This window comes from Chloroflexota bacterium (genome assembly GCA_013152435.1).
Taxonomy (GTDB): Bacteria; Chloroflexota; Anaerolineae; order DUEN01; family DUEN01; genus DUEN01.
The window spans coordinates 1-45,594 of record JAADGJ010000058.1 but is presented as its reverse complement, the minus strand read 5'-3'; the positions used below and the strand labels follow the sequence as shown (position 1 = coordinate 45,594).

General features: G+C 63.2%; 41 protein-coding genes and 1 CRISPR repeat array. Of the genes, 9 read left to right on the top strand and 32 right to left on the bottom strand.

Annotated elements, in window-relative coordinates; all coding sequences use genetic code 11:
• Nucleotides 1–273 precede the first annotated feature (273 nt).
• From rbsB to GXP39_07310, 4 genes are all read right to left on the bottom strand, one after another.
• A complete protein-coding gene (rbsB, locus tag GXP39_07325; GenBank protein ID NOZ27849.1) occupies nt 274–1,233 on the bottom strand; it encodes a ribose ABC transporter substrate-binding protein RbsB in 960 nt (319 codons plus the stop codon).
• A 125-nt stretch (nt 1,234–1,358) separates the two neighbouring features.
• The gene (locus GXP39_07320; protein NOZ27848.1) at nt 1,359–2,384 is read right to left on the bottom strand and encodes an ABC transporter permease; all 1,026 of its coding nucleotides are present in this window, start codon (nt 2,382–2,384) and stop codon (nt 1,359–1,361) included.
• 8 nt (nt 2,385–2,392) lie between these two features.
• Nucleotides 2,393–2,788 (bottom strand): D-ribose pyranase, encoded by a 396-nt coding sequence (rbsD, locus tag GXP39_07315; protein NOZ27847.1) that lies wholly within the window; start codon nt 2,786–2,788, stop codon nt 2,393–2,395.
• 82 nt (nt 2,789–2,870) lie between these two features.
• Entirely contained in the window at nt 2,871–3,860 is a 990-nt protein-coding gene (locus tag GXP39_07310; protein NOZ27846.1) for a LacI family transcriptional regulator, read from the bottom strand.
• Nucleotides 3,861–4,369: 509 nt separating this feature from the next.
• Between GXP39_07310 and GXP39_07305 the strand changes: the two genes are divergently transcribed.
• From GXP39_07305 to GXP39_07290, 4 genes are all read left to right on the top strand, one after another.
• Nucleotides 4,370–6,109 (top strand): MEKHLA domain-containing protein, encoded by a 1,740-nt coding sequence (locus GXP39_07305; GenBank protein NOZ27845.1) that lies wholly within the window; start codon nt 4,370–4,372, stop codon nt 6,107–6,109.
• Nucleotides 6,109–6,708 (top strand): response regulator, encoded by a 600-nt coding sequence (locus GXP39_07300; GenBank protein ID NOZ27844.1) that lies wholly within the window; start codon nt 6,109–6,111, stop codon nt 6,706–6,708. Before GXP39_07305 ends, GXP39_07300 begins: the two co-directional genes overlap by 1 nt.
• A 473-nt stretch (nt 6,709–7,181) precedes the next feature.
• Nucleotides 7,182–8,396 carry an aminotransferase class I/II-fold pyridoxal phosphate-dependent enzyme gene (locus GXP39_07295; protein ID NOZ27843.1) on the top strand — a complete coding sequence of 405 codons (1,215 nt, stop codon included), beginning with the start codon at nt 7,182–7,184 and terminating at the stop codon, nt 8,394–8,396.
• Nucleotides 8,397–8,851: 455 nt separating this feature from the next.
• Nucleotides 8,852–9,553 carry a peroxiredoxin gene (locus GXP39_07290; protein NOZ27842.1) on the top strand — a complete coding sequence of 234 codons (702 nt, stop codon included), beginning with the start codon at nt 8,852–8,854 and terminating at the stop codon, nt 9,551–9,553.
• Nucleotides 9,554–9,619: 66 nt separating this feature from the next.
• Here the strand turns inward: GXP39_07290 and GXP39_07285 are convergent, their stop codons facing one another.
• The 21 genes from GXP39_07285 to GXP39_07185 all read right to left on the bottom strand — a co-directional run bounded on the left by GXP39_07285 (nt 9,620) and on the right by GXP39_07185 (nt 29,939).
• Entirely contained in the window at nt 9,620–10,498 is an 879-nt protein-coding gene (locus GXP39_07285; GenBank protein NOZ27841.1) for an alpha/beta fold hydrolase, read from the bottom strand.
• Nucleotides 10,499–10,512: 14 nt separating this feature from the next.
• Nucleotides 10,513–12,408, bottom strand: coding sequence for a S8 family serine peptidase (locus tag GXP39_07280; protein NOZ27840.1), 1,896 nt, complete (start codon nt 12,406–12,408; stop codon nt 10,513–10,515).
• 35 nt (nt 12,409–12,443) lie between these two features.
• Nucleotides 12,444–13,652, bottom strand: coding sequence for a nickel pincer cofactor biosynthesis protein LarC (gene larC, locus GXP39_07275; protein ID NOZ27839.1), 1,209 nt, complete (start codon nt 13,650–13,652; stop codon nt 12,444–12,446).
• A gap of 2 nt (nt 13,653–13,654) precedes the next feature.
• Nucleotides 13,655–14,455, bottom strand: a complete 801-nt coding sequence (larB, locus tag GXP39_07270) for a nickel pincer cofactor biosynthesis protein LarB (GenBank protein ID NOZ27838.1) — start codon at nt 14,453–14,455, stop codon at nt 13,655–13,657.
• A complete protein-coding gene (gene larE / locus GXP39_07265; protein NOZ27837.1) occupies nt 14,452–15,276 on the bottom strand; it encodes an ATP-dependent sacrificial sulfur transferase LarE in 825 nt (274 codons plus the stop codon). Before larE ends, larB begins: the two co-directional genes overlap by 4 nt.
• Nucleotides 15,277–15,563: 287 nt before the next feature.
• Entirely contained in the window at nt 15,564–16,901 is a 1,338-nt protein-coding gene (locus GXP39_07260; protein ID NOZ27836.1) for a GTPase, read from the bottom strand.
• A gap of 27 nt (nt 16,902–16,928) precedes the next feature.
• The gene (locus tag GXP39_07255) at nt 16,929–17,627 is read right to left on the bottom strand and encodes a cyclase family protein (protein NOZ27835.1); all 699 of its coding nucleotides are present in this window, start codon (nt 17,625–17,627) and stop codon (nt 16,929–16,931) included.
• Nucleotides 17,624–18,391, bottom strand: coding sequence for a twin-arginine translocase subunit TatC (tatC, locus tag GXP39_07250; protein NOZ27834.1), 768 nt, complete (start codon nt 18,389–18,391; stop codon nt 17,624–17,626). Before tatC ends, GXP39_07255 begins: the two co-directional genes overlap by 4 nt.
• 3 nt (nt 18,392–18,394) lie before the next feature.
• Complete coding sequence (gene tatB, locus GXP39_07245; GenBank protein NOZ27833.1) at nt 18,395–19,282, bottom strand: twin-arginine translocase subunit TatB; 888 nt, start codon at nt 19,280–19,282, stop codon at nt 18,395–18,397.
• 17 nt (nt 19,283–19,299) lie between these two features.
• Nucleotides 19,300–19,749: a transcription antitermination factor NusB gene (gene nusB, locus GXP39_07240; GenBank protein NOZ27832.1), complete on the bottom strand. Its 450-nt coding sequence runs from the start codon at nt 19,747–19,749 to the stop codon at nt 19,300–19,302.
• 33 nt (nt 19,750–19,782) lie between these two features.
• Entirely contained in the window at nt 19,783–20,205 is a 423-nt protein-coding gene (locus GXP39_07235; GenBank protein ID NOZ27831.1) for an Asp23/Gls24 family envelope stress response protein, read from the bottom strand.
• Between the two features lie 111 nt (nt 20,206–20,316).
• The gene (fabG, locus tag GXP39_07230; protein ID NOZ27830.1) at nt 20,317–21,063 is read right to left on the bottom strand and encodes a 3-oxoacyl-[acyl-carrier-protein] reductase; all 747 of its coding nucleotides are present in this window, start codon (nt 21,061–21,063) and stop codon (nt 20,317–20,319) included.
• A gap of 9 nt (nt 21,064–21,072) precedes the next feature.
• Entirely contained in the window at nt 21,073–22,041 is a 969-nt protein-coding gene (fabD, locus tag GXP39_07225) for an ACP S-malonyltransferase (GenBank protein ID NOZ27829.1), read from the bottom strand.
• A 117-nt stretch (nt 22,042–22,158) separates the two neighbouring features.
• Nucleotides 22,159–22,344, bottom strand: a complete 186-nt coding sequence (rpmF, locus tag GXP39_07220) for a 50S ribosomal protein L32 (GenBank protein NOZ27828.1) — start codon at nt 22,342–22,344, stop codon at nt 22,159–22,161.
• 61 nt (nt 22,345–22,405) lie between these two features.
• Complete coding sequence (locus GXP39_07215; GenBank protein NOZ27827.1) at nt 22,406–22,927, bottom strand: DUF177 domain-containing protein; 522 nt, start codon at nt 22,925–22,927, stop codon at nt 22,406–22,408.
• Nucleotides 22,928–23,132: 205 nt separating this feature from the next.
• The gene (locus GXP39_07210) at nt 23,133–23,654 is read right to left on the bottom strand and encodes a hypothetical protein (GenBank protein ID NOZ27826.1); all 522 of its coding nucleotides are present in this window, start codon (nt 23,652–23,654) and stop codon (nt 23,133–23,135) included.
• Complete coding sequence (gene coaD / locus GXP39_07205; protein NOZ27825.1) at nt 23,651–24,226, bottom strand: pantetheine-phosphate adenylyltransferase; 576 nt, start codon at nt 24,224–24,226, stop codon at nt 23,651–23,653. Before coaD ends, GXP39_07210 begins: the two co-directional genes overlap by 4 nt.
• A 17-nt stretch (nt 24,227–24,243) precedes the next feature.
• Nucleotides 24,244–26,694: an ATP-dependent DNA helicase RecG gene (gene recG, locus GXP39_07200; GenBank protein ID NOZ27824.1), complete on the bottom strand. Its 2,451-nt coding sequence runs from the start codon at nt 26,692–26,694 to the stop codon at nt 24,244–24,246.
• 126 nt (nt 26,695–26,820) lie between these two features.
• Nucleotides 26,821–27,666 (bottom strand): DegV family protein, encoded by an 846-nt coding sequence (locus GXP39_07195; protein NOZ27823.1) that lies wholly within the window; start codon nt 27,664–27,666, stop codon nt 26,821–26,823.
• Nucleotides 27,667–27,733: 67 nt separating this feature from the next.
• On the bottom strand, nt 27,734–29,413 hold the full coding sequence (locus GXP39_07190; protein ID NOZ27822.1) for a DAK2 domain-containing protein: 1,680 nt from the start codon (nt 29,411–29,413) through the stop codon (nt 27,734–27,736).
• A 163-nt stretch (nt 29,414–29,576) separates the two neighbouring features.
• Complete coding sequence (locus GXP39_07185; GenBank protein NOZ27821.1) at nt 29,577–29,939, bottom strand: Asp23/Gls24 family envelope stress response protein; 363 nt, start codon at nt 29,937–29,939, stop codon at nt 29,577–29,579.
• A gap of 180 nt (nt 29,940–30,119) precedes the next feature.
• Here GXP39_07185 and rpmB point away from each other — a divergent pair, with 180 nt between their 5' ends.
• Complete coding sequence (gene rpmB / locus GXP39_07180) at nt 30,120–30,302, top strand: 50S ribosomal protein L28 (GenBank protein NOZ27820.1); 183 nt, start codon at nt 30,120–30,122, stop codon at nt 30,300–30,302.
• 109 nt (nt 30,303–30,411) lie between these two features.
• On the opposite strand, the gene GXP39_07175 is transcribed toward rpmB, so the two are convergent.
• Both GXP39_07175 and rlmN read right to left on the bottom strand, forming a co-directional pair.
• Entirely contained in the window at nt 30,412–31,089 is a 678-nt protein-coding gene (locus GXP39_07175; GenBank protein NOZ27819.1) for a ribulose-phosphate 3-epimerase, read from the bottom strand.
• A 101-nt stretch (nt 31,090–31,190) separates the two neighbouring features.
• A complete protein-coding gene (rlmN, locus tag GXP39_07170) occupies nt 31,191–32,285 on the bottom strand; it encodes a 23S rRNA (adenine(2503)-C(2))-methyltransferase RlmN (protein ID NOZ27818.1) in 1,095 nt (364 codons plus the stop codon).
• A gap of 378 nt (nt 32,286–32,663) precedes the next feature.
• On the opposite strand from rlmN, the gene GXP39_07165 reads away from it, so the two are divergent.
• The 4 genes from GXP39_07165 to GXP39_07150 all read left to right on the top strand — a co-directional run bounded on the left by GXP39_07165 (nt 32,664) and on the right by GXP39_07150 (nt 36,481).
• Complete coding sequence (locus GXP39_07165; GenBank protein NOZ27817.1) at nt 32,664–33,218, top strand: hypothetical protein; 555 nt, start codon at nt 32,664–32,666, stop codon at nt 33,216–33,218.
• Nucleotides 33,219–33,336: 118 nt separating this feature from the next.
• On the top strand, nt 33,337–33,825 hold the full coding sequence (locus GXP39_07160; protein ID NOZ27816.1) for a hypothetical protein: 489 nt from the start codon (nt 33,337–33,339) through the stop codon (nt 33,823–33,825).
• Nucleotides 33,826–34,019: 194 nt separating this feature from the next.
• Complete coding sequence (locus GXP39_07155; protein NOZ27815.1) at nt 34,020–35,162, top strand: DUF362 domain-containing protein; 1,143 nt, start codon at nt 34,020–34,022, stop codon at nt 35,160–35,162.
• An 83-nt stretch (nt 35,163–35,245) separates the two neighbouring features.
• The gene (locus tag GXP39_07150) at nt 35,246–36,481 is read left to right on the top strand and encodes a DUF2088 domain-containing protein (protein NOZ27814.1); all 1,236 of its coding nucleotides are present in this window, start codon (nt 35,246–35,248) and stop codon (nt 36,479–36,481) included.
• A 462-nt stretch (nt 36,482–36,943) separates the two neighbouring features.
• Here GXP39_07150 and GXP39_07145 read toward each other — a convergent pair whose 3' ends face one another.
• From GXP39_07145 to GXP39_07125, 5 genes are all read right to left on the bottom strand, one after another.
• The gene (locus tag GXP39_07145) at nt 36,944–38,335 is read right to left on the bottom strand and encodes an SH3 domain-containing protein (GenBank protein NOZ27813.1); all 1,392 of its coding nucleotides are present in this window, start codon (nt 38,333–38,335) and stop codon (nt 36,944–36,946) included.
• 283 nt (nt 38,336–38,618) lie between these two features.
• Nucleotides 38,619–39,758: a biotin/lipoyl-binding protein gene (locus GXP39_07140; protein NOZ27812.1), complete on the bottom strand. Its 1,140-nt coding sequence runs from the start codon at nt 39,756–39,758 to the stop codon at nt 38,619–38,621.
• Nucleotides 39,759–40,007: 249 nt separating this feature from the next.
• A complete protein-coding gene (locus tag GXP39_07135) occupies nt 40,008–40,607 on the bottom strand; it encodes a phosphoribosyltransferase (GenBank protein ID NOZ27811.1) in 600 nt (199 codons plus the stop codon).
• Between the two features lie 83 nt (nt 40,608–40,690).
• Nucleotides 40,691–41,434, bottom strand: coding sequence for an SH3 domain-containing protein (locus GXP39_07130; protein ID NOZ27810.1), 744 nt, complete (start codon nt 41,432–41,434; stop codon nt 40,691–40,693).
• Nucleotides 41,435–42,382: 948 nt separating this feature from the next.
• Nucleotides 42,383–42,499, bottom strand: a complete 117-nt coding sequence (locus GXP39_07125) for a PEP-CTERM sorting domain-containing protein (protein ID NOZ27809.1) — start codon at nt 42,497–42,499, stop codon at nt 42,383–42,385.
• 974 nt (nt 42,500–43,473) lie between these two features.
• Nucleotides 43,474–45,441: a CRISPR direct-repeat array (repeat unit 26 nt; unit sequence GTTTCAATCCCTCAATCGGGATTCTG).
• Nucleotides 45,442–45,594 lie beyond the last annotated feature (153 nt).

Genomic DNA, 45,594 nt, shown 5'->3' with positions numbered 1-45,594 from the left:
ACTAACTCCACAGGGGGAGGTGTGGAGGGGAGGACCCATCCACGGAAAACCCGCTTCTCCGGCCTGCACCTGCCTTTCTCGGCCCTTCCCAAAGGACCTAGGCCGAGGCCAGGCAGGTCGAAGGCAGAAGAAGGGCTTTTTCCGGAGGGGCGGAGCCCCCCCGGGCTTCCCCACAGCAGAAGCAACGGCATTTCTCAGACACACTCTGAGACCGCAGAGGATGGGCTGGGCGGCCGACCGATCCGACCGCCCAGCCATCTATCGCGTCGAAGGTTACTTCACCGTCTCAGCCGTCACGAGCTGCAGGGGCACCGGGATGAAGTCGGGCACCTGCTCGCCGTTCAGGTACTTGACGGCGGTCTCCACGGCCAACCGGCCCATCTCCGCCGGCTGCTGGGCGATGGTCGCGGCCAGCGTGCCGTCCTTCACCGCCTGTACCGCGTCGTCGATGGCGTCGAAGCCGACGAAGATGATCTCATCGGCGCGACCTGCGGCCTGGGCCGCCTGGATGGCGCCGAGGATCATCTCATCGTTGTGGGCGAAGACGCCGTCGATCTCCGGCTGGGCCTGGAGGATGTTCTCGAAGACGGAGAGTCCCTCGGCCCGGTTGAAGTTCGCCGTCTGGCGCGCCACGATCTCGATATCGGGGCACTTCTCCTTCATGTAGTCATTGAAGCCCTTACCTCGATCGCGTGCGGCCGAGGTGCCGGGGATGCCCTCCAGCTCGACGACCTTGCCCTTGCCGTTCAGGGCGTTGCAGAGGAACTCTGCCGCCATGCGGCCGCCCGCCACATTGTCTGAGGCGATGTGGGACACGACCTCACCGCCGCTGGCCGAGCGGTCCACCGTCAGAACGGGGATGCCTGCCTCGTTAGCCTTCTGCACGCTGGGGACCACGGCGTCCGCATCGGTGGGGTTGATCAGCAGGGCGTCGACACCGCGCTGGATCAGGTCCTCCAGATTGGTGGCCTCCTTGGCCGGATCATCCTGGGCGTCCACCACGATGAGCTCCACGCCCAACTCATCGGCCGCCTTCTGAGCTCCCTCCTGCAGCGTGACGAAGAACGGGTTGTTCAGCGTGGAGAGGGAGAGCCCCAGCGTGATCTTTTCGGGCTTCGGCTGCTCGGCCGGCTTCTCCTGCGGTGCCGGTGCCGCTGTGGGCGGCGCACAAGCGACCAGGAGCCCTACGATAAGCGTTAGAGCGACCAGCGTAAATGACCATCGGCGATTCATGGTGCTACCTCCTTTTTCGATACTGGGTTTTTCATGTCAGGGCCATTCGGCCCGATGGCGTATCGACGGTCTCTGATTGAGTGAATCTTCCCGTGATCCTCCTTTCTGTGTGATCGCTCGTGGTATCAGCGGAACGCGCGATGCCACAGCAGCGCCAGGGCGATCACCACGCCCTGGACGACCTGTTGGTAAAACGAGGAGACGTTGAGGAGGTTCAGGCCGTTGTTCAGGACCTGGATGATCAGCACGCCGAGCAGCGTGCCCCCCAATCCTCCCTGCCCCCCGGCCAGGCTGGTGCCGCCCACGACCACCGCCGCGATGGCGTCGAATTCATAGCCGAGCCCTGCGGTTGGCTGTGCCGAGTTCAGGCGGGCGATCAGGATCATCCCGGCCAGGGCGGAGAGCCCACCGCTGATGATGTACACCAGGGATGTGTAGCGATTCACCGGGATGCCGGCGAAGCGGGCGGCGGTGGGATTATTCCCCAGCGCATAGATGTAGGCGCCAAGGGTGGTGCGGTTCAGGACGAAATAGCCTACGGCGAACGTCAGGATCATGAGCACGATGGGCATCGGGAGGGGGCCCAGGGAGCCGGTGCCCATGAAACGGAAGCCCTCCGGCAGCCCGGTGATGGGTTGACCCTGGGTATAGGTCAGGGCCAGGCCGCGGGCGATGGTCATGGTGCCCAGGGTGACGATGAAGGGGGGCACCCCGAAACGGGTGGTGAAGAGCCCGTTGACCAGCCCGAACCCGGATCCGATCGCCAGGCCCAGGAGGATGGCCAGGCCCGGATGACCGCCCTGCACCAGGAAATCGGCGACGATGACGTTGGCCAGGGCCAGCACGGCGCCGACGGACAGGTCGATGCCGGCCGTGAGGATGACATACGTCATCCCGACGGAGATGATGCCGTTGATGGCTGCCTGTCGGAGGATGTTCACCGTGTTGGAGACGGTGAGGAAGCGATCCGACAGCAGCGTCAGGACGAAGACCAGCAGGCCGAAGGATAGCACCAGCCCGAAGCGGCTCAAGAAGTCGTGCAGGCGCTGCTGCCACCCCCGTGAGGCCTGGGCCCCGGCTGTCGGTGAGTCGGTGGGCTGGGCCACTTCGGCCGCGAGTTGGGAGGATTTTCCGCCGTTGGTTGATGGCATCGTCTCACCTAAAATATCACACCAGCCTCTAGAATGATGTTCGCGTACGGGGTGAACTCTCCGGTTCGGATCACCGCGCGGGCGAGGCGCGTCTGGTCCTTAAAGACGACATGCGGCACCCGGCGGAGCGGGGTCGAACCCATCAGCGTCACCACCTGATCGTAGAGGATCGGGCTGATCTCCTCCATCTCCTCGGCGATGGTCGCCCCCTCAATCTGGACCTCCTTCAAGATCGCCTCGAGCACCGTGAGAAACGGTGGAACCCCCTCGATGAGGGCCAGGTCGATCCGGGTTGGTCCCTGTGGGATGGGCAGGCCCGCGTCGGCGATGACGATGGTGTCCGTGTGACCCAGTTCGGCGATGATGCGATTCAGTTCCGGGTGAAGCAGACCTCGCTTTTTCATCGATAGCCTCTCCATTGAGCTGGCGGCCTGGGCTGATAGGTGCGTAGCCTTGGCCGATATGCCTGGTGTCGGGGATATCTCCTCATGTGGACTGACGGACGACCAGCCAGGTCTCCAGGAGGTGCCGCTGAGGAGGGCGACTCCGGTTCGAGATGCGTTCAATGAGCATCTCCGCGGCCAGCCGACCGATCTCCTGACGCGGCTGGGCGACGGTCGTCAGGGGCGGATTGGTGTAGGAGGCCAGCGCGATGTCGTCGAAGCCGACGACGGCGATGTCTTCCGGGATCCTCAATCCCGCCTCGCTGATGGCGCAGATGGCGCCGATCGCCATCATGTCGTTGCAGGCGAAGACGCCCGTGGGTGGATCGGATAGCGCCAGGAGCTCACGCATGGCCCTGTACCCACTGGCGGCCTGGAAGTTCCCTCGGCGGATCAACTGCTCGTCGAAGGGAAGGCCGGCCTCCGTCAGGGCGTCCTGGTAGCCCCAGACCCGCTCCCAACTGGGCGTCACGTCGGAGGGGCCGGCGATGCAGGCGATGCGTGTGCGACCCCGCTGGATGAGATGTTCCGTGGCCTGTCGCCCCCCGGTTCGGTTGTCCGTGAGCACACGGTCGCATTGGACATCCTGTAGCTCTCGATCGATCACCACCACCGGGACGCGTCGGGTGAGGACGGCCTCCAGATGCTCCGCCCGGTCACCGGCCGCGACGAAGACGATCCCATCTACCCGCTTTTCCGTGAGCAGATCGATGTATCGTCGCTCCTTTTGAGGATCCTGATCTGAGTTGCAAAGGATCACGTTATAGCCCAGGTCGAAGCACACGTCTTCGATCCCCCGGGCCACCTCGGCGAAGAAGGGGTTGGAGTTGTCCGGGATAATCATGCCGAGGGTGTGGGTGCGCTTACGGCGCAGGCTGCGCGCAACCGCATTGGGCTGGTAGTTCAGGGCTTCGACGGCCTCCCACACCCGGGCTACAAGTTCCGGGCTGACGTAGCGCGTCTCGTTCAGGACGTGGGATACGGTGGTGACGGAGACGCCAGCGCGTTTCGCAACGTCTTTGATGGTCGCCATGAGTGGGGAACTCCGGGTTTCTCTCGGGAAGCAATCGATTGCGCAAACGTTTTTATCATTATAAGCGAAAGGGGGAAAAGGGTCAAATGGAATCAGGCGCCGTTCACATGGGGGAAGACCGTCCGCTATCTGGAGGTTGGAGTTTTGAAAAGCCCGGTCACCCGCGTGGGAATAGTTGACATAGTAGTATGGTTCATGTAAGATAAATTCGGGATATTCATGGAGAGAGGGCTTGGGGATGGTCGGGATGGCGATGATGTGGGTGAGTATCGGTTTCCTCCGCGCCGTCTTCCCCGATGTGGCCACGCGTCGACGTAACCGTTGTGGGATCGAAAAGCGCCCTGGCCTCGCGCTCAGATGTGTCGAGCGCGAGGTTCTGAGGAGAACGATGGACCGTCCGTTGCCCTCCTCGCCGTGAAGGGAAGTGGCGGAACGCCTTTACCTCTGCGTGGGTTGGTCGGCGTGAGCGCGTGTGAGGGGATATGCCGTTACAGCAGGAGACCCGTTGGGTGGCTCGTTTGAGGCGGCTGCAGTGGATCGGGCCGATCACCCTGGGCTTGCTCGTCATCGCTTACCAATTCATCAGTCGGGCGTTGGGCGGGCGTCCGACCAGCCTGGCGTGGTTCCTGGCGGAGACGCTGGCCTTCGGCGTGGTCGGGCCGGCCATCGCCTGGTGGTTGTTGCGACGCCTGCGCCGGGATTTGGATCTGCGTACCCAGGCGGAGCGGCGCCTGTCCGAGCTGTATGAACGGGTCCACTTCCTGGCCACGGTCGCGAACGACTCCGCGGATGCCATCGTCGGGTTGGACGCTCAAGACATCATCCGGAGTTGGAACCGGGGGGCGCAGGCCATTTTCGGCTACACGCCGGAGGAGGTGTTGGGACAGCCGTTCACCATCCTCCTTCCCCCCACGGACGAGGCCGCGGAGGAGTGGGATCAGGTCCGATCGGCCGTCGATCAGGAGGGGTACATCCGCAATTATGAGACGGTGCGGGTGGCGAAGGATGGCCGGCATATCCACGTCGACTTGACGTATACGCTGGTTCGGGACACCGACGGCCGGGTGATCGGCAGCTCCGCCGTGATGCGGGATATCAGCCGGCGCCGTGCCATGCAACGTCAGCTTCAGCGGCGCAACCGCGAGCTGATGGCGCTGTACGCCGTCTCGGCGGCCATCAATCAGGCGTTCGACGTCGATGAGGCCCTGAAGCGGGCGCTGGACCGATTGCTGGAGGTGCTGGACCTGGACGGGGGCCGGGTGTACCTGTGGGACGCGGATAAGGAGGAGATGGTCCTGCGGGTCTCGCATGGCATGGTGGCCGAACGTCCGGTGTTGGAGCGCGTCGTCAAGCCGGGGGAGTGCCTGTGTGGCCTGGCCGTCGTCCGGGATGAGACGATGGTCGTGGACAACCTGCAGGATGACCCCCGGGTGAGCCGCTCGAACTGCCAGATGCTGGGATTCCAGTCCTGTGCCTCCGTGCCGTTGCGGGGGACGGACCAGTTGATCGGGGTGATGCACCTGGGGGCGGTGAAGCCGGGCGCGCTGCGGCCTGACGATTTCACCATGTTGAGCTCCCTGGGCAGGCAGATGGGGGTGGCCCTGGAGAACATGCGGCTGCGGGAGGAGGCGCGTCGTGCCGCCGCCCTTTCGACGCTCATCCAGGAGATGCATCATCGCATCAAGAACAACCTGCAGACGGTGGCGGATTTGCTTTCCCTGGAGATGTCGCAGAGCGCCAGCCCTGACGCCCGGCAGAGCCTGCGTGATAGCATCACTCGCATCAAATCCATCGCCGCGGTGCACCAGCTCCTTTCCCTGGAGCAGCTGCGGCTGACGGATATCACCGAGCTGGCGCGCCAGGTGTGCGAGATCTCCATCCAGCACCTGGTACATCCCGGACAGCGCATTACCGCCGAGGTGCGCGGCCCCAGCATCTATCTGCCCTCGAAGCAGGCCACGGCGCTGGCGTTGGTCATGAACGAGCTGATCAGCAACGCCCTGGAGCACGCGTTCGTGGGGTTGGACCGGGGCGCTCTCTTGGTGGAGCTGGCGCAGGACGGGAACGAGGTGCGTGTGACCATCCGAGACGATGGCCATGGGCTGTCGCCCGGCTTTGATGTGCAGCACAGCAAGGGGCTGGGGTTGCAGATCGCCCACACGCTGGTGGAGAAGGACCTGAACGGCATGTTGCGTTTTGGAAGCGCGAATGGACGTGGAACAGAGGTGCAGTTGGTGTTCTACAAATGATGGGTGAAGACGGACACGCGGTTGAGCCATTGCGCATACTGATCGCCGACGACGAGAGCATTCGCGTGCTCAGTCTGCGAGTGCAATTGCAGAACCTGGGCTATCAGGTCGTCGGGGAGGCGGCCAACGGCCGCGAGGCGGTGGAGCTGGCGCGCCGTCTACAGCCGGACTTGGTCATCATGGACATCAAGATGCCGGTGATGGATGGGATTGAGGCGGCGGAGGTCATCACGCGGGAGAGGCCCATTCCCATCATCCTGCTCACCGCTTATAGCGAGGCGGAGCTGGCCCAGCGTGCGGCCGAGACGAACATCTCCGCCTATCTCATGAAGCCGGTGTCGGAGGATGACCTGCTGCCGGCGATCACGCTGGCCATGACGCGTTTCCGTCAGTTCCAGGCGCTGCGCCAGGAGGTGGAGAGCCTGCGCGAGGCGCTGGAGGCGCGCAAACTGGTCGAGCGGGCCAAAGGGATCCTGATGCGCCGTTTGAACCTGACGGAGGAGGAGGCGTTTCGGCGCATGCAGCGTCGTAGCCAGGATCTGAATAAAAAGCTCAGCGAGGTGGCAGAGGCGATCATCCTAGCCGACAAGATGATGTAACGGGATGGCGAAAGGGCATCGGAGCCTAGGTCAGGGTCCGGAGGAGGACGCTGGCTCCGGTGCCCTTTGTCTGTCATCCCGGGTCGGGTTGGGGCCTTCCGAATCGGAGAGGAGGCCGAGAGGGTATCCTTTGGGCGCGCTGAGAGCGTGTCTGAGAATTGCCGTTGCTTCTGCTGTGGGGCCCCCTCCGGAAAAAGTCCTTCTTCTGCCTTCGACCTGCCCGGCCTCGGCCTGGGGCCTTCGGGAAGGGCCGAGAAAGGCAGGTGCAGGCCGGAAAAGCGGGTTTTCCGTGGAGGGGGGGCCTCCACACCTCCCCCTGTGGAGCTGATCGTTGAGGGAGACCCTCAGACACCTCGCTGGTAAATTTTCAGGCACACGCTTAAGCCGCCGATCTGGGAGGTGAAGCCCCGGGTGGGGGGCGTTGAGCGAAAGCGTCCGATAACCGGTCAGCCGATCATGGATGGAGAGGACTCATGTCTTGGGAAGAGAAGGACGGCACTGGAGAGCGCTTTGGCACGCGGGCCGTGCAGGCTGGCGAGCCACGCGGGAATCCCTACAGCAGCGTGACGACTCCGATCGTTCAGACGTCGGCCTACACCTTCCCTGATTCCGAGGCGTTGGAACGATTCATGGAAGAGCGCATGTTCTGGGACAAGCCTCAGGGGCAGGAGTATGGCCGATATGGCAATCCCACCGTGCGCGCCGCAGAGGCCAAGCTGGCCGCTCTGGAGGAGGGGGAGGACGCGATCCTCGTCTCCTCCGGCATGGCAGCCATCACCACGGCGTTGCTGATCCTGTTGCGACCGGGGGATCATCTGATCGTCACGGCGGATGCCTATCGGCGCACGCGAGCGTTTTGTCGCCTGTATCTCCGACGTTGGGGGGTGCAGGTGACCGTGGTCCCCTCGGGAGACTACCAGGCGATCGAGGAGGCCATCCGGCCGGAGACCCGGTACATCTTCTCCGAAACCCCCACCAATCCGTTCCTACGGGTGCTGGACCTGGAGCGCGTGGTCTCCCTGGCCCGCGCCCATGGAGTGGGCACGATCATCGACAGCACCATCGCCACCCCCTACAATCTGAGGCCGCTGAGCTATGGAGCGGATCTGGTCATCCACAGCGTGACCAAGTACCTGGCCGGGCACAACGACCTGTTGGCCGGGGTGGTCATAGGGCGCGACGGGTTGACCGTGCCGCTGCGGGAGGCACAGGCCATGTTCGGGGCCGTTGTGGATCCGACGGTGGCTTACCTGATCCTGCGTGGGCTCAAGACCCTGGAGCTGCGGATCGAGCGTCAGAACACGAGCGCCATGGCCATCGCCCGGTTCCTGGAGGAGCACCCGCGGGTGCGCCGGGTCTGGTATCCGGGGCTGGAGTCGCACCCGGATCATCCCATCGCCGCGCGCCAGATGCGCGGCTTTAGCGGCCTCATCTCGTTCGAGATCGATGGCAGCGCCGAGGACGCCCGGCGTTTCGTGGACGCGCTGCGCATCCCCCGTATCGCCCCCAGCTTCGGCGGCGTGGAGAGCCTGGTGGAGCAGCCCGCGCTGATGAGCTACTACGAGATGGCCCCCGAGGACCGGGAGGCGTTGGGCATCACCGACCAGCTGGTGCGTCTTTCCGTGGGCGTCGAGGCGCTGGATGATCTGCTGGCGGATCTGGAGCAGGCGCTCTCCCGGATCGGTTAGCCCCTTTTGAGTGGGGCGCTTTTTCCCTCCACAGGCGGCCGCACCTGAAAGGGGAGGTGCGGAGGGGAAGCCCCTCCGCAGGAAAACGCTTTTTCTCGCCTTTTCCCTGCCCGGTTGGGGCTTTGGCCGGTGGCCTCCGGCCCCACGGGGCAGGTGAGGGGCTGAAAATAGATTTCTTCGGGGGGGCGGTAGCCCCTCCGAGCCACCCCAGAGATACGGGGCCACGCTTCCGTATCGCTTACCTTGATACCAATGGGGCAACGCACGCGTTGCCCCGTTCGCATTCCTCTCGATCGTGGAAAGAGTATCCTCGCGTCTTCCCGGCCTCCGGAGCGGAGAGCCTTTCCCCATAGTCGCGCCGCGACGCTGCCGATATGAGTTGTTCCATTTGTTAATATCAATATTTTCGTTTATAATGTTCGGCGAGAGGGTGCCGCCTGGAAAGGAGTACGTATATGGCATTAGGATGTGCCAGACCAACAGGAGCTTTTGTCACCGGTCAACCGAGGAAGACGGAAGAAGAGACCACGTCTTCGAGCAAGGAGGGAATCAAGATGCAAGCGCGTATAGGTAGGCCAGCTCCCGATTTCGAGGCGCCAGCCTATTATCAGGGCGAGTTCACCACGGTGAAGCTCTCCGATCATTTGGGCAAGTGGGTTCTGCTTTGCTTCTATCCAGGCGATTTCACATTCGTCTGAGCGACGGAATTGGCGGCAGTTGCCGCCCGGCATAAGGAGTTGGAAGAACTCGGCGTGCAAGTCATCTCTGTCAGTGTGGACAGTGTTTACGTGCATAAGGTATGGGAAGAGCAAGAGCTTTCTTTGATGGTGGATGGCGGCATCCCCTGGCCGATGGCCTCGGATACGGGGGGCACCGTCGGAGAGGTCTATGGCGTGTACGATGAAGAACTTGGCGTGGAGATGCGTGGGCGGTTCTTGATCGATCCCGATGGCGTGATCCAGGCGATTGAGATCCTGACCCCGGCTGTGGGGCGTAACCTGGACGAGACGATCCGCCAGATCAAGGCTTTCCAGCTTGTGCGTGAGACAGAGGGAACGGAAGCCACGCCTGCGGGATGGAAGCCTGGCGCGGCGACCCTCAAGCCAGGGCCGGACCTGGTAGGCAAGGTCTGGAAGGAATGGAAGCCCGAGACGTGAATCTAGGGTGACCGTCTGGTGGACCCTCTCACGGGGCGACGCGGCAAGCGTCGCCCCGTTTTCGTTTCACCCCGCCATCCTCCTCGACGGAGTGTAGATTCTGCCCCTTGCGCGCGGGGCGGAGGGTGCGCCCTTTCGTTCCCTGCTCGCGCCGTCGGATACCTCCCGCAGGAACGCGAGCACCAACTGGTTGAACACGTCGGGTTGGTCCACGGGCGTCGCGTGTCGGGAGCGCGGGATGACCTCAAGGCGGGCGCCGCGGATGCCCGCGGCCAGCTGCCGTGGCGGTTCCGGCCCGATGGTGTCGTCCTGGGCACCGGCCACCACCAGGGTCGGGCAGCGGATCTCGGATAGCCGGTGGCGCGCGTCGAAGCGCAGCACGGCCCACAAGGCCGCCAGGTAGGCGCGAGGGCGGACCTGTCCCAGGCGGGCGACCGCCTCCTGGCGGAGCCAGACCTGGTGAGGCTCCGGGAACAGGCCCTGAGCGATCACCCGGGCCATCGCCTGAGGGCCGTGGAGGAGGAGCGCGACGAGGCGCTGGAGGCCGCGCAGAAGGCGCCGGCCACGCGGCCGGATTCGGGCGCCGGTGTTCACCAACACCAGGCTCCGCACGTAGTCGGGGTGGTCCAACGCCAGGCTCAGGGCGACGAGGCCTCCCATGGAGAGCCCCACGACATGTGCGGGCGAGGCCTCCAGCTGATCGAGGAGCCGGGCGACATCGGCGGCCATGTTCTCAACGGTCAGAGAGAGCGCTGGGCCGTCCCATCCCGTGCGGCCGTGCCCACGCAGATCCGGGGTGATGACCCGGTAATACGGCGAGAAGTCGGATCTCTGCAGATACCAGTCCTCCCCGCTGGATCCCAACCCGTGCAGGAGCACCAGCGGGGGACCCTGTCCTGTCGTCTCATACCAGAGTCGCACATCCCCTAACTCTGCCCATGTCATCGTATCGCCTCCGCCTATTCCACTGTGGCAAACCAGAGATGATAAGGCCACTGCGACGATGGCGTGGTCTGCACGCAGAACCGGACGTTATCGATGTAGAAATCGGTGGGCAGATCGTCCGTCCCGTTGTCCCCGTAGAAGGACAGGCGTACCCGGCCGGCCTGACGCAACACGGCCAGGTCGCTGGTGGTCAGCATGTAGAGGTATTGATCCCATGGCAGCCCATCGGCCACGGTGTCTGCGGCGTTCCCCGTGCGCAGCAGTGAGATCAGGGATCCCCCCGCGGCATCTCGGAATTCCACCCGCAGGTGGTCTCGCGAGGGGTCCTTGGGATCCGGGCCGATGCGAAAGTCTCGGTTGTCGATGCGGAAGGCGAACGCCAGGGTGGCCGCTGTGATCGTGAACGGCACGCGCACCTCCTGCCACGCCACGCCGCTCGCCCCGCTCACGCCCGCCAGGTGGAGGGCCTGCGTCCCGGTGTATGCCACGCTCGCCCGGATGTCGGCCTCGCCCTCCAGGTGCCACACGGCTGACGGCGAGGTCTCAAAGCTCCCCTCCTGCAATAGATCCTCGCAGCCCGCGGGCCAGATCGGCTCCGGCGTGGGCCTCGGCTCCGGTGTGGGCAGCGGATCCGGCGGCGCAGGGACGGCGGCCAGGGCCCGTCCTGCGTTGATGCGACCGTGGCCGTAGTATGGATCCCAGCCCGGGTCTCCCAGGTCGTCGGCGGTGGACTCGATGATCGAGCGTACCTGGGCGTTGCTCAGCGTGGGATTGCGGGAGAGGATCAGCGCGGCCAGCCCTGAGACGTGCGGCGTGGCCATAGAGGTGCCGCTCATATAGTTGTACTGCCCGCCTCGATACGTCGACATGATCGACAGCCCGGGCGCGCTGACCGAGACGAACGGCCCGTAGCTGGAGAATCCGGCCCGTCGATCGGTTCCGTCCGTGGCGGCGACGCCGATGACGTGCTCATGTGCCGCGGGGTAGTGCCACGCTCCGTTGCCGTAGTTGCCGGCCGCGCCTACCAGGATCACCCCACGCTGCCAGGCATACTCCACGGCGGCCTCCTCCCCCCGAGAGTACGAGAGCGCCCCCAGGCTCATATTAATGATGTCCGCCCCGTTGTCGGTGGCGTACACGATGGCCTGGATCAGATCGGCGTAAGTGCCGATGCCGCCGCCGAATACGTCCACCGGCATGATGGTAGCCCCGCCGGCCATGCCGGCGATCCCCACCGCGTTGTTGATCCGGGCGGCGGCGATGCCGGATACGTGGGTCCCGTGCCCATAATCGTCGGATGGATCGTTGTCCTCATCGGCGAAGTCCCATCCGTGCACATCATCCACGAATCCATTGCCGTCATCGTCCAGCCCGTTGTCCGGCACCTCGCCGGGATTGGTCCAGATGCTCTCTTTCAGATCCGGATGGGTCATGTCCACGCCGGTGTCCAGCACGGCGATGATCACGTCGGATCGTCCGGTCGTCACGTCCCAGGCATCCTCCACCTTGAGCCGGCCCAGATAGGCCACCTGATGCGAGGAATACAGGGGATCGTTGGGGGTGAAGTCGAGGCGGAACAGGTAGTTGGGCTCGGCCCAGTCCACACGAGGGTCGGATCGCAGACGGGACAGCGCGAGGGCAAGCCGCGACTCGGGCACTCGCAGCCGGGCGATCCCCAGGGCGTCGATTCGCTCCATCACGTCGGCGTCCAGATCGGCGGCCAGAGCCGTGACCTGGGCCTCCGGTGATGCCCGGAGGGGGACATTCCGTAGCCCGACCAGCAGCTCTCCTGGGGCATGGGGGAGCCGGAGATCGGGCAGGTCCCCGTTGGAGGCCCGGGAGGGGGAAGCCCCCGCCGTCAGCAGCCCGAACAGCATCAACCAGGCGATGAGCATACCAAGGGGTTTCATGTGGGAACGCCTTCCGCAACCGTGTGTCGAACGGATTACGTCATGGAATCCCGACGCTGTATGAGATCCTGTGCCAGCGCGGCCGCCAGGGCCGCCTGATAGACCTCCCGCACGGGGACCCCGGCCTTTCGGGCGGCTCGCAGGCAATCGTCGTGCTCCGGGGATGCCTTCCACCGGCCCGAGGCGAACTCCGCCAGCTTCACCCGGATCTCCCCGAAAGGTGTCTGCACCACCTCCATCCGCCGTGGCAGTGGCCAGCGCTCGACAACCGCCTCCCGGATGCCCAGGGTGGTCGTCTCAGCGAAGATCCGGGCGCGCAGTCGGGAGGCGTCCTCCGGCCGGGCCAGGACGGACAGTAGCGTCCCCGGCCTGCCCTTCTTCATCTGGATAGGCGTCAGCCAGACGTCCAAAGCTCCTTCCTCCAGGAGCGTCTGGATCAGCGGCCCGAACCACTCCGGGTTCATGTCGTCGAGGTTGGCCTCCAGCTCCCGCAGATGTTCCGCCTGGAACGCTACCGGGCGCGTCTCCGCCTCGCCCAGCATGAGACGGAGCAGGTTCGGCGCCTCCGGGAACGTCTTCTGCCCCGCGCCGTAGGCCACCCGTTCCAGTTGCATGTCCGGGCAGGGCCCGAACGCGTCGGCCAGCGTGGTCAGTAGCGCCGCCCCCGTCGGCGTGAGCGTCTCCCCCTCGATGTCCACCCCGCGCACCGGCACCCCCTCCAGCAGCGCCAGCGTGCCCGGGGCGGGCAGTGGCAGTGGGCCGTGCGACCCGCGCCCCAGGCCATGGGACAGGGGCAGCGGCGAGCACACCACCTGCTTCACCCCCAGGGCGTGGAGGCCGGCGACGCTTCCCACGATGTCCGCGATGGCATCCAGCGCGCCCACCTCATGGAAATGCACCTCTTCCACGGGGGTCCCGTGCGCGCGTGACTCCGCCTCGGCCAGTCGCTGAAAGACGGCCAGAGCCCGTTCGCGAATCGCGGGGTCCAGATCGGCCGCCTCCAGGATCCCGGCGATGTCTGACAGCCCCCGGTGGTGGTGGGATTCCGCCGTGCGCACGACGACCTGAGTGCCGCGCAGGCTGTGGTGTGTGGCGGGGCGGGCCTCGATGTGGACTGGCTCCGGCAGGTGCAGCCGCTCCACAACGTCCTGAAGAAACGCCAAAGGGAGCCCTGCATCCACCAGGGCTCCCAGGATCATATCGCCGCTGGCTCCCACGAAGACATCGAAGTAGGCGATGCGCATGCTCAATTTCCTCCCGACGCGATCCGATAGGCCAACACCCCCGCTCCGAAGCCGTTGTCGATGTTCACGACGGCTACGCCGGGCGCGCAGGAGTTCAGCATGGCCAGCAGGGCGGCCAGACCGCCGAAGCTGGCCCCGTAGCCCACGCTGGTGGGCACGGCGATGACCGGACAGGAGACCAGGCCGCCGACCACGCTGGGCAGCGCTCCCTCCATCCCGGCCACCACGACGATCACCCGGGCGCTCAGGAGTTGATCCCGAGCGGCCAGCAATCGGTGCAAGCCGGATACGCCCACATCGTGTACCCGCTCCACGCGAGCGCCCAGAAACCAGGCCGTCAGCGCCGCCTCCTCGGCGACCGGGAGATCGGACGTGCCCGCGCTGACGATGAGGGCGAGCCCGGCGTCCTCGTCCGGCTGGCGCAACGGCCCGCCCACGGTGATGACGCGGGACAGGGGATGATATTGGGCGGCGGGCACGAGCGCCTGTGTGGCCTCGAACGCCTCGCGGCTGGCCCGGGTGGCCAGGGCCGCCCCCGCTCCCTCCGCGATGCGGCGCATGATGCTGGCCACCTGCTCCGGCGTCTTCCCCTCGGCGAACACGACCTCGGGCATGCCCTGCCGCAGGCTGCGCGCGTGGTCCACGCGGGCGAATCCCAGATCATCTGTGGGCCAGCCTGCCAACAGATCGGCCGCCTTTTCCAGGCTGATCTCCCCGGCGCGCACGCGCTCCAACAGCTCGTAGAGGCCGTCACGGCTGTGGAGGCCGGCGGCCTTCCCATCGGTGTCCAACGCGTGGCTCATCTTCCGTTCTTTTTCATCGACTCGTTCATGCTTCCCGAGCGGAACCCGATCAGGTCGGCCGTGACGTACGTGTACCCGATGCGCTTCAGCTCTCGGCCGATCTCCTCCCCCAGCTCGATCAGGCGCGGCAGATCCGGGCGCTCCACCTCGATGCGGGCGAGATCGCCGTGATGGCGGACCCGCAGCTGGCGAAAGCCCAGGCTGCGCAGGTACTGCTCGGCCTGCTCCACCTGGCTCAGGACCTCTCGCGTGATGCGCGTGCCGTACGGCAGCCGGGAGCTGAGGCAGGCCATGGCCGGCTTGTTCCAGTTGGGCAGGCCCAGCTCGCGGGCCAGCGCTCGCACATGAGCCTTCGTCAGCCCCGCCTCGCGCAGGGGGCTGCGCACGTTGTGCTCGCGGGCGGCCTCCTCGCCCGGCCGATAGTCCCCCACGTCGTCCAGGTTGGCGCCGTTGAGGATATACCGGTATCCCTCGCGCTCCGCCAGCTCCAGGAGCTCCTCGTACAGCTCCGTCTTACAGAAGTAGCAGCGGTTGAAGGGGTTGGCCGCGTAGTTCGGATCGCTCATCTCGTCGGTCTCCAACAGCCGATGGCGCGCGCCGATCAGCCGGGCGAGCTCGATGGCCTCCTCCAGCTCCGCCTGGGGCAGGCTGGGGGAGACCGCCGTCACTCCCAACGCGTTGTCGCCCAGACGATCATGGGCCACCTTCAGCACCAGCGTGCTGTCCACGCCGGCCGAGAACGCGACGATCACCCGTCCCATCTCGTCGATGATGCGCTCCAACTCCGCCCGCCGCTCATCCAGATCGGCCGGTCGGCTCATCTCGCCACTCATCACCCGCTCACTCACCAAGGAAGCTGTGTTCTGCATGAATTCCTCCGACTCTGCTGTCTCGTTTTCGTTCCAGGTCCCGCTACACCGATTCCGTTTCCTCCAAGCGATACGACGATGGTGCTGCCTCCTTCCCAACTTACCTCTCGATGCGGTGCTGCCCGGTCCTGTGCGCCAGGCGGATTCTATCATAATCGCTCATTTGTCTCAAACGATCCACCTCTGGGGGAGGAGATCCAGCGACCGCCAGGGCCTCTTTTGCTCCCGGGGGGAGCTGGTTATACCCGCTCCAGCCAGGCGGAGAGGATCGATTCCAGGGTGGGCTGCCCGATCTCCTGCAGCTCATAGCGGACCCGCTGCGTCGGATGATGGATACGGGCGACCCGGCTCAGGTCGATGGGGGTGGCCACGATCACCAGATCGCAGGGAACGCGCTCGATGGTGGCCTCCAGCTCGGCGATCTGCTCCCGGCCGTACCCCATGGCGGGCAGCACGGGGCCGGTCGTCGGGTACCGTTCATAAGTCTCCACGATGGAGCCCACCGCATAGGGTCTGGGATCGATGATCTCCGCCGCGCCGAATCGACGGGCGGCGAGGAAGCCGGCGCCATAGGCCATCTCCCCATGGGTCAGGGTCGGGCCATCCTCGATGACCAGCACGCGCTTGCCCTGGATCGCGGCCGGGTCCTCCACGAAGATCGGGGATGCCGCCTCCACGATCGTCGCCTCGGGGTTCACCTGCCGAACGTTTCGCCGCACCTGATCGATCCCCTCCGGGGCGGCTGTGTCGATCTTGTTGATGACGATCACATCCGCCATGCGGACATTGGTCTCGCCCGGGTAGTAGCGCACCTCATGGCCCGCGCGGTGGGGGTCCACGACCACGATGTGCAGGTCGGGCCGGAAGAACGGAAGGTCGTTGTTCCCGCCGTCCCACACGACGATGTCGGCCTCTTGCTCCGCCTCTCGCAGGATGCGGGCGTAGTCCACGCCGGCGTAGACGACGATCCCCCGGTCCAGGTGGGGCTCGTACTCCTCCCGCTCCTCGATGGTGCACTGGTAACGGTCCAGATCCTCGTATGTGGCGAATCGCTGGCACGCCTGCGCGGCCAGGTCGCCATAGGGCATGGGGTGGCGCACGACCACAACGCTCCGGCCGTGGGCGCGCAGGATCTCGCATACGCGACGCGTCGTCTGGGACTTCCCGCTGCCTGTGCGGGCGGCGCAAACGGCCACCACCGGCTTTTGGGCCGGGAGCATCGTCGCATCTGGCCCCATGAGCCGGAAGTCGGCCCCCATCGCCAGCGCCTCCGATGCCCGATGCATCACGTACTCATGGGAGACGTCGCTGTAGGCGAAGACGACCTGATGCACGTCCAGATCCCGGATCAGGCGCTCCAGCTCGTCCTCGGGGTAGATCGGGATGCCCTGTGGGTAGAGCGCCCCCGCCAGCTCGGGAGGATAGCGTCGCCCCTCGATGTTCGGGATCTGCGCGGCCGTAAAGGCGACCACGCGATAGCGTGGATTGTCCCGGAAGTAGACGTTGAAGTTGTGGAAGTCGCGGCCCGCCGCGCCCATGATCAACACATGAATGGGATGTTCAGGCGCCTTTGCCATGGGAACCTCCTTGTCGTAATGTCTGCGTTATGGGATCAGAGCCAGCACGCGGGCAGGGCTGCCCGTCCCTCCCACCCAGGGCAGGGCGCCGATGACCACCCACGCGCCGAGCGGGGGAAGCCCCGTGAGCCGGGTCAGGTTCTCCAGGTGGATGTGTCGCCCTCGCAGCAGGCGGCGGTTGCTCTGCAGGCCCGCGTCGCGCCCGGGGTCGATCCCGGGCGTGTCGATCCCCAGACCGCGCACGTGACGCTCCTCGACGAGCCAGGTGACCGTCTGCGGCGCGAAGCCGGGGAAATGCATGACGCCCTGGTCGTCTGCGTTCAGGTACGCCGTGGGATCCGGCCAGCGGGCGTCCCAGCCCGTCGCCATGAGGACGAGGGAGTCGGGAGGCACGCGGCCGTGTCGCGTCTCCCAGGCGCGCACATCCTCCACGGAGAGGGTGAAATCGGGGTCAGAGAGAACCTGCTCGCGCACATCCAGGACCGCGGCCGGGGCGATCAGGTCCTCCGGCTCCAGCTGATCCACCGTGATCCCGCCGGGCTGTAGGTGCGCGGCCGTGCCCACGTGAGTCCCGGTGTGCTCGCCGATGTGGATCTCACGCAGCGCGTATCCGTGCCCGGCGATGGTCGCCAGAGTGGTAAAGGCCGGGCGAGGGTCGCCCGGCCAGACGGGTATCTCAGGAGATATGGGATGGCTGAGATCTACAACGTGACGCCACCACTTCAATGGCTCGTCTGTCCTCCTGTTTCCGCCTCGTCGCTGGTGAACCCGGGGCGAGGCTTGTAGCTGAAGCGCGCCAGGATGATGCCGAACTCATACAGCAGCAGCAGCGGGGCCATCACCAGCATCATGTTGAAGGGATCCGGCGTGGGGGTGATGACGGCTGCCAGGATGGCGATCACCACGATGGCGTATCGCCGTCCCTTGCGCAGGCCATCTGGGCTCACGAACCCCAGCCGGGCCAGAAAGGCGATGACCAGCGGCGTCTCGAACGCGCCACCGATGGCCAGCGTGAAGTTGGTGACGAAGGCGATGTAATACTCGACGGAATAATTGGGCTTGATGATGTCGCTGAGGAACGTCTGCAGGTAGCCGAGCGTGAAGGGCAGAATGACGAACGCGCCAAAGCCCACGCCCAGGGCGAAGAGCAACGTGGCCGCCGGGATGATGCGCAGCAGCGCCCGCTTCTCCTCCTTGGTGAGGCCGGGCATGATGAACGCCATGAACTGGTAGAAGATCACCGGCATGGCGATCACGGTGCCCAGGATCAGGGCGACCTTGAAGAAGACGATGATGTTCTCTGCGGGCTTCAGCGATTGGATGGTTCCCTGCTGCCCGAGTGGAGAGACCAGCAGCTCCAGGAATCGGCGGGCGAAGAAGACGCCGACGAACATCCCTCCGATCAGCGCTAGACCGGCCTTGACGATGCGCTCGCGCAGCTCCATCAAATGTTCAAGGACGGTCATCTGGAGTTCGTCATTAGCGGACATGGACTACTCCGTCACCTCAGAAGAAGTCGGTTCTACTGCTTCCTGCGGCTCCTCCGCGGAAGCCTGTTCGAAGGAGGCGTCCTCCCCCTTCGACGCGTCAGGCCCGGTCGAGGAAACCTCCTCCTCCTGGGGCGGGGTCACGGGGTGTTCCTCGGTCGGCGTCGCTTCCTCCTCTGCCTCGGGTGCGTCCTCCGCCGAAGCTACGTGACCGGCGGGTTCGGCGCCCTCGTCCCTCGCCTCTTCGGCCGGTTCCCCTTCGGCTTCGGCGGGGGGAGCGGATTCGGCAATGGGCTCATCCTGAGGGAGGGCTTCGGCGGGCTGTTCGGGCTCGTCCGGAGCGGATGTCGCCTCCTCCGCTTGCTCTCCCTCCCCGGTCGGCGTCTCCCCTGCATCGGCCGACGGCGCCTCCTCCTCGACGGCCGCCTCGGCCGGCGCGGATGGCTCCGTCGGCTCCTCGGATGGGGCCGCCTGGGCGGGCTCCTCGGCCGACGCGGCGGTGCCCTCCTCTTCCTCCGGGGATGTTGTCTGAGGCTCCTCTTCGGTGGGCTCCTTCTCGGTGGCCAGGGATTGGGCGGCTACCTTCTCCGCCTCACTGGCTGACGCGGAGGTCTCCTCAGGGGCCTCTTTCGACTCCTCTTGCGTCTCCTTCGCCTCCTGGCCGTTGCGCTTGTTCTGAGTCTGAGGGGCCAGGGTCAATTCGTCGCGCAGTTCCTGGAATGGGGCCAGCTCCTCTTGGAACTCGGCCGTGAACTCCGCCGACATGCGACGCAGCTCACCGGCCACACGCCCGATCTGGCGCATCACTTCGGGTAGCTTTTCGGGCCCGATGAAGATCAGGGCCAGAACCGCCACCAGGATCAATTCCCAAGGTCCAACGCCGAATATATTCATCTTATCCCATTTCCCTCTCAACTCGAGGAGGACTTCTCCATCGCCTCAGGCGACTCCCCGTCCTCTTCTGAGCGAGGGAGCGTGAGCTCCCGCTCATGGGCTACCACGGAGCCCAGGACGCCGTTGATGAATCGCGGGCTGGCATCGCTTCCGAAGATCTTCGCCAGCTCGATCGCCTCGTTGATGGCGACCTTGACGGGGACATCGTTCTTATCGGCGAGCTCATACAGCGCCATGCGCAGGATGTTCCGGTCGATGGCTGCGATCTGTTCCACCGGCCATTCCGGAGCGTAACGGGCGATGATGCGATCCAGCGCGTCCTGGTGGGTCAGCACGCCGTGGAGCAGATGACGGGCGAATTGTTGACCGGCAGGGGGCAGATTCATGTGATGGAGCCGCTCTGCCAGCACGGATTCCGGATCGTGCCCTGCCAGGTCGATCTCGAACAGGGCCTGGAGTACAGCCATCCGTGCCCGCCGCCTGACCTTCACACTCACCTCCTACTCATCCGAGCGGGCGGATGATGGACGACGAGAGATATCATCGGAACGGGCGGGTGGCTCGGCCGTGGAGGTGAACTCGACGCTGTCGATGTGGACGTGTACCTGTCGGACGGACATCCCCACCATATCGTGGAGCGCACGGGCGACCTCGCGTTGCAGCGTCTCACCCAGCTCCCGCATGTTCACCCCGGCATCCGCGATCACGTACAGATCGACGGTGACGCTGTCCCCATCCACGTGAATGCGGACGCCCTCGCTGAGGTTCCCCCCGCCGAGCAGGCGCTCCAGGAACGTCGGGAACGGCGCCATACGACGCACGCCCGGCTGTGACAATGCCGTCAGCCGTACGATGGTCGTCAGCACCGCGGGAGCGATGATCACTTTGCCCAACTTCGCTTCCTTAGGAGATGTGTCCTGCATCGGCCTCGCCTCAGCACGACTACCCGGTGGAGCCTTCTCCGGCCGCTCCACCGATCCGCCCCCGATGATTCGATCGTGATGGAAAGGGTGATGGAAGATCTCGAACGGAGGCTAGCACATGGCCAGCCCGCCGTCCACGCTCAGCACGTGTCCTGTGATGAAGGCGGCATCCTCGGAGGCCAGGAACGCCACGGCCGCGGCGACCTCCTCCGGCTGCCCCATCCGCTTGAGTGGCGTCTGATCTAGGATGGCTTGCTTGAGTTCATCCGGCAGCACCTCCGTCAGCGCCGTGGGGATATAGCCGGGTGCCACGCAGTTGACGGTGATGCCGCGTGAGCCCAGCTCCCGGGCCAGGCTCTTGCTGAAGCCGATGATCCCCGCCTTGGAGGCGGCGTAGTTGGTCTGCCCGGCCTGCCCGACCAGCCCGACCACCGAGGTGATGTTGATGATGCGCCCGCTCCGCTGGCGAACCATCCCGCGAGCGACCGCCTTGCAGCAATTGAAGACGCTCTTGAGGTTGGTATCGATCACCCGGTCCCAATCCGCTTCCTTCATCATCATCAACAGGGTGTCCCGGGTGGTGCCGGCGTTGTTGACCAGGATGTCGACCCGACCGTAGGTATCCACCGCCTGCTTGATCAGGCGCTGGGCCTCCTCGAAGCGACTCACATCGGCGACCACCACCGTGGCCTCCCCGCCGTTCTGGCGGATCTCCTGGGCGACGGACTCCGCTGCCTCGGCGCTGGCGTGGCAGTTCAGCACCACCTTGGCACCCTCCGCGGCCAGCCGCCGGGCGATGGCGGCGCCGATCCCTCGCGAGCTTCCCGTGACGACGGCGACTTTTCCGGATAGGCGCATCTTTGGCTCCTAGGCGAGAGACTCCAGCGCTTCGATGTCCTTGGGCTCGTTGATGCTGAGCGTCCGGACGTTGCGGTCGATGCGTCGGATAAGGCCGGAGAGCACGTTGCCCGGCCCGACCTCGATGAAGGTGTCGATCCCCTGTCGGATCATGTTCTGAACGGAGGCCGTCCAGCGCACGGGACCCGTGAGTTGGCTGACCAGCTCGTCTCGGACGGCTTCCACGGCCGAGATGGGCGCGGCGGAGACGTTCGCGATGAGCTCGGGCACGGCGGGACGCATCTCCACGATGCGCACGACGTGCTGCAGCGCCTCGGCCGCCGGAGCCATCAAGGGCGAGTGGGCGGCGATGCTCACGGCCAGGCGGATCACCCGACGTGCCCCCATCGTCCGGGCCAGCTCCATGGCCCGCTCGAGGGCGGAGTGCTCGCCGGAGATGACGATCTGGCCGGGCGAGTTGATGTTGGCCACCTGCACCACGCCGCCGGTCTCCTGGCTGGCCTGCTGGCAGACCTGGGCGACCTGTTCCTCCTCCAGGCTGATGATGGCGGCCATGCCGCCCGGTCGCTCCTCACCCGCCCGCTTCATCAGGCGTCCCCGCTCACGCACCAGGCGTAGGGCATCCGTGTAGGAGAGGGCGTCCGCGGCCACCAGGGCCGTGTACTCCCCCAGGCTGTGCCCCGCCACCGCGACCGGCTTTCCCAGCTTGGGGAAGGCCGAGCGGATGGCACGCAGCGTGGCGACGCTGGCGGCCAGGATGGCCGGCTGGGCGTTCACCGTATCCGTCAGCTTGTCCGCAGGTCCCTCAAAGCAGAGCCGGCTCAGGTGGAAATGCAGGATATCGTCGGCTTCCGCCATCGCCTCACGGGCGGAGGGGAACGCCTCCACCAAAGCCCGAGCCATCCCTACAGCTTGAGAGCCCTGCCCCGGAAACACAAGGGCGAATCGTGACATCGAGCCCTCCTCTGGCGAAACCATCCCTCGAGGAAACCCTAGAGCGACAAACGAGGGAAATCAGGGCAGGCCCTCAATCCCCCGTTTCTCCCCCGCACAAAAGACGCCTCGCTATGAGCGCTGGTCGGTCCCCGGCGATGCCTACTCCTCTTCCACAGAGATCACTTCACGGCCCTTGTAGTACCCACAATGCGGGCAGACGCGATGAGGCAGCCGCATCTCATGGCACTGGGGGCACTCAACGAGGTGGGGCGGCTTCAGCGCATGGTGCGCCCGGCGACGATCTCGTCTTCCCGGTGATAACTTTCTCTTCGGCAACGGTGGCACGGTTTCATCCCTCCCTTTAACAGCATATCACCGCAGGCTATGCACCGGCGGTGAGTTCCTGTCACTCTAGCTTCAGGTCCAACAGCGCAGACCAACGTGGGTCCACGTCATGGATAATGCACGCACAAGGTCCTTCGTTCAGGTTCTGCCCGCATTGCGGGCAAATCCCCGCACAATCCTCCCGACAGAGCGGGTGCAGGGGCAACGCCAGGAGCAGATCCTGACGGATCACCTCCTCCAGGTTCAGGATATGCTGGGCGTCGATCCACAGGGCCTGATCCTCCTCCTCCATGAGCAGCCGCCGACCGGTCATGACGTCGACGGTCGGCCGGAACTCCTCCTCCAGGTCGATGGTCAGCGGGACCTCCAGCGGCTCCAGGCAGCGGCTGCAGGTCATCTCGACCACCATCGCGAGGCGCCCTGTGACCAGGACCCCGTTCCCCGTGCGCAACATGGTGATCTCGCCTTGCAATCGCTTGATCGGCACGAGAAGGGGATCCAGGCCCGTCACATCCTCATCGAATTGGTAATGGCGGGTCGCCCCCGCCGATGCTTTCAGTAGTTGCGCGACGTTGTAACGCATAAGCCATCCTCACGCATGTCTCGAACATGCGTCGTGGCATTATAGGGCAGAGGATAGTCGCTGTCAAGAACGCGAGCGCCAGGACGCGCCTCCGCCTCGCGGCGAATCCCTGCGCCTCGCTCACTCGGCGACGCTGACATGGGAGCCCCCTGCCACCGCATCGGTGGGGCGGGTCGGGGCGCCTGGGTGCGCACCCTTGCGGCGATCAGATCTCCTCGTCCTCTTCGACATCACCACCGGCGGCCGCCGATGATGAAGGGTTGGGGCGTTGTTTGTTGGCCAGGACCTCGATGCCGTTCTGCACCTGGGCCAACAGGCTCTCCAGATGGCGGGAAAGCTCGCGCAGCACGTCGAGGACGTAGTCGTCCGCCTCCCGTTGCATCTCCTCGCTGCGCTGGCGTGCCTCAGCGATGATCGAGGCGGCGCGCTGCTGGGCGGACGCGACCACGTCCTGCACGCTTTGCCCGGAGATCGCCTCCGGGTTCTGCATCGCCTCGCTCACGATCCGTTTGGCCTCTTGTTCCGCCTGCAGGAGGATGTAATCGCGCTGTTGCAGGATGCGCTGGGCCTGGCGCACCTCGTCCGGCACGGACATGCGCATCTGGTCGATCAGGCGCAGGCACTCCTCCTCATTGACCAGGAGGCTGGATGTGAACGGCACGCGCCAGCCGCGATTCAGGACGGCCTCCAATTGATCGACGAGCTGTAGGATTTCGATGATGATCACCTCCCCCCGGAAGAATGCGGCAATTCCAGGCCGGGCTTCCGCTGATCCCGCAGTCGGGCCTTGGGAACCTGGCGGCTGGGCGGTCTGCCTAACTCCTGGAAGCGGCGATACAGCGCCTCCTGCACGTGAGGCGGCGTCATCTGCGTGATATCCCCGCCCAGTCCCGCGACCTCCTTCAGGATAGAGGCGCTCAAGTAGGCGTACTCCGACTGGGTGATCAAGGTCACCATGTCGATTTCCGGGGCCAGCCTTTGGTTGGTCATCGCGACCTGGAACTCGAACTCGAAATCGGCCAATGTGCGCAGCCCTCGCACGATCACTTGGGCTCCCACCTGTCGCGCGAAATGAACCGTTAATCCATTATACGACATAACTTCCACATTGGGTAGATGCCGGACCGCCTCCTTCATCAGGCTCACGCGCTCTTGAATGGGGAAGAGCACCTGCTTGTTCGCGGGGCTCTCGTAGATCGCGATGACGAGACGCTCGAACAGGGAAGAGGCTCGGGTAGCGATATCGATATGTCCATAGTGTACCGGGTCAAAGGTGCCCGGGTATAGAGCTGTAGGCATGGTCTCATCTCTTCTCGTCAGCTCAGATCTCCATGTCCGTGCCAGAATTGGGCTACCTGGGCGCGCAGGAGCTGATGCTCAGGCAGGGACAATTCCGGGTCCACGGCGAACAGACGTTTGGCTTCCTCGCGGGCGGCCTCCAGCGTGCGCACATCCCCCAGCTGGGCCAGGTGGAGCGGCGGCAGCCCGGATTGTCGGGTGCCGAAGAAGTCCCCCGGCCCTCTGAGCTCCAGATCCTTCTGCGCCAGGATGAACCCGTCCTGGGTCTGCTCCATCGCCTTGAGCCGCTCCTCGCTGTCCCCCGAGTCGGCGTCGGAGAGCAGGATGCAGTAGGAGGGATGCTCGCCGCGGCCCACCCGGCCGCGGAACTGGTGCAGCTGGGCCAGGCCAAAGCGCTCCGCCCCCTCGATCAGGATCACCGTCGCGTTGGGTACGTCGATCCCGACCTCGACGACCGAGGTGGCCACCAGGATGTCCAGCTCCCCCCGGCTGAACGCCTGCATCACCGCATCCTTCTCCTCCCCCTTCATGCGGCCGTGCAGCAGGCCCAGCTTCAGGTCGGGGAACACCTCCTCCTGCAGCCGGCGATGCTCCTCGATGGCGGCCTTCGCGTCGCTGCTCTCCGATTCCTCTACCAGCGGGCAGATGATGAACGCCTGGCGGCCCGCTTCGATCTGACGACGTATGAAGGCGTAGGCGCGCTCGCGCTCCAGCGGTCGTAGCCAGCGGGTGCGGATGGGCTGCCGCCCGGGCGGCAGCTCGTCCAGCACGGAGATGTCCAGATCGCCGTAGAGGGTCAGCGCCAGCGTGCGCGGGATGGGCGTCGCGCTCATCACCAGGACATGGGGGTTGTACCCCTTCTGGCGCAGACGGGCACGCTGTGCCACGCCGAAGCGATGTTGCTCGTCGATGACGGCCAGTCCCAGGCTGGCGAATTGCACCGTCTCCTGGATCAGCGCGTGGGTGCCGATCACGATGTCCACCTCGCCCGCGGCGATGGCCTCGTGCAGTTGGCGCTTCTCCCCCTCGGGCAGGCTGCCGGTCAGCAGGGCCAGGCGCACCGGGCGGCCCTCCGGGTGCTGCAGGCGCTCGAACAGGCGGCTGAGGCCTCGGTAGTGCTGCTCGGCCAGGATCTCCGTCGGGGCCATCAGCACCGCCTGGGCGCCGTTGCAGATTGCAGCCCACATGGCCGCGGCGGCGACGGCGGTCTTGCCCGAGCCCACATCCCCTTGCAGGAGGCGGCTCATGGGGCGTGATTGCGCCATGTCCTCCAGGATCTCGCGCAGGGCGCGCTCCTGCGCCCGGGTGAGCTGGAAGGGCAACGCCTCCCGGAACCGCTCCATCACCTCGGCGTTGGCCGGCAGCGGGCGGCCGGGCTGATGTTGCCAGCGATGTCGCTGGCGCAGCATCCCCAGCTGAATGAAGAAGAACTCGTCGAAGCTCAGACGGCGCCGTGCCTGCTCCAGCAGATCCCAGTTGTCAGGGAAGTGGATCTGAGCCAGCGCCTGTCCCAGAGGCATCAGGTCCTGTCGCTCCCGGACCCCATCCGGCAGATAGTCCTCGATATTCGGCGTCCAGGCGTCCACCGTCTGCTTGATCAGCCGGCGGAGCCAGCGGGCGCTCACCCCCTGCGTCATGGGGTAGATGGGGACCAGACGGCCTGTGTGGATGAACTGGCGATCCAGTGGCTCCCACTCCGGGTTGGTCAGCACCAGGCGTCCCAGATAGGTGTCGATCTTGCCGCTGAGGACGATGGCGCGCCCGGGCTTGAGCTGCCGGATCATGTAGGGGTTGAACCAGGTCGCCTGGATGGTGCCCGTGCTGTCGCCGATGATGGCCTGCACGATCTCTCGTCCGCTGCGGGACCGGCGGCTCTGCACGTCCCAGACGTTGCCGATGATGGTGCATTCCTCCCCGACCTGTAGGTGGTCGATGGTCTTTAGGGTGCTGTAGTCCTCGTACCGCCTGGGGAAATGCCAGAGCAGGTCCCGCACCGTCCGGATGCCCAATTTGGCCAGGCGCTGGGCATGTCGAGGGCCCACGCCGGGCAGGCGGGTGACGGGAGCGTCCAGGCCTGCGGCGGGCTCGGAGGGCCGCTTCCGTGGCGGTCGCGCGGGCCTCTCCGCTGGAGCCTTGGGCGGCGGTGGCGCCGTGGGCTGGGGGGCGGCCGCCGGCACGGGCTCGGCGGAGGGGCGTGCCTCCGCCTCCATCACGCGCTGCGCCCGGGCCAGGATATCGTCGATCACCCGCTCCCGGGCCACGGGGCTTTCCAGGGTCGGATACCCCATCAGCAGGGCCACGATGGCTTGAACCTGCTCGCGCTGTTCCGGCGTCTTCACCTCGGCCAACACATCGGCTTCCCACCGCGCGGCGAACTTATCCAGCCCGCCGATGACGGCTCGATTGCGAAAGCCCTGACGTCTTTCCAGGGCCAAGACCTTTTTCAGTCGATCGAAAGCGTCGCTCATTCCTGGCTACTCACTGTTCGAAAGGACAAGTTCCGTTCGCTCCTATGCGCTTCTCATGTGCGGATCCAGGTGTTCCGATGTCCCGTCGGCGAGACGTCCATCTACGGGCGATATCCGCTCGCGTCATCACCACACGCCCTCGTAGACGATGGCCCCCATCGCCGTGGGGCCCAGATGGGTCGCCAGCGAGGGGCTGTACGTGTATACGGGGAACTCCCGATCCGGGTAGGTGAGCTCCAATCGCTCCAACAGCATCGCGGTCTCATCGCTGAACCCGTGCTGGAGGATGACCATCTGCTCGATGCGGGTGAACTCGGTGATGAACTCGAACAGCTTGTCCACCGCCTGAGTGCGCGTCCGCACCTTCTCCAGCGGGATCACCTCGCCTTCCTCGATCATCAGCAGCGGCTTGATCCCCAACATGGTGCCCAGGATCGCCTGGGCCTGTCCGATGCGCCGGGCGCGCTCCAGATATTCCAGGGTCTCCACGAAGAAGAAGGCGTAAATGTGCGGGATCATCCCGCGTACCAGGCGCACGATGGCGTCCAGCGACTTGCCGGTCCTCGCCTCGCGAGCCGCCGCCTCCACCAGGATGCCCAGCCCGACCGATGTGGAAAGCGAGTCGACGACCTCGATCTGGCAACGGCCGAGGAGGCCCTGCGCGGCCGCCCGGGCGTTGGCATACGTCTCGCTCATCTTGCTGGACATGTGGATGGACAGGATCCGATCGGTGGAGCGGGATAGCCGTCGATACACGTTGGCGAAGGTCTGCACGGAGGGCGCCATCGCGATAGGAAGCGCGTCCGAGCGCTCCAGCTGGCGAAAGAACTGTTCCGTGGTCAGGTTCACGCCCTCCTGATAGGTGCGGCCGTTGACGTGGATCGATAGCGGGACGACCTCTATCCCCAGCTCTTCACGTACTTTGGGATCCAGGTGTGCGTTACTATCCGTGACGATCTTGATCTCTGACAATTCCTTCACTCCACGTTGAGGATGATGAGATATCGCCTGTACCAGCGAGGCTGCACGCCGGCCGCTCCTATTCGACGGAGATGATGTAATGGTAGTGTGGCTGCCCCCCGTCGACCAGCTCGACTTCCTGGTCCGGATAGGCTTCCTGCACCCGATCCGCCATGGCCTGAGCCTCCTCCCTGGAGACCGGCTCACCATAATATATGGTAATGACCTCCGCTTCTGAGGCGTGCATCCTCGATAGGAGCTGGTCCATCACCTCGTACGTGTCCCGGCCGCGCGCACACAGCACCCCGTTGTGGAGCCCGATCACGTCGCCCACCTCCACCTGGATGCCGTCGAATTGGGCGGCTCGTACGGCGACGGTGATCTCGCCCGTCTCGATGTCCTGCAGTGCGGCGGTCATATTGCGCTGATTCTCCTCCGGGCTGGCCTGCGGGTTCAAGGCCAGCAGGGCGCTGATCCCCTGCGGGATGGTGCGGGAGGGAACCACATATACGTTCTTTCGGCTCAGGGCCTGGGCCTGTTGAGCCGCCAGGATGATATTGCTGTTGTTGGGCAGCACAAGCACATCGTCGCAGGGCAGGGCTTCGATGGCCTCCAGCAGCTCCTGCGTGCTGGGGTTCATGGATTGCCCGCCCTCCACGATGGCGTTCACCCCCAGGCTCTCGAACACGCGCCGGAGTCCGACCCCGGGCACGACGGCGACGACGCCCACCTGGCCGCACGGGACATCCGGGGTGGCTGCGGGCGCGGGCTCTCGAACGGTCGCGGCCACAGGGGCGGCCTGGGGCACGGGCTGCTCGCCTCGCCGGCGCAACGTCTGCAAGGTCATGTTCTCCACGACGATGTCGTCCAGGTGCCCTAACGAGGCGCCGAAGGAGAGCATGGGGCCCGGGTCCTCGCTGTGCACATGGACCTTAATCACCCCTTCCCCCCCGACGACGATCACGCTCTGTCCGCCCATCTCGATCAGACGCTGACGGACCATGTCCTCATCGGCCTCGTGGGAGAGGATCAGGTACTGGATATCGTATCCCCATTCCTCGGCGAGCCCCGAAAGCTCCGCCTCCTCCTCGCTGGGCGGGGCGCTGATCACGATCTGTTCGCCCTGCAGGCAGCGGAACATGCCCTCCAGGATGACGTATAGGCCCTGCCCGCCGGAGTCGACCACGCCCGCCTGCGCCAGGACTGGCAGCAGGTGAGGGGTCTCCGCGACGGCCTCCGCGGCCTCGTGCACGATGCGCTCGAAGACGAAGCGCATGTCCTGGTCCATTGAGGCGGCTTTGCGGGCCGCCTCGCTAACCCGCCGGATCACGGTGAGGATGGTGCCCTCCACGGGCTTGGACACGCCCTTGTAGGCCGTGTCGGCCCCCTCCTCCAGCGCGTCGACGAGGTCGGAGGTCGTGCACAGCTCCTTATCGTCCAGCGAGCGGGCCATGCCGCGCAGGATCTGGGACAGGATCACGCCGGAGTTGCCTCGGGCTCCCATCAGTGCGCCGTGAGCGGCGCGCTGTAGGACGCCCCCGATGGGCGGATGGACCAGGTCGGCGATCTCATTGCACGCGGCCTGCATGGTGAGAAGCATGTTCGTGCCCGTGTCGCCGTCGGGGACGGGGAACACGTTCAACGCGTTGATAGCGTCCCGATGCTTCTCCAGGTTGGCGGAGGCCGCGTACAGCATGGCTCGCATATCCTCGCCGTTTAGCGCCTTTACGGGGACCCCCGGGGGGTATTTGGCTGTCAACTTGGTGGTGGTATCATCCTGAAAGGCCGACGAAGCGCCTTCCGTTCTCGTCTCGCCGCTCAATATCCTGAATCCTCCCAGATCGACAGGATGCCCGGAATGCCCGCCGGGCTGGCCACGCGCCGGGATCCTGGCTCGGAGCGCGCCTGGCCGATGCGATGGGTTAGTCCCGGTCGCTGATGCGCAGCCCTTGCACATGGACGTTGATCTCAGATACCGGCACGCCCAATGTCCGCTCCAGGCTGAACTTCACCCGGTTCATGACGCCATAGGCCACCTCCGAGATGCGCGTCCCGTACTCGACGATGACGTACAGGTCGATGATGACCTTGCCCTCGGAGATGCGCACCTCGACGCTGCGGCGGGGGCGGTCCCGGCGTAGCCAGCCAATCAGCCCATCGAGCACATTCTTGCTGGCCATGCCCACCACGCCGTAGCTCTCCAGCACCGCTTCGCTGGCGATGGCGGCGATGGCATCGGGGGAGATATCGATTTGACCCAGAGAAGTCTCTTCCGTCATCCACATCCTCGAGTTCTGATGCCCTCTGAGGCCACGTGTGCCCGGCTTGGCACACGGTTTGCCCTTTCACCCCGCCTATGGTAAGATATCGCCCGCTCTAGCCGGGAATGCATCCCGGCTATCATCATGGGCGTCGTTCGTCTCGCGTGTTCCGCATGATCCAATATAAGGAAAGAGGTGATCCGGATGGCTAAGTGCGAACGCTGTGGTAAAAGCTTACGCTTTGGACATAACGTCAGCCATTCCAAACACCGCACGAAGCGGCAATGGAAGCCAAACATTCAGCGCACGACCGTGATCGAAAACGGCCGGACCAGGCGGATGTATCTCTGCACGCAATGCATTAGAACACTTCAGAAGACCGTCTGATGCGCTTTTGCGCCTTGTAAACTGGCCATCTTCGCACGGAAGCCAGCGCTCGAAAGGGGGCTGGCTTTCTCGTGCGAGGGCTTTCCGGGTACGGGAGCGGTGAGGGCCGTTAGGCATCGAGTTGCACCGGCTCGCCTGCGGCCGCTCTCAGCCGGGCGATCGCGTTGCGTACCCCGTCCGGCGATCGGAAGATCGAGGTGCCGGCCACCAACACGCGAGCCCCGGCCTCTACCAGCCTGGGAGCCGTCCTCTCGTCTACTCCCCCATCCACCTCGATGAGGATATCCAATCCGCGATCCTGCACCATCCGTCGTAGCCGACGTATCTTGTCCAGTGTGCCCGGGATGAACGCCTGCCCGCCGAATCCCGGGTTGACCGTCATGCACAGCACCAGATCCACGTCGGGCAGGATCTCCTCCAGTGTGACCAGGGGGGTGGCCGGATTCAGGGACACGCCCGGCATGACCCCCAGCTCGCGGATCTGCTGTATCACCCGATGCAGATGGGGCGTCGCTTCCACATGCACGGTCAGGCCGTCCGCCCCCGCGCGCTGGAACGCCTCCAGATAGCGCTCCGGCTCCTCGATCATCAGATGCACGTCCAGGTGCAGATCCGTGACGCGACGAAGGCTGGCCAGCACCGGCGGCCCTATGGTTATGTTCGGCACGAAGTGGCCGTCCATCACGTCCACGTGAATCCAATCCGCCCCGGCCTCCTCTGCCCGACGGATCTCCTCTCCCAGCCGGGCGAAGTCGGAGGCCAGTATGGACGGTGCGATCTTGATCACCAGTCACCTCCACAAACCACCATGATACACGTCATCGCTTGAAAAAGCAAACAATTCAGACGAGAATCTCGCCTTCCCGCAAAGGGTGCGCGTGCGAGCGCTCACCCGATCGCCGATGATGCGGCCACGCGCCGGCGCAACTGCCCGCAGCCGGCGTCGATCTCGACGCCGCGCCGCAGCCGCATCGTGACCGAAACGCCGCGGTCCTGCAGCCGTTGGAGAAACGCGGCCGCGTCTCGATCCGGGGAGGGCTGGTAGGGCGATCCCTCCACCGGGTTTAGCGGGATCAGGTTGACATGACAGAGGAGCCCCCGGATCAGAGAGGCCAGCTCCTCCGCGTGTTCCAGGCGGTCGTTGATGCCCGCCATCAGCGCGTACTCGAAAGTGACCCGTCGTCGCGTGCGCTCTACATAACGCCGACAGGCAGCCATCAACTCCTTCAGAGGGTAGCGCCGGTTGATGGGCACCAGCTTGTCGCGCAGGGCATCGTTGGGCGCGTGCAGCGAGATGGCCAGGCCGATCTGTAGCGGCTCCTGGGCCATGCGGTCGATCATGGGGACCAGGCCGACGGTGGACAGTGTGATGTGGCGGGCGCCCAGCCCGAACGCCGCGGGGTCGGTCAGGAGCCGCAGGGCTCTCCATGTGGCCGAATAGTTGGCCAGCGGTTCGCCCATTCCCATGAGGACGATGTTGGTCACGCGGGTGGGGCGTGGGACGGCGATGGCGTCATAGCCGCCCGCTTGGGGATCGCCCAGGAAGCGGGCGAAGAAGAGCGCCTGGGCCACGATCTCGCCCGCGGTCAGGTTGCGGGCCAACCCGCTGAGGCCGGTGGCGCAGAAGGGACAGCCCATGCCGCACCCCGCCTGGGTGGAGAGGCACAGCGTGCGTCGTCGCTTGTAGAGCATGAGCACCGCTTCGATGGTCTGGTCGTCGGGCAGGGCGAAGAGCACCTTCCGGGTCAGCCGATCGCGTGAGGTGACGGATTCCAGCTCCCGCAGTGGATCGATGATGAAGGATTCCTCGAGGCGGGCTCGCAGCGCGATGGGAAGATCGGTCATCCCGGCGAACTCGGTGACGCCGCGCTGATAGACCCAGCGCCAGATCTGATCGACGCGGTAGCGCGGCTCCCCCCAGGCGGCCAGGTGGGCAGCCAGTTCTTCCCTGGTCAGATCGAGCAAAAGCTTGCGTTCGGGCATCGTGAAGGCAGTATACCCTATCGCCAGGGCGATGGTCAAGGGGTTTTGTCCTCTCCGGCCCCTCGCCACCTCCGCCCCCTGGAGCCCGTGTTAAAAAGAAGGATTGACGTATTCTGTGTTTCCTTGCTATAATGTTGGACGATAGGGGGTGCTCGTTGCCTCTTCGTGATCAGGGTCCCCATGGTCGCCCGCCAGGAGTCTGAGGCATCGCCCGGATGTGTTTCCGCGATGGGCCGTCTGCGCCCTGCAGGGTTGCTTCATCCTTTGCATCCGCGTGCAAGCGTCGGTACCCACCGTTCATGGTGTCATATGCCCCTCCTCCAGACATTGCGATATGCCGCTTGGATGGCTGTCCGGCCTGGTCGCACGACGGGCCGGTTGCTTGTCGATCGAGGGCGCCTGCGATATGGCATTTGCGCCTGGCTGATCATCAGCATCGCCTATGGCCTCGTCGCCTGGATCGGCGGGATGAACGGGCTGGGGGCGGTCGTCAGGCCGTGGTTGCCCATCCCTGCTGAGCGGTATTACTTGTGGATGGGGCCTTTCACCCCTCTTATCTATCTGGTGAATTTCTTGCTCCTCGCCGGCTCGCTTCAGCTTCTGGCCAAGATCGTGCGCGGGCAGGGGAGCTTTGAGGACACCTTCGTGGTAGTCGCGCTCACATTCTTTCTGCCCGTCTTTCTCACCATGTGGGCCTTTGAGATGCCCGTCCTGGTGTTCTTTCCCCAGTGGCGTCGCACGGAATTGGGCGGGCTCGGGTACCTGCCTGTGTGGGCTGACAGCGCTCGTCAGGGCATTGGCCTCTTGTGGATCGTCGTGACCCTCACGATAGCGGTGAGCCGAGTGCAACGCATCTCGATGTGGAGGGCGATCCCCATCACGGCTGTGGCAGCTCTCCTGGCGTGGTCTGTCACGTTGACTTATCTGAGATGAGGGCCTATCGCCCTGTGAGGAGTATTTCGATTTTGCGGCCTGGGGCTTTGGAGCTCAAGGGCGGCCGGGGGCGCTGTTGGGAGGGGCCAGAAGGGGGTGCACCATGGGGAGTGGTGTCTTGTCCGCGATATTCCCTTTGCTCGGCGTCGTGATAGGGGGCCTGTTGGCCTTCCTGACGCAGTATCTTCTCCATCGACAACAGGAGAGGACGGAGATCAGGAAGAAGGCCATCGACGTGAAGAATCAGCAGTGTCTTGCCCTCTGGAAGACGCTCTCCGACACGTATCAATATCTGTTCTTCTCGGGCGGCTATTCGGCGGACAAGGTGGATGTGGAGGGGCTTGGCAGGCATATCAGGATGCTCAATGTGGCTATCATCCGGGCGGAGCCGTTCCTCAGTCGCCGGAGCTTTCTGCGGTTGATGGAGGTGCGCAATGCGGTGAACGAATTCTTCGGGGAGCTGGAGTCCGCCAAGCTCGCCTCTTATGAGGAGTATGTGGCTTTCATCGCCAAACTCGAGGGGCCGATGGGTAGGGCGCGAGACGTTCTGCGCGAGGAGTTGCAGCTTGCCGAGCTGGGCCTCCTGCGCCCTGCGAAGGTGGCCTGATCGGCTGCAGAAGAGGATCGCGGATGTAAGTTCGCCGCGCGGTGCCCCTTCGTGAAGCCGATGTGCTATGAGGACCGATCGCCGCTTTACCGCATCGGTGAGTCCCGGGCCGTCGCCTGCTATCTACAAGAGGGCGTCCCTACCATCCCCAAAGAGGCTTTGGGAGAGCTGTTCGTAGCACAGGAGGTTGGATAGTGTCTGACGATGTCTTGCAAGGGAGTCGCTCGCCGTCACGGTATGTGATCTCCCGACGTCACTTTCTGCGCACCGCGAGTGCCCTCACGGCGGGGGTGTTGACCGTCGGGTGCCAGCCTGGTGTGCTTTTGCAAACCCCGCAACCCCTCCCTACGACCGAGGCGGCGACGTCGTCACGGCCGCGAGTGGCGTTGGCTTATGCCGCTGATTATGACCGCGCGCTCATCCGGCGGCAGGTTCGCTCGCTTCTCGATGGATTGGGCGGACTGAAGGGCGTCATCCACACCGGTGATCGGGTGGCGTTGAAGGTGAACCTGACGGCTGGCGTGGATGTGCAGCCGCTGCCCGGCGTCTCGCCCATCGAGAGTTATGTGACACACCCGGAGGTCGTGCGCGCGCTGGGCGAAGCCGTGCGGGAGGCCGGCGCGCGGGAGCTCTTCATCGTCGAGTCGGTCGATGCTAGGACATACCGGGCCTGGGGATACGAGGATGTGGCGCGGGATCTGGATGCCACTCTGATCGACCTGAACACGCCTGAGCCTTACGAGGACTTCGCCTCCACCCCGGTCGGCGACGGCTGGTTCATCTACGAGAACTTCGTCTTCAATCCCATCTTGGAGGACATCGACGTCTTCATCTCCATCGCCAAGCTGAAATGCCATTGGAGTTGTGGCGTCACCCTGGCCATGAAGAATCTGATCGGCCTGGTGCCATATACTCACTATCGACTGAGCCCCGACCATAAATATCGTTCGGCATTCCATGGGAAGGGGGATGAGTTTAAGACCCGATTGCCCAAGGTGATCATGGACCTCAACCGGGCGCGCCCGATCCACTTCGCGCTCATCGATGGCGTGAAGACCACGGAGGCCGGGGAGGGCCCCTGGATCAAGACGATCTCTCCTGTGGAGCCCGGCATCCTGGTCGCCGGCGTTGACCCGGTGGCCACGGATGCCGTCGCCACCGCGACGATGGGCTTTGACTCGACCGTTGAACAGCCGACCCCGCCCTTCCTGCGCAGCGACAATCATCTGAACTTGGCGCGTGAGCTGGGCCTGGGCACCAATCTCCTGGAGGAGATCGAGGTGGTCGGAGCCTCCATCGAGGACCTGCGTTATGAATTCGAGCCCTGTTGGACGTGATCGCCGTGCATCGTGTCCTTTGACGGCGAGATCAAGGCCCTCGGCTGTAGGATAGGCCGAGGGCTTCGTTTGCGAGGAGGATCATGACCACCATCCGTATCCCCTGGCGTGCGTGGTATGGCGATGAGGAAGTGGAGTTGCGCTTTCCCTCCTCCTGGTGTGTGCGGGCCTATTGGCCAGCCGATGCACCGGACATCGGGCTGGCGGGAATCGAGCGCTCGTTCGACGCGCCCATCGATGCCCCGCCCATCGAGGATGTGGCGCGCGGGAAACGCTGGGTTTCCATCGCGGTGGACGATATCTCTCGGCCGGCGCCGGCCGCACGGATCATGCCCTCCCTCATGCGTCGGCTGGAGCGGGCTGGCGTGGACCTGGATCGGGTGCGCGTCGTGTTAGGGACAGGTACGCATCGTCCCATGGTCAAGGAGGACATCATCAAGAAGATCGGGCGGGCCGCGGCCGATCGGCTGGATGTGTACAACAACCATCCCTATGGTAATGTGGTGGATCTGGGAGTGTCGGATCGAGGGACGCCGGTTCACGTCTGCCGTTTCTTCGCCGAGGCCGATCTGAAGATCGGCGTTGGCTCGATCACGCCGCATGGGAGTCCGGGGTTCGGGGGCGGGGCCAAAGTGGTGATCCCGGGCGTCGCGGGCATCGATACGATCGCCTCCATCCACCAACCGGGCCGCTTACGGGGGGGCTTGATCGAGGTGGAGCATAACGAGTTCCGGGCGGAGATCGAGCATATCGCACGGGATAGAGTGGGGCTGGATTACATCATCAACGTGGTGGTCAATTCGCATCGGGAGATCGCCGGGCTGTTCGTGGGGGACATGGTGAGCGCGCATCGGGTGGGCATCCGGTTAGCCCGACAGGTATACGCTACCGAGATGCCCGCTGAGCCGGTGGACATCGCCATCTGCAATGCCTATCCCAAGGACACGGACTTCCTGCAAAGCGGGATGGCCCTCAACGTGCTGAGGTCATCGCCCAGGCTGGTGGTCAAGGAGGGGGGCATGATCGTCATCGTCACTGCCAGCCCGGAGGGGCGGGGTTATCACGGGCTGTTCGGCCCGGGCATGCGTTACGATCTGCGCCGTGGGAGTACGGGAAGGAGGGCGTCACCGACGCTGTGGGATGCGCACGTCGTTTTCTTCTCGCCCCGGCTGACGGCGGCTGATGTCGGGGGCGATGTGGTGTTTCGCCGCTGGGGTGATCTGAGCGCGCACCTGGCGGCACGATATGGCAATGAGGCGACTGTAGCCGTGTTCCCGTGCGGGAGTATCCAGCTGGATCGGGGAAGAGACGACCTTTGAGAGCTGGAACCCGCGAGCGTAAAAAAGTTACCGCCCTCTGAGAAACAGAAGGCGGTAACATGTGGTGGCCCATACGGGACTCGAACCCGTGTCTCAGCCTTGAGAGGGCTGCATCCTGAATCGCGGCTGAAGACCACCATTTTGGGCACAGCCCCCATAGATTTACGCGAGGGCTGCGACGGACTGCAAACAGCACACAAAAGAAGGGCTGTAACCCGTTCATCACTGACGTCCCCCTGTCACGCGGCCCGCGGTGCAGAACGGCCCCCAAGAGCCCTGAACTGGCTCTCACTGTGTGGAGCAACGTCGATTCCCGAGCAAAGCCGCAAGCCAGGCGACAAGAGGACGTCAAAATAATACCACACCATCAGTGCGCATATGTGCTGTCTCCGCGGCAAGTGCAGGCGATCAGAGTGCCTTCAAAGAGAGGTCTATCGACCCGGCACACAGTGTGCCGGGCTGCTACCAGGACCAACTCAACAAGCGCTCGCCCACGCTCTGGTGTTGGATCGTCACCCTCGGCAGGCCATTGGGGAACAGAGGCTGCTGCTCGCTCCCATCGGGCCGCATCACATACACTTCCCACTTGCCGTTGCGATCCGTCAGGAAAGCGATCCATTGCCCGTCGGGCGACCACGTCGGCGAGACGCTGTTGGCCGGGCGCTCGGTCCATAGGCCCGACGAAGTCAACGGCCGAATCTCGCTCCCATCCTCATTTACCACGAAAATGTCGGTATGATTAGGGTATTTCTTCTCGAAGGCAATAAGCCCTCCCGCAGGCGACCAGACCGGACCCAGGTGCCTTATATCCTTCGTCAAAGGCTTAGTGGGACCTAAAAGCGTGGTGATTTCAGTTCCTCGGTCCCCTCGGTAGACAATCCGAAGACCGTCCGGAGCCCAACTCGGATTGTGACTGTAACGCTGCGAAGGGACATCGCGATACTCCCTCGTCCAGGTGTCCACATAGCCCAACTGAAAGTGTGGATCCGGCGGCAACGTGAATGCCCACGGGCCAAACCTGAGCTCCAAATACCCTTCTCTCCCGCCCTTCTGGAATGAGAAGACCAGATAACGCCCATCTGGCGACCAATCGGGCGCACGCGGCAGATGCGTGCCCCATTGCCGCCATTCATTGTCGTTGATCAAATCACGCACATAGACCCCCTCTGGGTCGGGGCCGCCTGGCCACCGGGCATAAGCCAAGCGTTTCCCATCGGGCGAGAGGTCCGGGTCCAGGACGCCTGTGGTAACGCGGCGCAGCCCGCTGCCATCCGCGTTGACGATGTACAGGTCCCCGCCGCTTCGAGTCAGGATGGCTAGCTTGCCGGTGAAGCGAGCACGACGGGCCTGTCTGGACACGGGTTGCACCGTAGTCGTTGCCAGTGGCGCCTCCATCACGTCGCCGCTGACCTCGGCATACTGAGCATACACCCAGCCTTGGGCCTCAGCTTTTCCATCGTAGATGATCTGAAGCCAGGTGCCATCCTCGTTCCGTCCGGTGATCTGCACCTGATCACCGTCGCGTAGCTTGCTGATGATAGCATAGTTGGTGCCAGGGCCAGCGCGCACATTCAGCACGTCCGCGGTGATGCGGGCAACCAGCCCAGAACGCAGCGTCGTCGCCACAGGTTGCTCCGCCGCGGGCGTCATCGTGGCTGTCGAGACAGCTGGTGTCTCCGTGATCTGCACCATGGCCGCCTCCCCAACGACAGGCAGTAGACTTACAGCGGTATAAACCCGCAGTTGATCCGCCGCGGTCCAGGCGCGCCCCTCGCTATCAGGTGGGTAGATCACCAACACCCAGGTAGGGGGATCGGTCCGCCCCACCATCTCCAGTACCTGCCCCTCGCGCACCTGAGCCACTACCTTTGCACTCGATCGAGGAGCGGCTTTAATAACCGCTTGTCGGTCAGCGACGAAAGCATTGGACAGAAGGGATCTGGACGCAGGAGTCGACACCATATCGCTGAGAATAGGCTGCGCGACGGGAGTCTGTGGCAATACGGGGCGCAACGTCTCCGCCGCTCTCGCCATCAAACTGGCCGACGCCGGCGAAAATTCACCGCGAGCCAGTATGCACATGAGGATGATAGCGATGATGAGCCTGATCAGAGCGGTACCCCTCATCATCATGCTCCTACTCGATGGAGACCAAGGCACTCATGTTCCAGCGCAAGCGGCTATCTTGCAGGTCAGGTATGATCGTGACTGTGTAGACGACGCCGTCTGCTGTCTCTTCACCAACCAAGCTGATGGTGCTTACTCGTCCCGTTAGTGTCAGATCAGGGATAGCATCAAATGTGATAGTGACTGGTGCACCCGGTTGGACCCGTACCACGTCCTGCTCCGTCACGTCCCTGGTTTCGATGAGCCAGGCGGAAAGGTCGCCCAGAACCGCGACGGGCATGCCCGGTGCTACGTACTCTCCTACGCTCACATTGAGCGCGGCTATCGTGCCGGTGAAAGGAGCCCGCAACTCTGTCTCGGCCAACGTCGCCACTGCCTGTTCTAGCGCTGCTTCGGTTGCTGCGACTTCGGCTTCGGCTACAGCGATGGTCTCCGGGCGCGCCCCAGCACGCAGTAGTTCCAGGTTCGCCTGAGCCTCGCGCACTTCTGAACGAGCGATTGCCATATCGGCTTCACTGGGACCCCTGAGAAGTTCATCCAGGCGAGCCTTGATCGCCGTATAGGTCTTGGTCGCCTTATCCAGCGCAAAGGACTGAGCCGTCGCCGCAAGGTCGTTGCGCCAGCTTATCGCGTCATAGTTACTCTGTGCTGTACGAAGGGCGGCCTCGGCGTTAGCGAGGTCGATGCGGGCGGCGGTGAGTTCGGCTTCGCTGGGCCCCTCCAGAACCTTTTGCAGCCTCGCCTGGGCATTCATCACGGCGGCCTCTGCTATCGCGATCTCCTCTGGGCGAGGTCCAGCCTTCAGCTCGGCCAGCTGAGCTCGAGCGCGTCGGAGCTCGGCCTTAGCCTGCAAGACAGCCGCTTGTTGTCGGCCAGAGTCCAGCCGGATGAGCACCTGGCCAGCCTTCACCTGGTCCCCTTCCGAGACGAGCACTTCTGCCACGATCCCCTCGATCGGGAAGCTCAACGTTGCGCTTCGTATGGGCACCACCCGGGCCTTGGTCAGCACGTGCTGTTCCGAAGTCGAGGGTTTCGTTGCTTCAATTGGCGCCGTCCCCTGAGCGACAACGTCTTGATATCCGTATGCCCACGGGTAAACCGCCGCGGCCAGTAGAGCGAGGCAGAGAGCGATAACCTTTAGCTTATCCATAAGTGGGTCTCCCGCTGCACTTTTATAGAGGTGGAAAGTAGAGAAACGGGCTCAACTTCAGCTTTGTTGAACTACTGCATTGCGCACAGAAAACCTGAGTCCCTGCGAGGCACGAGGGGCGATCACGGGACCAAGTGCCCTCGCACGTTCCTCCATTGTCGTCGCTATTGGTGCCGTCGGGAAAGAGACGACCTTCCCCAAAAGAGTGGACATGCAGATAAGTCAAGTTCGTACACTCTTTCAGCTGCATCATGCCCTCCCCTGTTTCCACTCGAAAACGACCCGACGGGACGGCTTATCCACCCAATAATCGGGGTAAGGAGGCCCTGCATCCTCCGAGAGGAACAACACAGCTACCTTAATCAAAGAGTCTGGGAGCATCTCCTTCACCGCCTTAACCGCTGCCTCGAGCGTTCGCCCAGTTCTGGAAATATCATTGACGATCAGTACGCGCTTGGCTTTGACTGAAGGATGTCCTAGAGGAGCACTTGCTCTCGGTGCCGAGAGATGTCGTCCCATTGAATCTCGCTTTACATGCATCCACAGAACGCATATGGGAATAGGAGATGCTTTGTTACCTATGAAGCGCCGCGAGAGCCATTCACCGATCATGGCCCCGCCAGGAGCAACGGCTACAATCAAATCAGGGCGAAATGAGTCTTTCTGAATGTAATCGGCGAGAATATGCGTCATGTGAAATTCATCTCGCAACGAGATTGGTACAGACGCTCGCAAAAGCTGCTTGGCTGCCTTTATGAGTTCTATGTTTTGGTGTCGCGACACAAGGTAGCCAATGCCTATACTCACTATACCGATTAACGCATTTATAACAATGTCTGGCATTTTCATCGCTCGCTCTCAATGTCACGTGACAGGGGCGTGAACATGAGGGGTTGATGTCGCCGATTCCAATCCCTTTGCTCGGACGCAAATTAAGGCCTCGGTGTTGGCGTCGGATAATAGGGGTGATCTAGTACGTCCCCGCAATCGATGTAGTTATATGAGTTGCCGACTGGGCCTAGATCGAATTCCTGCCGGTAAACTTGCCCATTCCACTCAAACTCTGCCGCTTTAACCCACTGACCCGCGTCCAATGGAAAAGCCATGAAGGTCCAGCCAGCGGTTTGTCCAGGGTAAATAGGGGGTTGCTTGTAAGCCCCCGTACGTTTATGAACCCATTGCCACATTAAGTCCGAGATGTATTCCTGACGACCATCCGTAATGATCCAACGTCTTGGCCTCCACGGAGGCTCTACCGGTTTGTCACTATTGTTCGTGATATACATATCCACCTGGAAGCTGCGGTAACCCCATACGCGCTCGACGATGCCTTTTTTTGCCTCAAATTCCCATATTCGCCTTTGACACTCGTAGTGCATGTTGATGAACGTCACCTGTAATTCTTTGTGCACTTCCGTCGGTGTCGGACTCGGCGTGGGAGGAGGTGTCGGGATTACGCTGGCAAGCGGCACAGCTTCAATTGCGAAGCCATGCTGAACAAGCCAAACAGCAACCCAACCACGTCGCCCACTGGAGAGCATGATCTCGATCCAATTGGCATCCTGGTTGCGAGCCATCACTTGCAAGCTGTCCCCCTGCTTTACAGACGCAATCACTGGATAGTTGGTACCAGGGCCGGAACGCACATTTAAGACCTCTGCCTGGACAATTGCCATTAGCTCGGGGGATGTTGGTGAAGGCACAGGCGAGGGTATGACAGTCGGAGTCGGAGGCGCTGGCGTGTTCGTCGGTGTTGGTGTCTCTTTCGCCTCAGGAGTCCGGCTCTGTACAGACACCGCGTCAGCCGTTAGTGTAGCCAGGACACGACTCACGACCGTGGCCTCTATGTCTTCCCTCGCCTCTGCAGGTGTCTCAGGATGCGCCAAAACGGCTTGGGCCGTTAGTGTCGCAAAGATACGACCAGCAACCGTTGCTTCTATGGACGATACGTCAATCGTTGGTGTCGGTTGGCCCCGAGAACACCCCAACAAGACAAAGAGTCCTAATAAGCACGACAACGCTTTGCCGCTACTCCTAGCTCTCGTCATCACATCACCCCTTAGCCCGCTTGGTGCTGTGAGCACCACCCGTGCCTCTTGTCATACGCCCATATCGCGAGGCCAACCTCCTGCGGGAGCCACTCCAGCCGATCAGCCAGGCTACGGACCTTTCCCAAGTACCGCTTGTAGTCGGCGATCGAACAGCCGGCTTTTTCCTCTCCAAAGACATATTGCCATCCTCGAAAATCGATCACGGCATACCGCTCGGGATAGACAAAAGCAAGCACGGCCGACGCAACCGAACTCCCACATCGCGCAGCGCGCACAATAGATTGACCCAAAGCTCAAGCTTATAGCCCTCGTCAGGATGCGTGATCATCAACGCAACGCCGGTAACGGCCCTGATGACCTCTTCCGTGTTGGCCGCTCTCCTGGCTTGTTGACGTCCGTACTGCCCTCCCAGCTTCCATCTCAGGATCTCGTCGAATTCCGCTCCCGTTAAGCAGAAGGGCTAACGCTCCCGGCGCAGTCGGGCGAAGTGGGCTTTGAGACGTTCGGTTAGATCGTAGTCTTCACTCGATGTGCGAAATGGTGCAATTCGCTCAGCGGTTATCACTTGACATCTCACCGCCTTGCGCCGGGCGAAGTTCGCCGGCGCAGGTTCGCATAACCCGCCAGGACGGCCATCCCTCCTCCCACAAGCAAGAGGGTGGCAGGTTCTGGGACTATGGGTGGGACCATGAAGGTCTCCTGAACAACGATCCCGTATGGCACGTTAACGGTGCAATCGGCGTAAAAGGTGATGTTCTCGCCTTGCACGGGACGTTTCAAGGACACGCGAAAGCTGCCATCGGATTGCACAATGCCACTTCCCAGAAGCTCGTCTTCAGGTCCGAGACCCGAATATACGTAGATGGGTCGATCAATACAAGCATCGTCAGAAAGCCGCCCGCTCACAGCCGTGCTTCCCGCCGTTGGTGGAGCGGTGAACCAAAGATCTGGAGGCACGTAATAGAACGGTGGGGATATCCAAAGCGGCTTGGGCCATGAGACGAAGGGCTCGACGATAAATGTGTCTTGAACGATCTCTCCATTCCCACATTCGGCGTAAACGGTGGTGGTCTCGCCCTCCCGGAGGGGACGATTAAGAGCGAGCACAAGGCCAATCGGGTTTCGCGGCAGACGAAGGGTGGGAGCCCCATTCGACTTCGGTGGGAGATATGCATAGTTACTGCCCAAGAGCTCTCCTTCCACGGGATCCCCAGAATACACGTAAAACGTGGCCCATTGGCAACTGAAGCTGACCCACCCTCCGAACCATGTCCAGCCCGCCTGGAGGGGCAAGTCTGGGTATACAATGAGGGGCGTCGGTTCATCATCGGCCCAGGCCACACCCCACGAAGAAAAAGCCAGGATGATTAAAATCATCACCGCTCTGCAAAGCATGGCCCTCCTCCTCGATGCTACTGCGGCCGGACATCACCCTCCTTGCTCATACCGAACCTCTGCCTCCGCCATCACATCCTGGCGGAAATACCGGCTCAAATCCTATGACGTGTGCAGATCCACCTTGCGCCCACCCAATATCTCCGATAGTTCCCGCTCCATCCGTGCGATCCCCAACAAACCCGGAACATGTCCAGGCTCAAACTCAAGAAGTCAACCCTTCACAGTACCTTCAAATCCAATTTTCTGGGGATCAGCACCCTGTACGGTAGTGAATCCCCCAATCGGGACTCTGAACGTTCACACATGGCGAACTATTCGGGGTTCGGGTTCGACTATGGGGTTTCAATCCCTCAATCGGGATTCTGAACGTTCACACGCGGGGGCAGCAGGGCTTCCAGGATGTGGGGGCCATGTTTCAATCCCTCAATCGGGATTCTGAACGTTCCACCTCTTGCCATGACTGAATGCCATGCCATCCTCCTAGTGTTTCAATCCCTCAATCGGGATTCTGAACGTTCACACTGCCGATGGGTACATCTGGTGGGTAGACTACAACAAGGTTTCAATCCCTCAATCGGGATTCTGAGCGTTCACACATATCGAGTGCACAAGGAGATCGTGCCGTTGCTTCTAGAGTTTCAATCCCTCAATCGGGATTCTGAGCGTTCACACTAAAAGAAGTCTTTCCAACACTTGTGGGGGCTCCGACGTATGTGTTTCAATCCCTCAATCGGGATTCTGAGCGTTCACACCTCGTTACAACGAGACTGTACCGTCGTTACATCCTCGTGTTTCAATCCCTCAATCGGGATTCTGAGCGTTCACACTTTCAGGGCGAACACGAGGCCCTGGACATCCCGCAGGGTTTCAATCCCTCAATCGGGATTCTGTACGTTCACACCAAGTGATTGGCGGCGCATTCGAGTGGTGGATTTCGGTGTTTCAATCCCTCAATCGGGATTCTGTACGTTCGCACTATTGCCGGTACTCGAATCGCTCCCGACAACATCCCCAGTTTCAATCCCTCAATCGGGATTCTGTACGTTCACACCATTCTTCTCCGTCGTAAGCCTAGCCAGGAACCGTACCTGTTTCAATCCCTCAATCGGGATTCTGTACGTTCACACCTGCGCGCTTCTCCCTGATGGCTTTCCGATAGCGATCCGTTTCAATCCCTCAATCGGGATTCTGTACGTTCACACTGCTGCTGTCCCAGCGACAGAAGGGCGGGCAACGAGGTTTCAATCCCTCAATCGGGATTCTGTACGTTCACACGCAGGGAGGCGGCTGGGTGGGTGCGGCGCATCTGGCGTTTCAATCCCTCAATCGGGATTCTGTACGTTCACACCAGGGTGCCGGCGATGTATGGATAGGTGGTCGAATAGTTTCAATCCCTCAATCGGGATTCTGTACGTTCACACCAATGAATGTGCCGAATGCGATGAGGATGGAGAGCATGGTTTCAATCCCTCAATCGGGATTCTGTACGTTCACACAATCGGCATGGTGTGCAGCTGCATTGTGCACGGCCCAGGTTTCAATCCCTCAATCGGGATTCTGTACGTTCACACTTTCGGAAAAACGGTCACGACGACAGAGATCGTGTGGTTTCAATCCCTCAATCGGGATTCTGTACGTTCACACCCGGGAAAACTAGCTTGCTTTTGCAGATGATTCGCACGGTTTCAATCCCTCAATCGGGATTCTGTACGTTCACACCGGGACAGTGACTGGGTTACAGGCCGTCCTGAATGCGTTTCAATCCCTCAATCGGGATTCTGTACGTTCACACAGTCCTCGTTCCGCCCGGTGTGACTGTGATCGTCACAGGTTTCAATCCCTCAATCGGGATTCTGTACGTTCACACATGAAGGAATTAGGGTACATACAGGAGGGGATATGAGTTTCAATCCCTCAATCGGGATTCTGTACGTTCACACCCACCAGCACTGCTCTGCGCCAAGTTGTAGGATGTTCTGGTTTCAATCCCTCAATCGGGATTCTGTACGTTCACACCCGCTTGAGGGTCCGGGCCTAATCCGCTCCCCCGGGTCTCGGTTTCAATCCCTCAATCGGGATTCTGTACGTTCACACTCCCCATTGCGGCGCGTGCCTATGCCCGGTAGATTCTAGTTTCAATCCCTCAATCGGGATTCTGTACGTTCACACCGATTGTGTCGGAGATCGCAGTCGTGGCTGTTCCAGCGGGTTTCAATCCCTCAATCGGAGGGTCGGACAGCGGTTACGCTGAGCGTAATCGCCTCGTAACCAGGTCGTAATCGGCCCTGCCGATCTGCCTCATGAGCGTAACCACCTTCCAACCTGGTTACGCTTAACGACGCTCGTCAGGTTTCCCCCTTCAGGCTAGAATGAGGGTACGCAACGCC

What these genes read in the sequence shown, in the direction of transcription:
- rbsB (NOZ27849.1), bottom strand. Translation starts at nt 1,233, where the DNA reads ATGAATCGCCGATGGTCATTTACGCTGGTCGCTCTAACGCTTATCGTA.
- GXP39_07320 (NOZ27848.1), bottom strand. Translation starts at nt 2,384, where the DNA reads ATGCCATCAACCAACGGCGGAAAATCCTCCCAACTCGCGGCCGAAGTG.
- rbsD (NOZ27847.1), bottom strand. Translation starts at nt 2,788, where the DNA reads ATGAAAAAGCGAGGTCTGCTTCACCCGGAACTGAATCGCATCATCGCC.
- GXP39_07310 (NOZ27846.1), bottom strand. Translation starts at nt 3,860, where the DNA reads ATGGCGACCATCAAAGACGTTGCGAAACGCGCTGGCGTCTCCGTCACC.
- GXP39_07300 (NOZ27844.1), top strand. Translation starts at nt 6,109, where the DNA reads ATGGGTGAAGACGGACACGCGGTTGAGCCATTGCGCATACTGATCGCC.
- GXP39_07295 (NOZ27843.1), top strand. Translation starts at nt 7,182, where the DNA reads ATGTCTTGGGAAGAGAAGGACGGCACTGGAGAGCGCTTTGGCACGCGG.
- GXP39_07285 (NOZ27841.1), bottom strand. Translation starts at nt 10,498, where the DNA reads ATGACATGGGCAGAGTTAGGGGATGTGCGACTCTGGTATGAGACGACA.
- GXP39_07280 (NOZ27840.1), bottom strand. Translation starts at nt 12,408, where the DNA reads ATGAAACCCCTTGGTATGCTCATCGCCTGGTTGATGCTGTTCGGGCTG.
- larC (NOZ27839.1), bottom strand. Translation starts at nt 13,652, where the DNA reads ATGCGCATCGCCTACTTCGATGTCTTCGTGGGAGCCAGCGGCGATATG.
- larB (NOZ27838.1), bottom strand. Translation starts at nt 14,455, where the DNA reads ATGAGCCACGCGTTGGACACCGATGGGAAGGCCGCCGGCCTCCACAGC.
- larE (NOZ27837.1), bottom strand. Translation starts at nt 15,276, where the DNA reads ATGAGCCGACCGGCCGATCTGGATGAGCGGCGGGCGGAGTTGGAGCGC.
- GXP39_07260 (NOZ27836.1), bottom strand. Translation starts at nt 16,901, where the DNA reads ATGGCAAAGGCGCCTGAACATCCCATTCATGTGTTGATCATGGGCGCG.
- tatC (NOZ27834.1), bottom strand. Translation starts at nt 18,391, where the DNA reads ATGTCCGCTAATGACGAACTCCAGATGACCGTCCTTGAACATTTGATG.
- tatB (NOZ27833.1), bottom strand. Translation starts at nt 19,282, where the DNA reads ATGAATATATTCGGCGTTGGACCTTGGGAATTGATCCTGGTGGCGGTT.
- nusB (NOZ27832.1), bottom strand. Translation starts at nt 19,749, where the DNA reads ATGGCTGTACTCCAGGCCCTGTTCGAGATCGACCTGGCAGGGCACGAT.
- GXP39_07235 (NOZ27831.1), bottom strand. Translation starts at nt 20,205, where the DNA reads ATGCAGGACACATCTCCTAAGGAAGCGAAGTTGGGCAAAGTGATCATC.
- fabG (NOZ27830.1), bottom strand. Translation starts at nt 21,063, where the DNA reads ATGCGCCTATCCGGAAAAGTCGCCGTCGTCACGGGAAGCTCGCGAGGG.
- fabD (NOZ27829.1), bottom strand. Translation starts at nt 22,041, where the DNA reads ATGGTTTCGCCAGAGGAGGGCTCGATGTCACGATTCGCCCTTGTGTTT.
- GXP39_07215 (NOZ27827.1), bottom strand. Translation starts at nt 22,927, where the DNA reads ATGCGTTACAACGTCGCGCAACTACTGAAAGCATCGGCGGGGGCGACC.
- coaD (NOZ27825.1), bottom strand. Translation starts at nt 24,226, where the DNA reads ATGCCTACAGCTCTATACCCGGGCACCTTTGACCCGGTACACTATGGA.
- recG (NOZ27824.1), bottom strand. Translation starts at nt 26,694, where the DNA reads ATGAGCGACGCTTTCGATCGACTGAAAAAGGTCTTGGCCCTGGAAAGA.
- GXP39_07185 (NOZ27821.1), bottom strand. Translation starts at nt 29,939, where the DNA reads ATGTGGATGACGGAAGAGACTTCTCTGGGTCAAATCGATATCTCCCCC.
- rpmB (NOZ27820.1), top strand. Translation starts at nt 30,120, where the DNA reads ATGGCTAAGTGCGAACGCTGTGGTAAAAGCTTACGCTTTGGACATAAC.
- rlmN (NOZ27818.1), bottom strand. Translation starts at nt 32,285, where the DNA reads ATGCCCGAACGCAAGCTTTTGCTCGATCTGACCAGGGAAGAACTGGCT.
- GXP39_07150 (NOZ27814.1), top strand. Translation starts at nt 35,246, where the DNA reads ATGACCACCATCCGTATCCCCTGGCGTGCGTGGTATGGCGATGAGGAA.
- GXP39_07140 (NOZ27812.1), bottom strand. Translation starts at nt 39,758, where the DNA reads ATGGATAAGCTAAAGGTTATCGCTCTCTGCCTCGCTCTACTGGCCGCG.
- GXP39_07135 (NOZ27811.1), bottom strand. Translation starts at nt 40,607, where the DNA reads ATGAAAATGCCAGACATTGTTATAAATGCGTTAATCGGTATAGTGAGT.
- GXP39_07130 (NOZ27810.1), bottom strand. Translation starts at nt 41,434, where the DNA reads ATGGCAATTGTCCAGGCAGAGGTCTTAAATGTGCGTTCCGGCCCTGGT.
- GXP39_07125 (NOZ27809.1), bottom strand. Translation starts at nt 42,499, where the DNA reads ATGGTCCCACCCATAGTCCCAGAACCTGCCACCCTCTTGCTTGTGGGA.